This window comes from Altererythrobacter sp. Z27 (assembly GCF_052683155.1).
Window position 1 is genome coordinate 1009355 of the sequence record NZ_JBQYMC010000001.1, and the last position, 55514, is coordinate 1064868.

A 55514-nucleotide genomic window follows, 5' to 3' on the forward strand; every position below is an offset into this window, starting at 1 on the left:
CTTGATCAGCCCGTCGCCCTGGCACTTCTCGCACCGCCCGCCCTTGACGTTGAAGCTGAAGCGGCCCGGCTTGTAGCCGCGCGCCTGCGCCTCGGGCAGGCCGGCGAACCAGTCACGGATCTGGGTGAAGGCGCCGGTGTAGGTCGCGGGGTTGGAGCGCGGGGTGCGGCCGATCGGCGACTGGTCGATCTCGATCACCTTATCGCAATATTCGAGCCCGGTGATCTTGTCGTGCGCGCCCGCGATCACCCGTGCGCCGTTGAGCGCGCGGGCCGCGCCGGCGTGGAGCGTGTCGATGGTGAACGAGCTCTTGCCGCTGCCGCTGACGCCGGTGATGCAGGTGAAGGTGCCGAGCGGGATGCTGGCGGTGACCTGCTTGAGGTTGTTGGCGCGCGCGCCGTGGACGGTGATGTGCTGGCCGTTGCCCTTGCGGCGGGTGGTTGGCACGTCGATCCGGCGGCGGCCGGTCAGGTAATCAGCGGTGAGCGAGCCCTTGGCCCGCTCGATATCGGCAAGCTTGCCCTGCGCCACCACTTCGCCGCCGTGGACGCCCGCGCCGGGGCCAAGGTCTACAATATGGTCGGCGGCGCGGATCGCGTCTTCATCGTGTTCGACCACGATCACCGTATTGCCAAGGTCGCGCAGGCGCTTGAGCGTTTCGAGCAGCCGGTCGTTGTCGCGCTGGTGCAGGCCGATGCTGGGCTCGTCGAGCACGTAGAGCACGCCCGAGAGGCCGCTGCCGATCTGGCTGGCGAGGCGGATGCGCTGGCTCTCGCCGCCGGAGAGGGTGCCGCTGGTACGGTCAAGGTTGAGGTAGTCCAGCCCGACATTGTCGAGGAAGCCCAGCCGCTCGTTGATCTCTTTCAGGATGGCGCGGGCGATCTGCTGCTGCGTGTCGTTGAGCTTGGCCTCGAGCGCGAGGAACCACGCCTTCGCGTCGGCCACGCTCATCCTGACCGGAGTGGCGATGTCGGTTCCTGCAACCTTCACCGACAGCGCCTTCTCGTTGAGACGCTTGCCGCCGCAAGTCTCGCATGGCTGCGCCGTCTGGTACTTGCTCAGCTCCTCGCGCATCCACGCGCTCTCGGTCTGCAGCATGCGGCGGTTGAGGTTGCCGATCACGCCCTCGAACGGTTTGCGCACGGTGTATTCCTTGCGCCCGTCCTTGAAGGTGAGCTCGACCGGCATGCCGCCCGTGCCGTGGAGGATGATCATCCGCTGATCGGGCTCAAGCTCGTTCCACGGCGTGGTGAGGTCGAACTCGTAGGCCTTGGCGAGGCTCGCCAGCACCTGCATGTAATAGGGCGACGGCGGGTTGGACTTGGCCCAGGGCACCACCGCGCCCTGCTTCAGGCTGAGCGCTTCGTTCGGCACGACCAGCTGCGGATCGAACAGCAGCTTCTCGCCGATCCCGTCGCAAGTGGCGCAGGCGCCCTGCGGCGCGTTGAAGGAGAACAGCCGCGGCTCGATCTCTTCGATGGTGAAGCCACTGACCGGGCAGGCGAACTTCTCGCTGAACACGATGCGGTTGGCGGGGATGCCCGCGCCCTTCATCGCGCCGCCCGCTTCGCCCTCGCCCTCGCGGCCCGGCACCACGGCGTCCGCCAGATCGACATAGGCCAGCCCTTCGGCAAGCTTGAGCGCGGTCTCGAAAGAGTCGGCGAGGCGCGTCTCCAGCCCCTCCTTCACCGCGACGCGATCGACCACCACTTCGATGTCATGCTTGTACTTCTTGTCGAGCGCGGGCGCTTCCTCGATCGCATACATTTCGCCATCGATCCGCACGCGGGTGAAGCCCGCCTTCTGCCACTCGGCCAGCTCCTTGCGGTATTCGCCCTTGCGCCCGCGCACCACCGGGGCAAGCAGGTAGAGCCGCGTGCCTTCGGGCAGCGCCATCACCCGGTCGACCATCTGGCTGACGGTCTGCGCGCTGATCGGCTCACCCGTGGCGGGCGAATAAGGAATGCCCACCCGCGCCCACAGCAGGCGCATATAGTCGTAAATTTCGGTAACGGTCGCGACGGTCGAGCGCGGATTGCGGCTGGTGGTCTTCTGCTCGATCGAGATCGCGGGGGAAAGCCCGTCGATATGCTCGACATCGGGCTTCTGCATCATCTCGAGGAACTGGCGAGCATAGGCGCTCAGCGATTCCACATAGCGCCGCTGCCCCTCGGCATAGATCGTGTCGAAAGCAAGCGAAGACTTGCCCGAACCCGACAGGCCGGTGATCACGATCAGCGCATCGCGCGGCAGATCGATGTCGATCCCCTTGAGGTTGTGTTCGCGCGCGCCGCGGACAGAAATCTTGGTGAGGGCCATGAAGGGCGTGTTCCGCAAATGTTCCGATTAGTCAAGTGAGGAGCGCGCAAGGCCCACAGCGATATAGGGAGATGTGGGAACAAACGCACGGGATGCAATCCGTTTTCGTGCCTGGAACTATCGTCGGCTTGCCGATCCAGACACGCACCATGGGACTCAAGTGCACTTTACTTTTTCTACCGCTGCGCCCGAATAACGCCGGGCTACAGGAAATCTGAAGGCCAATCGCGATCCGCAAATCGCTAGCAAGGCCTCCTCTTTGCAAGTCGATCCCTCCCGCCCTTCGGGTCGCACCTGGGCCCATGGGCGAATATTGCAAAGAAGGGCCGGGCACGAAATTCTCCACATGCCCGGCCCAATTTTCTTGGAGCTCGGATCAGGATAGCAATTCATACACTTTGCTTCAGGTGTGCCCTGCCACTAACGCTTGTTCGCCTTCCAGGCCGATCCAGCGCATCGAAACGCCCCAGCCTGCGCGGATATTGGCCGGAGACAATGCTTCGGGAGGCGGGCCATCGGCCACCAACCTCCCTTCGCGCAGCACGATAACGCGGTCGGCATGGTTCATTGCGGTGGCAAGATCATGCACGACCAGCGCCACCCCTGCCCCGCCCCGCGCGGCATGCCCAAGGTGGCGCAAGAGAGCCTGCTGGTGCGCGAGGTCGAGCGCGGCGAAGGGCTCGTCGGCGAGGATCCAGCGCGGCTCCCCCGCCAGCACCCGCGCCAGCAAGGCCCGCACCTTCTCGCCGCCCGACAATTGCGAGACGGGGCGATGGCGCAGCCCCTCTAGATCGAGCGCGGCGATAGCGCTTTCGACCGCCTGCTCCCCGCGATCCCGATGCGGCATCCGCCCCAACCGCACGAGGTTCTCTACCGCGACGTCCCATGCCACTTCGGCCTCTTGCGGAAGGTATCCGATGCGTTGCGCACGGACGCGCGGATGCATCGTGCCCAGCGGCTCGCTGTCCAGCGTGACCGCCCCGACAGAAGGTTCAAGCAGCCCTGCCAGCGCCATCAGCAGGCTGGACTTGCCTGCGCCATTGGGGCCGCAAATCGCCGTGACCTTCCCCGGCCCGATCGCCATGCTCAGCCGGTCGAGCACCTGCACCCGTCCGCGCACCAGCGAAAGCCCTTCGGCGGCAAGCATCACAGCCTCCCCCGGCGCATCCGCACCAGCAGCCAGAGGAAGAACGGCGCGCCGAGCAGGCTAAGCGCGATCCCGAGCCGCAGTTCAGTGACGAGTGGCAGGATGCGGACAAGGCTGTCTGCCGCAAGCACCAGGCAGGCGCCCGCCAGCGCGCTCGGCAGGATCAGGCTCGAAGGCAGCCGGTCGGTCAGCGGGCGGACAAGATGCGGCACGATCAGGCCGACGAAGCCGATGATGCCTGCCACCGCCACGCTTGCACCAACGGTGAGCCCCACTCCGCCCACCAGCAGGCCCAGCAGCCAGCCGGGCCGCACACCGAGCGACCGTGCCGCCGCTTCGCCCAGCGTCAAGGCGTCGAGCGATCGCGCCGCCAGCAGGAGCAGGCCGATCCCTGCCACCACGAGCGGCGCGGCGAGCGCCACGTCGCGCCAGCTGCGATCTGTCAGCGCACCGTTGAGCCACAGCACGATCTCGCTCATGGCGAAGGCATTGGGAGAGAGCGTGATTGCCAGCGCGGTGAGCGCGCCGGCGAGGCTGGCGATCATCAGTCCCGCCAGCGTGAACAGCGCGATCCCGCCGGTGCGCCCGGCAATCGCGGCCAGCATCGCCATGCCAGCCGCCGCGCCCGCCAGCGCCATCAAGGGCAACAGCCACGGGCTTGGACCGAAACCGAACCACAGGCTTGCAACCGCGCCCAATGCCGCCATTGGCGCGATCCCGAACAGTCCTGGATCGGCCAGCGGGTTGCGCAGATAGCCCTGCATCGCAGCGCCAGCCGCCCCCAAACCCGCACCGATCGCCACCGCCAGCAACGCGCGCGGCAGGCGCAGCTCCATCAGGATCAGCGCGGCATTGGGCGTGGAAGCGGGATCGATCCATACGCGCCCCGCCAGCAGCGACAGCGGCAGCAACAGCGCAAGAAGGCCTGCGAAAACGAGCGTGGCCCGGTTCATCATGTGCCTTCCGCCCGAATTTCGCCGAGGCGAGCCATCGCCCGGATGATCGTTGGGCCGCCGCAATAAAGCAATGCAGGGTCAAAGCTTTCGACGCGCGTTGCCTTGAGCCGGGACAAGGCCGGGTGGCGTTGCGCACGCGCATCCCCGGCGACCAGCAACACTTCGGGCGGATCGGCCAGAAGCGCTTCGAGCGAGAGGTAGTCCGCCTGCCCCATTCCCCGCGCTGCGCTCTGGCTGCCGAACCCGGCGCGCCGCATCAATTCGCTCGCCAGCGTCGCCTTGCCCGGGACGATCTGCCCCGGTTGCCACAACACTGCGGAAACCACAGGTGTGCCCGGAGGTGCCGCGCCATCCGCCAACGCGGCTTCGATCCGCCGCGCCAATTCCTCGCCGCGAGCTTGCTGCCCGGCGAGCGCGGCGATCTCGCGCACCTGCGCAATGCTCTCTTCCGGTGTGCCGGCGATGCCGACGTATCGGGTCGGGATGGCCAGATCGGCCAGCGCCTGGCGCGTGGATGGCGCAAGGAAAGTGTCCGCCAGCACAAGGTCGGGATCGAGCGCGAGCACTTCCTCGACCGTGCCGCCGGTGGTCGAGTATTTCTGCGCAACGCTGGCGGGGATCGAACTGCCCGCCGGATCGCGGCTGTAATGCGAGAGGGCTAGGATCTGCCCCGGATCGGCCACTTCGACCAGGATCGCGTCGATGCAGGGGTTGAGGCTGACGATGCTTGGTAGCACACCAGCATCGCGCACACCGCTCTCTTGCGCGCCGGGCATGCAGCCAGCCAGCGCGAAAAGCGCGAGCGTGCAAGCCGCAAGGCGTCTGCCGGTCGTGAAAAATCCAGTGCGCATCGATCCCCTTCGCGCGGCCTGCGATAGAGGCGGCGGAGCGCGGCTGCAAGCTGGCGCTCCTGCTCGGGGGAGCCCGCAAGGCCATGGAAAACGCTCCATTAACCCTGTCGCGGAACCAAGCCTTAGGCCGGGCCGGCTAGAGAGTGCTCAGCCAGACAAATACCCCTCTGAGGTCGCACACATGCAGTTCTCTTCGAACGCCGCGCGTAATTTGCAGCGTGGCCCGCTCGCTCGCCTGATCGTCCCGGACCACCCTGGCGAAGCTGCGAATGACAATGGCGAGGAGCCGGTGAGCGAAGCCATGCTCGAAGCTTCGTTGCGGCATTTCGCCGCGCACGGACTTGGCGCGGCACGCGCAGCGCGCCTGCAGGCCGAGTTTGCCTTCTTTGCCGGTGACCGTACCGCCTATCACTGGTGGCTGGGCATCTGCCGCCTGCTCGACAAGCGCATGGCGATGATCGCAGCGCGCGAATTCGAAGCAAACCCGCCCGGAAAGATCGGCTGAAACCGCTCAGCCAATCTCAGGCGAAAGAGCCAATTATCTCAAGTTTCAGCCAATTCTTGAGAAAACGGCTCGAATCCATCAGGTATAATGGTAAGCGGCACGTTAACCGGAAAGTGACGACTTCATCCTATCACGAAGTTGTGCTGGGACGGATCACCCACGTCGGCGCCCTCAGGGAACGCCTTTCGCTGCTGTCGCGCGAGGACAATTTGTCCGAGCGGGTGCGCCGCATCCTCGTATCCACGCTCTACACTCAGCCTACCAGCCTCGCGATCGGCGCGATCAACGGGATCGCATCGACTGCGATCGCCGCATGGGTCTCGGGCATCGACATCCTCTATACCGGGTGCATCGTGCTGACGGTGATCGCAGTGGCGCGCGTCACCGCGGCGCTGGGGCTTTCGCCCGACGAGAACAGCAACAGCACCAACAAGCTTGAAATCGCCTATGAAGTGGGCGCGTTCAGCTATGCCTTCGTGCTCGGCGCGCTCGCCGGGCTGACGATGGCGCTCAGGGCACCCGCGTCGGTCGAAGTGCTGATGATCGCCAACGCTACCTGCTATGGCGTGGGCATTTGCGCGCGCAACGCCGGGCGACCCACGATTGCGCTGGGCCAATTGGTGCTGGTCTGCCTGCCGATCATGGCCGCCGCGCTCTACGTCGGCACAATCGCATTCGTGGCGCTGTTCGTCACCATGCTGCTGCTGCTTCCCGCGATGTGGTCGATCACGCTCAACGTGTTCAAGGTGCTGCGCGATTCTATCAGCGCGGCCGAAACCAGCGCGCAGCTGGCTGACAAGATGCAGCTGCTGGCACGGACCGACGTGGTGACCGGGCTGGCCAACCGCGCCGGCCTCAATCACGCGATGGTCGAAAGCATGATGTCGCGCACGGATGATGAGCGGATGGCGCTGCTGTGGATCGACCTCGACCGGTTCAAGGAGGTCAATGACCTGCTGGGCCATCCGGTGGGTGACCGGGTGCTGGCGGAAGTGGCCAAAAGGCTGCGCGAGATCGCCCCCGAAGGATCGACCGTTGCGCGCTTCGGCGGCGACGAATTCGTGCTCTACGGCCCGGTCTCGGGCCGCAAGGAGGCCGAGCGCTTGGCCAGCGAAATCCATATCGAGATCATGCGTCCGCTGCGGGTCGACAACCGCGCGCTCGACGTGCGCGCCTCGCTCGGCGTCGCGCTGATGCCCGATGACGCGCAGGACATCGACACGCTGATGCAGCGATCGGACCTCGCGCTTTATCACGCCAAGGTTGCCGGCCGTTCGCAGACCAGCTTCTTCAATCCGTCGATGACGCGCGAGCTTGTGCGCCGCCGCGAGATCGAGGACGAGCTGCGGCTCGCCATCATGCGCGACGAGCTGTCGATCTTCTTCCAGCCGATCGTGGACCTGGCGACGGGCCGTATCCGCACCTTCGAAGCGCTGGTGCGCTGGTTCCACCCGGAAAAGGGCGAGCTGCGCCCCGACGAGTTCATCCCCGTGGCCGAGGAAACCGGCGTGATCGTGACGCTGGGCAACTGGATCACCGCGCAGGCCGCGCGCGCCTGCGCGCAATGGCCCGAGGATGTGAGCGTGGCAGTGAACCTTTCACCGCTGCAGATCCGCGCGCCCGGCGCTGCGCTGGGCATCCTCAACGCCCTGCGCGAAGCAAAGCTCGATCCCCGGCGGCTCGAGCTGGAAGTCACGGAATCGCTGTTCGTCGACGATACCCATGCGACCGCCGCTTTCATCGAAGAGCTGTCTGACCGCGGCGTACGTTTCGCGCTCGACGATTTCGGCACCGGCTATTCCTCGCTGGGCTACATCAACTCCTTCCCCTTCTCGAAGATCAAGGTCGACCGCAGCTTCGTGTCCGGCCCCAACGTCGGCAAGAAGAGCGACGCGATCATCCGCGCCGTGGCCGAAATGGGCACCACGCTGGGGATGGAGATCGTCGCCGAAGGGATCGAGACGATCGAGCAGGTGCGCGCGGTGCGCGAAGCCGGATGTACGCTCGGCCAGGGCTATTACTTCAGCCGCGCCGTGCCGGACTATCTCGCGGCGATGCTGCTGGCGCAGGAACGCGACGACGACCTGCCCAAGGCGCTGATGGCCTGAAGGCCATAGCAAACCCACCAACAAGACTATCTGTCTGATCCCATTCCGCAGCCTGTTCTGTGGAACTGGATTGCTGATTCCAACAGCCCTTATTGCTATTGCGAATTGTTTGCGAAAATTCCCTTGCAAATAGGACATTTCACAGTTGCATTCGCCTGCCGCGAGGCCTAGGCCGCCTGCAAATAGCCAGGCGTACTCCCTCACGGACGCAGGGGAACGCGCCACTTGCGGCCCACACTGTGCCAGCGTCCCGAGTTTGACGAAAGGACCCTTCCCCCAATGGCCCGCAAGAAGATTGCGCTCATCGGCGCCGGCATGATCGGCGGCACGCTTGCCCACCTCGCTGCCAAGCACGAAATGGGCGATATCGTCCTTTACGACATCGCCGAAGGCATGCCGCAGGGCAAGGCGCTGGACATCAGCCAGTGCGGGCCGATCGAAGGCTTCGACGCCAACATCAAGGGCACCAACGACATTGCCGACATCGCCGGGGCAGACGTGATCATCGTCACCGCCGGTATCGCCCGCAAGCCCGGCATGAGCCGCGACGATTTGCTCGGCATCAACCTTGGCGTGATGAAGGCCGTGGGCCAGGGCATCGCCACTCACGCTCCCGATGCTTTCGTGATCTGCATCACCAACCCGCTCGACGCGATGGTCTGGGCGCTGCGCGAATTCAGCGGCCTGCCGCACAACAAGGTGGTGGGCATGGCGGGCGTGCTCGACAGCGCGCGCTTCGCGACCTTCCTCGCGTGGGAATTCGGCGTGAGCGTGAAGGACGTGAACGCTTTCGTGCTCGGCGGCCACGGCGACACCATGGTCCCCGTCACCGCCTACACCACCGTATCGGGCATCCCGGTCGACGATCTCGTCAAGATGGGCCGCTCGACCAAGGAAAAGATCGACGCGATCGTGCAGCGCACCCGCAGCGGCGGCGGCGAGATCGTCGCCCTGCTCAAGACCGGCTCGGCTTATTATGCCCCGGCCACCAGCGCGATCGCCATGGCGGAAGCCTATCTGGGTGACCAGAAGCGCATCCTTCCCTGCGCAGTGCACCTCACCGGCCAGTATGGCGTGGACGACCTCTATGTCGGCGTGCCGGTGGTGATCGGCGCTGGCGGCGCCGAGGAAGTGATCGAAATCGCACTCGAAGGCGAGGCCAAGGCGAACTTCCAGGTCAGCGTCGACGCGGTCAAGGAACTGCTCGAAGCGTGCAAGGGCATTGAGCCGTCGCTGGCTTGATCGTCATTCTATCCAATCTTCTCAGGAGAGACTGAATGTCCATCCTCGTAAACAAGAACACCAAGGTCATCACTCAGGGCATGACCGGCGACACCGGCACCTTCCACACGCAGCAGGCGCTGGCCTATGGCACGCAGATGGTTGCGGGCGTGACCCCCGGCAAGGGCGGCACCGAGCACATCGGCCTGCCGGTCTATGATACGGTGGCCGAAGCCAAGCTCGCCACCGGCGCAACCGCTTCGTGCATCTATGTGCCGCCTCCATTCGCCGCGGATTCGATCCTCGAAGCGATCGACGCCGAAGTCGAACTGATCGTCTGCATCACCGAAGGCATCCCGGTGCTGGACATGGTGCGCGTGAAGCGTGCGCTGTCGGGCTCGAAGTCGCGCCTGATCGGCCCCAACTGCCCCGGCGTGCTGACCCCCGGCGAATGCAAGATCGGCATCATGCCGGGCTCGATCTTCAAGAAGGGCAGCGTCGGCGTCGTTTCGCGTTCGGGCACGCTGACCTATGAAGCCGTACATCAGACGACCATGGTCGGCCTGGGCCAGACCACCGCAGTCGGCATCGGCGGCGACCCGGTCAACGGCACCAACTTCATCGACGTGCTCGACATGTTCCTGAGCGATGACGAGACCAAGTCGATCATCATGATCGGCGAAATCGGCGGCAGCGCCGAGGAAGAAGCCGCCGAATTCATCAAGGAGCAGGCGAAAAAGGGCCGCAAGAAGCCGATGGTCGGCTTCATCGCGGGCCGCACCGCCCCTCCCGGCCGCCGCATGGGCCATGCCGGTGCGATCGTGTCGGGCGGCCAGGGCGGCGCCGAAGACAAGATCGCGGCGATGGAAGCGGCAGGCATCCGTGTCAGCCCCTCCCCCAGCGAGCTCGGCACCACGCTCGACGCGCTGCTGAAGGAACTGGCGTAAACACTTTCTCCTCCCCGGAGGCCTGATATGGGCAACGAACACCACGATTTTCTTCCCGAACTGCCGGGCCAGGACGGCCCGCAGCCCGGCCCCAGCTGGGGCAATCCGCGCTGGCTGGACGCCGTCTCGGATGCGGGCGCGGACCTGACTGCCGCGCTCGACCCCACCCAGCTCAAGGCGGCGGTGAAGGATGCGGCGGCAAAGGCCGGCAAACCTGCCGATCCCAAGGCGATCGAGCAGGCGGCGGCGGATTCGATCCGCGCCATGCTGCTGGTGCGGCTCTATCGTGTGCGCGGGCACATGGCGGCCGATCTCGACCCGCTGGGCCTGCATGCGCACAACATGCCCGAAGACCTCTCGCTCGCATGGCACGGTTTTGCCGGCCAGGAAGACCGCGAAGTCTATGTCGGCGGAGTGTTCGGCTTCGAATGGGTGAAGGTGCGCGACCTATATGACGCGCTGCGCCGTACCTATTGCGGCAAGGTCGGCCTCGAATACATGCATATCGCCGACACCGAAGAGCGGCGCTTCCTGCAGGACAAGTTCGAAAGCCCCGGCGAAACGATCCAGTTCACCGAGGAAGGCAAGCGGGCGATCCTCGCCGCCGTGGTTCGCGGCGAGCAATATGAGGAATTCCTCGGCAAGAAATATGTCGGCACCAAGCGCTTCGGGCTCGACGGTGGCGAATCGATGATCCCCGCGCTTGAAGCGGTGATCAAATATGGCGGCGCCAACGGCGTGCGCGAGATCATCTACGGCATGGCGCACCGCGGGCGCCTCAACGTGCTCGCGAACGTGATGGGCAAGCCTTACAAGGTGATCTTCCACGAATTCTCGGGCGGCAGCGCCAACCCCGACGAAGTCGGCGGCTCGGGCGATGTGAAGTACCACCTCGGCACCAGCACCGATCGCGAGTTCGACGGCATCGAAGTGCACATGTCGCTTGTGCCCAACCCTTCCCACCTCGAAGCGGTGGATCCGGTGGTTCTGGGCAAGGCGCGCGCGCAGCAGGCGATCCGCGACGACCTGAAGCAGCACGAGCAGGTGCTGCCGGTGCTGATCCATGGCGATGCGGCCTTTGCCGGCCAGGGCGTAGTGTGGGAATGCCTCGGCATGTCGGGCGTGCCCGGTTACAACACCGGCGGCTGCCTGCACTTCATCATCAACAACCAGATCGGCTTCACCACCGCGCCCAAATTCTCGCGCGGGTCGCCCTATCCATCCGACGTCGCCAAGGGCGTCCAGGCGCCGATCCTGCACGTCAATGGCGACGATCCGGAAGCGGTGACTTTCGCCTGCAAGCTGGCGATCGACTATCGCCAGACCTTCAAGCGCGACGTCGTGATCGACATGTGGTGCTATCGCCGCTTCGGCCACAATGAAGGCGACGAGCCGAAATTCACGCAGCCGCTGATGTATGACGCGATCCGCCAGCATCCCAAGGTCAGCTCGATCTATGCCGACCGGCTGATCGAGGAAGGCGTGATCGAAAAGGGCTATGCCCCAAAGCTGCGCGAGGAATTCGTCGCGCTGCTCGATGAGGAATTCGAAGCCGCCAAGAGCTATCAGCCCAACCATGCCGACTGGTTCGGCGGGCGCTGGGCGGGCCTAAACAAGCCGGCTGATCCCGAAGGCGCGCGCCGCAATGTCGAGACCGCGATCGAAAAGAAGCTGTTCGACAGCATCGGCCGCACCATCACGACGATCCCCGACGATCTCGAAGCGCACAAGACCTTGCGCCGCGTGATCGATGGCCGCGCCGAAATGTTCAAGGACGGCGAAGGCTTCGACTGGGCCACCGCCGAAGCGCTCGCCTTCGGCAGCCTCGTGACCGAAGGCTTCGGCGTGCGCCTGTCCGGCCAGGATTCGGGCCGCGGCACCTTCAGCCAGCGTCACGCGGTGTGGGTCGACCAGAAGACCGAGGCCAAATACATCCCGCTGTGCCAACTGCCGCATGGCAAGTTCGAAGTCTATGACAGCCCGCTCAGCGAATATGGCGTACTCGGTTTCGAATACGGCTTCGCGATGGCCGATCCCAAGACGCTGGTGCTGTGGGAAGCGCAATTCGGCGACTTCGCCAATGGCGCGCAGATTATGATCGACCAGTTCATCGCCAGCGGCGAAGCCAAATGGCTGCGCGCCAACGGGCTCGTGCTGCTGCTGCCGCATGGATACGAGGGCCAGGGTCCGGAGCACAGCTCTGCCCGGCTCGAGCGTTTCCTGCAGCTGTGTGCGAACGACAATATCCAGGTCTGCAACATCACCACCCCGGCCAATTACTTCCACGTGTTGCGCCGACAGATGCTGCGCCCCTTCCGCAAGCCGCTGGTCATCATGACTCCCAAGAGCCTGCTGCGCCATCCCAAGGCGAAGAGCAGCACCAGCGAGTTCATGGGTGAACAGCACTTCATGCGGATCAAGTCGGACCTCAAGTCGATCGACGACAAGAAGGTCCGCCGCCTGGTGCTGTGCAGCGGCAAGGTCAGCTACGAGCTGATGGAAAAGCGCGACGAGGAGGGCCTCGAAGACGTCTCGATCGTCCGGATCGAGCAGCTCTATCCCTTCCCCGGCGAGCCGCTTGCCGCGCGCCTCAAGCGCATGACCGGCCTCGAAGAGGTGATCTGGTGCCAGGAAGAACCGCGCAACAATGGCGCATGGTTCTTCGTCGAAAGCCAGATCGAGCAGGCGTTGAGCGACGCCGGGCATGACGGTATGCGGCCGCGCTATGCCGGGCGCGATGCCTCGGCTTCGCCGGCCACCGGCCTCGCCAAGCGCCACCAGGAACAGCAGGAAGCCCTTGTGGCTGCCGCGCTGGGGCTGGACGGCAAAGCCAATTCAACCAAATCTTCCAAGAAGAAGGCCTGAGGAAACAAGCACATGGCCACTGAAGTCAAAGTTCCCGTCCTGGGTGAATCGGTCACCGAAGCCACCGTTGGCGAATGGCTCAAGCAGCCCGGCGACGCGGTTGCGGCAGACGAACCGATCGCCAGCCTCGAGACCGACAAGGTCGCAATCGACGTGCCTTCGCCGGTCGCCGGCGTGATGGGTGAGCACAAGGTCGCGGTTGGCGACACGGTCGAAGTCGGCGCAGTCATCGCGCTGATCGAGGCAGGCAGCGGCGCTGCCGCAAAGCCCGCGGCGGCCAAGGAAGCTGCGCCCACCCCCGCCGCAGCGAAGGAAGAAGCCGCCGCGAGCGGCGACACGGTGACGATGTCGCCTGCTGTCCGCCGCGCCGTGCTGGAACACGGTGTCGATCCGACCACGATCAAGGGCACCGGCAAGGACGGGCGCCTGACCAAGGAAGACGTGCTGGCCGCGGCCAAGGCCAAGGAAGCCGCTCCCGCTGCGGCGCAGGCTTCCGCACCCTCGCCCGCTCCGGTCGCTGCTGCTGCAGCTCCGGGTCGCAATACCGAGCGCGTGAAGATGACGCGCATGCGCCAGACCATCGCCAAGCGGCTCAAGGGCGCGCAGGAAAATGCGGCGCTGCTCACCACCTTCAACGATGTCGACATGTCGGCGGTGATCGAAGCGCGCAACAAGTACAAGGACCTGTTCGCCAAGAAGCACGACGTGCGGCTGGGCTTCATGGGCTTCTTCGCCAAGGCGGCCTGCCTCGCGCTGAAGGATGTCCCTTCGGTCAACGCCTATATCGAAGGCGATGAGATCGTCTATCACGACTATGTCGACATTTCGGTCGCGGTTTCCGCCCCGAACGGCCTCGTGGTGCCGGTGGTTCGCGATGCCGACAAGAAGAGCTTCGCCCGGATCGAGAAGGACATCGCTGACTTCGGCCAGCGCGCCAAGGAAGGCACGCTGACCATGGAAGACATGAGCGGCGGCACCTTCACCATCTCGAACGGCGGCGTGTTCGGTTCGCTGATGTCGACCCCGATCATCAACCCGCCGCAGAGCGCGGTGCTGGGCCTCCACCGCATCGATGAACGCCCGGTGGTGGTGAACGGCGAGATCGTGATCCGCCCGATGATGTATATCGCGCTTTCCTATGACCACCGCCTGATCGACGGGCGCGAGGCTGTGACTGCGCTCAAGATCATCAAGGAAGCGATCGAAGACCCGACGCGGATGCTGATCGATTTGTAGAAACCACATTTTCTTCCGTTCGGGCTGAGCCTGTCGAAGCCCTGTCCTTCATCAGGACCGACGGAAAAACGGAAGTACGGCCCTTCGACAGGCTCAGGGCGAACGGAGATTGGAATGGCTGACCATTCATACGACTACGACGTCCTTGTCATCGGTGCCGGCCCCGGCGGCTATGTCGCGGCGATCCGCGCGGCGCAGCTGGGCCTGAAGGTCGCCTGCGCGGAAGGTCGCGCAACTTTGGGCGGAACCTGCCTCAACGTCGGCTGCATCCCCTCCAAGGCGATGCTGCACGGTTCCGAGAAGTATGAGGAGGCTGCGAACGGCACTCTCGCCCGTTACGGCGTGAAGCTGGGCAAGGTTGAACTCGACGTCGGCGCGCTGCTGGCGGACAAGGCCGATGCGGTGAAGGGGCTGACCGGCGGCATCGAGTTCCTGTTCAAGAAGAACAAGGTCGATTGGCTGAAGGGCTATGGCAGCTTCAAGGACGCGCACACTGTCACAGTCGAGGGCAAGGATTACACCGCGAAGGATGTGGTCATTGCCACCGGCTCCTCGGTCACTCCCCTGCCCGGCGTCGAGATCGACAACGACAAGCATATCGTGGTCGACAGCACCGGCGCGCTCGAGCTGCCCAAGGTGCCCAAGAAGATGGTCGTGATCGGCGGCGGCGTGATCGGGCTCGAGCTCGGCAGCGTATGGCGGCGCCTTGGCGCCGAAGTGACCGTGGTCGAATTTCTCGACCAGCTGCTCCCCGGCATGGACATGGATATCCGCAAGGAAGCCGCGAAGATCTTCAAGAAGCAGGGCATGACGCTCAGGCTTTCGACCAAGGTCACCGGCTGCACCGTCAAGGGCAAGAAGGCCACGCTCACGCTCGAACCAGCCGCGGGCGGCGAAAGCGAGACGCTTGAGGCCGACTGCGTGCTCGTTTCGATCGGGCGCCGTCCCAACACCGAAGGGCTCGGCCTCGACAAAATCGGGCTCGAACTCAACCAGCGCGGCCAGATCGAAACCAATCACGATTTCCGCACCAAAGTGGCCGATGAAAATGGGGCTGTGTGGGCGATCGGCGACGTGATCCCCGGCCCGATGCTGGCGCACAAGGCCGAGGATGAAGGCATCGCGGTCGCCGAAAACATCGCCGGCCAGACCGGCATCGTGAACCACGATGTGATCCCCGGCGTTGTCTACACCTGGCCCGAATTTGCAGGCGTGGGCCTGACCGAAGAACAGGCTAAAGAGCGCGGCGCCGTGAAAGTCGGCAAGTTCCCGATGATGGCCAACAGCCGCGCCAAGACCAATCACGAGCCCGAAGGCTTCGTGAAGGTCATCGCCGATGCCGAAACGGATCGCGTGCTGGGCGTGTGGTGCATCGCTTCGGTCGCGGGCACGATGATCGCACAGGCGGCGCAGGCGATGGAATTCGGCGCCACCAGCGAGGATATCGCCTATACCTGCCACGCCCACCCGACGCATTCCGAAGCGATCAAGGAAGCGGCGATGGCAGTGCAAGGGAAGCCGATCCACATCTAGCGAATTCGCGTTTGATTGCGCCCGCTTGGCTGCCTAAGATCGGCAGCCGAGGGGGACTTGCCTTGGCCTATCCGAAACTGACTGACGAACCCGGCGCGATGGCGACCGCCGCCGCAATACGCGCCGGCGAGATGAGCCCGCACGAAGCGGTGGAAGACGCCATCGCCCGGATCGAGCATCTCGACGTGCATGTGAACGCGGTGGTCGTGTGCGATTTCGAGCGCGCGATTGCGACCGCAAAGTCGATGGACAAGCAGAAGCCGGGGGCGGACCAGCCGCTGTTCGGCGTGCCGATGACGATCAAGGAAAGTTTCGACATAGCGGGGCTGCCCACTTGCTGGGGCCACCCGCCGCATCGCGACAATATCGCGCAGCGCGACGCGAAGGTCGTCAGCCGCCTGAAGGCTGCGGGCATCGTCTTCCTCGGCAAGACCAACGTCCCGATCGATTTGGCCGACTGGCAGAGCTTCAACGCGGTCTATGGCCGCACCAACAACCCGCACGACCATGGCCGTTCACCGGGCGGATCGTCCGGCGGTTCGGCAGCTGCCGTTGCCAGCGGCATGGTGCCTTGCGAATATGGCACCGATATCGGCGGATCGGTGCGCGTTCCCGCGCATTTCTGTGGCGTATGGGGCCACAAGACCAGCTGGGGCCTCGTCAGCAAGCACGGCCACGATCACCCGCTGATGGCGGGCAAGGATGCGCATGATGGAGCGCTGTCGATCGCAGGGCCGCTTGCGCGCAATGCCGACGACATCGAAATTCTGCTGCGGCTGACGGCGCAATTCCCGCTGCACGAAAGCAAGAAGCCGCTGAAGGATTGCCGCATCCTGGCGCTGCTCGACCATCCTTCGAGCCCGATCGACAGCAGCGTTCGCGGCCCCACCGAAGCAGCGCTTGCGGCGCTTGAAGCAGCCGGTGTGCGGGTCGAGCATAAGAGCGACCTCGTTCCCGATCTCGCCATGCAGCAGGATGATTACCTACGTATGCTCAACGTCGCGATGGCGCGCGGCATGCCCTCGCCCGATGGCAAGCGCGCCTCGGCGACCGACTGGTTCGACCTGCTCGACAAGCAGGTGCAAAACGAGCTGGCGTGGGAGCAGGTTTTCGAAGCCTATGACTTCGTGCTCGCGCCCCCTGCTCCTGTCCTGGCGGTGCCGCATCGCGACGAGGCGGTGTTCCGGGGAACGCTTTCGATCGACGGACATGACGAACCCGCCGCTGGCGGACTGGCATGGGCCGGACTGGCGACATTCCCCAATCTGCCCTCCACCGTCCTTCCCATCGGCAGCAGCATGGTGGGGGGCAGCGAATTGCCCTGCGGCATGCAGGTGATCGGGCCGCGCTGGCGCGACCTCGATTGCATCGCGGCGGCACGCGGCATCGACGCCATCGTCAACGGCTAGGCTTCAAAGGAAATTCAATGGCGCGCCCACTGCTAATGCAGCGCTTTGCCAAATGGCATATCTGGCTCGGCTGGCTGGTCGGTTTCCCGATCCTGATGTGGATGGTGACCGGCCTGTTCATGGCGGCTCGCCCGATCGAGGAAGTGCGCGGCAATCACTTGGTCCTGGTGCAACCGGCTGAGGCGCTGGTCCTGCCCGGCAGCTCGCTGGCAAGCCCGGAATTCCCGATCCGCGAAATGCGCGCAGTGATGCAGGACGGGCGCGCGATCGCCATCCTCACCGGCATGGACGGCAGCGTTCGCCGGGTCGACATGCTCAGCGGTGGCGCCCTGCCCGCGCTTACCGCCAGCGACGCGCGGCGGATCGTGGCAGAGCGGATTGATGGCGGCGACAAGGTGCTCAGCGTCACGGCGTTCGAAGCATCCCAAGTGCCGTTCGATTTCCGCCGCGAAATGCCGGTGTGGCAGGTAGCGCTTGAGGGCGGCACGCATGTCTATGTCGGCCGCGATACGGGCCAGATCGAAGCGGTGCGCACGCGCTGGTGGCGCGCCTTCGACTTCATGTGGGGCCTCCACATCATGGACCTGCAGACTCGCGAGGACACGAGCCATCCGATCCTGATCCTGTTCGCCATACTGGGCGTGATCGGCGCACTGCTCGGCTGCGTGCTGATGTTCCGGCGGCGCAAGGCGCGCGTAACTGCATGAACGGCGCCGAAGTCCTGACTCCGCTGCTCGACGGGCTCGATATACTCGGCCTGGCCATCTTCGCGCTGACTGGCGCGCTGCTGGCAGCCAAATTGCGCCAGACTTTCGTGACGATGGCCTTCTTCGCGCTGGTGACCGGCGTGGGCGGCGGCACCGTGCGCGACCTGCTGATCGGGGCGCCAGTTTTCTGGATGAGCGACCCGTGGGTGGCGGCGATCTGCCTTGCCACCGCACTGATCGCCTGGTTCACGCCAACTCGTTGGTGGGAAGGCAAACTGCTCGATTATGCCGATGGCGCAGGCCTCACCGCCTACGCCGTGCTCGGCAGCGCCAAGGCGCTGTCATACGGCGTGCCGCCGGTGCCCGCCGCGCTGATGGGCGTAATCACCGGCTGCGTCGGCGGGATCATCCGCGACGTCGTCGCGGGGCGCCCCTCGATCATCATGCGGCCTGAGCTTTACGTGACAGCCGCCGCGGTCTCCGCCGCGCTCACTGCGGGCGGCATGACGCTGGGGATCGCAAACCCGCTGGTATGGGGCGTGGCCTTCCTGTCAGGCTTTGCGGTACGCAGCGCAGCAATCCGCTGGCAGATCGCCCTGCCCAGCTATCACGAATCCGCCGACAGCTGACCGAACGGCTCAGTTGCCGGGTGAATCCGCTATGTCATAGCGGTCATCCGCGCCGTCCTGCAGGTCACCGTCGATCGGCCCGCCCGGATAGGCGGGAAGCTGCTCGGCGCGTTCGCCACTCGCCGGTTGGGCGCCACGATCTACATTGGCCCAGGCAGCGCGATAGCGGTCATCGCTATGCTGGTTGCCCTGTGCGGGCTCCGCAGCGGCGAAGCCGCCACCATAATCGACTGTGTCGATACGCCCGTCCGCGCCAATCTGGCAAGTAAAGCGGTCGCCATTGAAGATCGTGCCGGTCACGCGCCAGCCATCGCCGCTGCGGTCGACGCTATCCACGCTGTCGATCCTCACATCGCGCTCAATCTCGGCGACGCACATGTCGACCGCGCCATCGATGCCGCGCCCGCCGGTAGAGCGGCGGGTGTCGCGCCGATCGCGATAGTCCTGGCGGTCATTGCGATAGTCGCGATAGCGCTCGTCGCGATAGTTGCGGTCGCGCTCCGACTTCGAGGCGGCATTGGCGATCGCCGCAATCCCACCGATGATCAGCACGCCTGCGAGCACATCGCCTGCGTCGATCCGGTCGCGATGGCGCCAATAGCGGTGCCGCTGCGCCTTGAGCGTATCCGCATCGAACACGCCGTGCATGGGAATGGCGGAATTGGCCGAATGCGGGGCGCCCGGCATGTCGGCAGCGGCGGCAGGGGTTGTTGCCATCGAAAGAGCGGCAATCAGGCCGCTCAACGCGGCGAAGCGGTTAATCTGGCCCATCGGGTCCCTCCTGCTATGGCGAGCGTCCACCACCGCTCCGATACTCTTGCTGCAGCTAGGCGGCCCAGGCTTAGCGAAGCCTGAACCGCCCATTGGTGGCTGTGGAGTGCGTTCGATCCTGCTCAGTTGAGCCCGCGGATCCCGCGATAATCGATATCGACCACCCGGCCGCGATTGATCTCGCACTTGAAGCTGCCGCGATGGAAATCGCGACCGCGGTTGTAGCCGCTGCGATCATTGTAGCGGTCATTATAGCCGACGCTGTAGCGGTCGGCTCCGCGCATGCCCCAAGGGCGCTTCCCGTCGACAATCAGTCGGCCAGTGACTTCCCACCCGCGCCGTTCACGGTCGACATCGCGAATCTCGGTCACTTCGGCGAAGCGATAACCCGCGCGGCGCGCATCGCGTTCGACGGCGGTCACACAGCGTTCAACCGCTGCGCGCGAGTTGCCATGGCCATAGCGGTTCTCGCTATAGCGATATCCGTTGTTGTAGCGTTCCTTGCTCGCGGCGCCTGCGATCGCAGCGATGCCGCCGATGATCAGCGCCCCGGCGATCACGTCACCGGCGTCGATCCTGTCGCGGTTGCGGTCGCCGGCATAGGCGGGGGTTGCTCCGGCCAGTGCCATAGCACCCACCGCTGCGGTTGCGATCCCACCCTTCGCAAAGTTCCTGGTCTTGCTCATTTGAGGCTCTCCTCATCTGGGCCGTGGCGGGATTGCCGCGGCTGTGAGGAGAGAGCTAGGCGATTCGCGCTGTTAACTTGCTGAATCGCTGTGACAGCAATTGTTCAGCTAAATCCTATTTTTCCTGAACATCGCTATCCGGCACCTCAAGTCCGGTGAAATGCGCCAGGAAGGCCAGCACGTCCGCACCCTCGGCAATCATCTTGTCGGTCGGCTTGCCTGATCCATGCCCGGCACGCGTTTCCACCCGGATGATACGCGGCTTGTCGCCCAGCTCGGTCGCTTGCAGCGCGGCGGTATATTTAAAGCTGTGCCCGGGCACGACACGGTCATCCGTGTCTGCAGTCGTGACCAGCACCGCCGGATAGTCCACTCCGTCCCGCACGTTGTGATAGGGCGAATAGGCGCGCAACACGCGGAAATCCTCTTCGCGGTTGGGATAGCCATAGTCGTCGACCCAATAGCGCCCGGCGGTGAACCGATCGAACCGCAGCATGTCCATCACGCCCACGGCGGCATGCGCCGCATTGATCAGGTCGGGGCGCTGGTTGGTCACTGCGCCGACCAGCAACCCGCCGTTCGAGCGGCCTTCGATCGCAAGCCCATCCGGCGTGGTGTAACCTTCCGCCTTCAGGAACTCGCCCGCGGCAATGAAATCGTCGAACACGTTCTGCTTGTTCGCCCGGCGCCCGGCATCGTGCCATTCCTTGCCGTATTCGCCGCCGCCGCGGATATTGGCCAGCGCGAACACCCCGCCCGCTTCGAGCCAGGCCATGCGCGTGGCCGAGAAGCCGGGGGTCTGCGAAATGTCGAACCCGCCATAGCCATAGAGCAGCGTGGGTGCCGCCTTCCCGCGCTTCGCCAGTTCTTTGCTGCGCACGATGAAGATCGGGATCTGCGTCCCGTCCTTCGAGGCATAGAAGCGCTGCTCGATAGCATAGCGTTCCGGATCGAAGGTGAGTTCGGGCGTAGCGAAGATGCTGGTCTCGCCGCTTTCCAAATTTAGCCGGTAGATCGAGGCGGGCCGGTTGAAGCTGGTGAAGCTGTAGAAGGTTTCCGGATCGCCGGGCTTTCCGCCAAATCCTCCCGCCGCGCCCAGCCCTGCGAGCGCAATCTGGCCCACCGGCCTGCCTTCGAGGTCATAAAGCGACGCCTGGCTGGCAGCGTCCTTGAGATATTCGACCACCAATCGCTCGCCCACGATCGATGCGCCCGAAATCGGTTCCTCGCGTTCGGGCACGACCAACTGCCAGTCGGCCTGCTTGCTATCGAGGTCGATCGACACGATGCGGTATTTGGGAGCGTCGCTATTGGTGGTGAAATAGAGCTTGCCATCCAATGAGGCGATCAGCCGCCAGCTATGCTCGAAACCTTTCACGAGCGGCAATGCATACCAGCGGTGTTCGCCGTTCCTGGCAAGGTCGATCACATGCACTTCATACCGGTCATCCGTGCCGGTCGAACTGGTGATGACCGCCCAGCGCCCGTCATGCGTGGTGCGCACGGCATGACCGCGCTCGGGGTGGTCCGGGGTCGAGAAGATCAGCCGGTCCTCCGACTGCGAGGTACCGATGCGGTGGTAATAGACGGCCTGGTTGTAATTGAGCGCCTGGAAGTCCTGCCCTTCCTCCGGCTCGGGGAAGCGCGAATAGAGGAAACCCTCGCTGCCGACCCAGGCGATTCCGGTGAATTTGGCCCAGCGGATTTCGTCACCGAGCGGCTGCCCGGTCGCTACGTCGATCACGCGTATGATGCGCCAGTCGGTACCGCCGTCCTGCACGCTATAGGCAAGCAGCGATCCATCGGGCGAAGGTTCCCACCCGGCCAGCGCGGTCGCCCCGTCTGTGGCCCATGCGTTCGGATCGATCAGCAGTCGCCTTTCGCCCTCCAGCCCCTCCTGCACATAGAGTTGCGACTGGTTGAGCAGGCCCGAATTGCGCGTGTAGAAATAGTTCCGGCCCGCCTTCTGCGGAATGCCGAAACGTTCGAAATCGGTCAGTCCCGCGATTTTCGCAGCAAACCAGTCGCGCCCTTCAAGCGAAGCGAGAAATCCGGCGCTCACCGCATTCTGACGCTCCACCCAGTCGGCAACTTCGGAATCGATGCGCACATCGTTTTCCAGCCAGCGATAGGGGTCCGCCACCTGCTCACCGAAGATCTCTTCCACCAGCGGCTCGGCGCGGGTTTCGGGATAGCCAGCCAGCGATTGCGCCTGTGCAGCAAGCGGCGCGGCGAGCAGGCTGGCACTCGCGGCCAGCGTCAACATGCGGATCATCGGGAAATTGTCTCCAACAGGGTCTTGGGCGAGGACACTAGCCTTACGGCATGCTCAATCAAGCGCGGCAAGCACGTCGCGGGTGAAGGACAGGATATCGAAACGGCTGCCGACCGGGTCCTCGCCGCGCCGCACGATCACGATGTTGCGGCTGGGTACGATCACGACGAACTGGCCGCGATTGCCCTGCATGGCGAAAGTATCTGGCGGGATTCCGTCGGTCTTGTTGAACAGCCAGAAGCCCGCGCCATAGCCCAGCGGGCCATCGGGCTGCGGGCCTGAAGGGCTGGAGACATATTGCACCCAGCCTTCGGGAAGCACGCGCTCGCCACTCGGAAGCACGCCGTCGTCCAGATAGAGCTGGCCAAGCCGCGCCAGATCGCGCGCGGTCGACCAGACCTGGCTCGAAAGCAGATAGTTCTTCTGCCAGTCCGTTTCGGGCATCGTATTGGTCATGCCTACCTTGGCGAGGAAATGGCGCACGAACAGGAAGTCCGCGACCGCCGCTTCCTTCATCAACGGCCGGATTGCACGGACCGCCAGCAAAGTGTCGTTATTGGCGTAACGGAACACCGTGCCCGGCGGGTAGAGCGAGGGCCAGCCATACATGTCCTCATCAAGGCTCCGCCCGCCGAAATACAGCCCATCGGTCCTGTTGCCGGGTGTATCCGAATAACGGCCCGATGCCATGCGCAGCAGATGATCGACGGTGATCGTGCGGCGAAGATCGCGCGCAGGCGCCTCCAGAGCCGTGACCGCGGTCGCGTCCTGCCCGCTGAGTAGCGAAGCGTGCCCGACAAGGGTCGCCGCAAGGCTCTTGGCCACCGACCAAGTCCGCTGCGGCGTCGAGGGTCCGAAGCCGCTCTGATAGCTTTCTTGGATCACAACGCCTTCGCGCATGACGAGCATGGCGGTGCTGCGCGTACCATCGCCCCAATGCGTGCCGTTTGCAGGCACGAAACCTGCCAGTCGCTCATCCGGGGAACTGACCACTTCGGGCGCCGCACCAAGGCTGTCCATGTTCGGGTGTTCCCACTCGGCAGGTGGCGCATCGCTGATCGGCCTGAGCGAACAGCCCACAAAGTTGAAGTTGACCGCATAGCGCGGCGGCATGTCCTCGGCCCAATCGACTTCAACCCAGTCGACCAGCCCGCTTTCGCCCCGCACGATGCGATAAGGCAGCTCGCCGACGATCCCATCGAGCGGCACCTGGATTCCCGCCAGCTCCCACTCCATCACGCTTTCGGGTGTCCGCGTCGCACCGTTGCGCTCCGCATTGGCGATCGCGCCGCATAGGAACAGCGCCTTGTATCCAGCGGCGAGCGCGCGGTCGTAGCGCGCGTCGAGTTCGTCCTGCGTGGTCGATTGCGCGACAAGCGGGGCGGAAACGAGCAGCGCCAGCGCTGCGAAAGTGGTTCGAATCATGCGCGCGACACTACGATCGGGCCGGCAAAAGAAAAAGGGCCGGCGGATCGCTCCACCGGCCCTTCGCTGTTTCGTTTCGAACGCGCTTACGCGTCTTCGAATTCTTCTTCGCTCATCACCGGACCCGAGTCCTGGCCCTTGGCGTCGGTGTCGCGCTCGACGAACTCGATCACTGCCATCGGGGCGGCGTCGCTGGCGCGGAAACCGGCCTTGATCACGCGGGTGTAACCACCGTCGCGATCCGAATAACGCTCGGCCAGAACGTCGAACAGCTTCTTGAGCTGGGTTTCGTCACCCAGGCGGCTCATCGCCAGGCGGCGGTTCGAAAGGCCGCCACGCTTCGCCAGCGTAACCAGCTTTTCGACATAGGGCCGCAGTTCCTTGGCCTTGGGAGCCGTGGTGAGGATCTGTTCGTGCTTGATCAGCGCAGCTGCGAGGTTGCGCAGCAGGGCGTGGCGGTGGCCGGTCTTGCGACCGAGCTTACGCTGCTTCATTCCGTGACGCATAATTCATTCCTTCTTTTGCCGACCCCTCCGGGCGGGAATCCGGTTCCCACTTTCCCTGAGGGGATCGGGCGTTCGAAAAGGGGCCGTTTCAGGTACCCCAGTGCTGGCAGCGATTGTCCCGGTTCTGGGGGGCCCGCCGCCGATAGCCCTGACTAGCCCAGCAGCTCCTGTTCGAGCTTCTTGGCCATTTCTTCGATGTTCTCAGGCGGCCATCCGGGGATGTCCATGCCGAGGCGCAGACCCATGCTGGAAAGCACTTCCTTGATCTCGTTGAGCGACTTGCGGCCGAAGTTCGGCGTGCGCAGCATCTCGGCTTCGGTCTTCTGGACCAGGTCGCCGATGTAGATGATGTTGTCGTTCTTGAGGCAGTTGGCCGAACGCACCGAAAGCTCGAGCTCGTCGACCTTCTTGAGGAGGTAACGGTTGAGCTGGTTGGCATCCGATTCCTGCGGCTCTGCGGCCTGGCCGATGAGGCCGGTCGAAGGCTGCGGGATACCGTCTTCGAAGTGCACGAACAGCGTCAGCTGGTCCTGCAGGATGCGCGCGGCATAAGCCACTGCGTCTTCGGGGGTGACGGTGCCATCGGTTTCGACGGTCAGCGAAAGCTTGTCGTAGTCGAGTTCCTGCCCGACACGGGCGTTCTCGACCTTGTAGCTGACCTGGCGCACCGGCGAATAGAGCGAGTCGACCGGGATCAGGCCGATCGGCGCATCAACCGGGCGGTTCGCCACGGCCGGGGCATAGCCCTTGCCGGTGTCGGCGGTGAGTTCCATGTTCAACGTAGCGCCTTCGTCGAGATGGCAGATCACGAGATCCTTGTTCATCACCTCGATATCGCCCGAAACGGCGATGTCGCCGGCCTTGACTTCGCCAGGGCCGGTGGCGGAAAGCTGTAGCCGCTTGGGGCCTTCGCCTTCCATCTTGAGCGCGATCTGCTTCACGTTCAGCACGATGTCGGTCACGTCTTCACGCACGCCGGCAAGCGACGAGAATTCGTGCAGCACGTTCTCGATCTTGATCGAAGTGATGGCAGCGCCCTGCAGCGAGCTCAACAGCACGCGGCGCAGCGCGTTGCCAAGAGTGAGGCCGAAGCCACGCTCGAGCGGTTCGGCGACGAAAGTCGACTTGCGGGTCTTGTCGCCGCTTTCCTTGATCTCGAGAGCGTTGGGCTTCTTCAGTTCCTGCCAGTTCTTCATATTGACGGACATGGATTTCCCCTAGGGTTCAGGTGCGGACAGGACCGGAGCGCTGGTTACGCGTCCGGTCCGTTGGGAGGCGGCGACCGAAACCGGCCGCCGGGCAGGTACGGATCAGACGCGACGGCGCTTGGAAGGCCGCACGCCATTGTGCGGGATCGGCGTCACATCGCGGATCGACGTGATGTTGAAGCCGACCGCAGCGAGACCGCGCAGTGCACTCTCGCGGCCCGAGCCCGGGCCCTTCACTTCGACTTCCAGCGTGCGCACGCCGTGTTCGGCGGCCTTCTTGCCGGCGTCATCCGCGGCAACCTGCGCAGCATAGGGAGTCGACTTGCGGCTGCCCTTGAAGCCCATCATGCCTGCGCTAGACCAGCTGATGGCATTGCCCTGCGCATCGGTGATGGTGATCATGGTGTTGTTGAAGCTGGCGTTGATATGCGCAACGCCGCTGGTGATGTTCTTTTTGTCGCGGCGCCGGATACGGCCTGGTTCGCGTGCCATCGTGTGTGTCCTTTAGCTCGTCAGAAGGAAAAAGCGGTTCGGGAAGACCCGGTCCGACTTACTTCTTCTTGCCCGCTATGGGCTTTGCCTTGCCCTTGCGGGTGCGGGCGTTGGTGTGCGTGCGCTGACCGCGAACGGGCAGACCGGCACGGTGGCGCAGCCCCCGGTAGGAGCGCAGGTCCATCAGCCGCTTGATGTTCATCGCGGTCTGGCGACGCAGGTCGCCTTCCACGGTGAATTCGGCGTCGATCGCTTCGCGGATGCGCAGCACTTCCTCATCGCTGAGGTCCTGCACGCGGCGGGTGTGATCGATGCCAAGCTTGTCGGCGATCTGGACGGCCGTGGTACGGCCGATACCGTGAATATAGGTGAGCGCGATGATAACGCGCTTGTTGGTGGGGATATTGACCCCGGCAATACGAGCCACTTACTTCTCCATGCTCCACAGGGTCCCGCCGAAAACCGGCCTTCCCCTATCTCAACGCGATCCTTCGCCATGCCCGAAACCGCCAAGCAGGTGCTCAAACGGCAAAAGGCCCGGTTGGCGCGCATCGGGCTGCCGCCTGCCGGACTGTTTTCGAACATGTCGAATGTGGGCGCGCTTAATGCGATTCTCTCGCGGCGTCAACCGCCAAGCGCACGCGACACGTCACGCAGCCCGATATGGGCCGCGATCGTCGAATTGCAAGGCTACACCAACTCAACCGCCCGGTCAAAACAAGCCATGTGGATTGGGTCGCCGTGCGGTCACTTATCCTTGTCCGCCATCGCGTCGATCGCTTCTTCGAGGCTCTGTTCGCGCGGCACGGCAGCCTGTCCATCCGCTTCAGCTTCCGGCTCGGGCTCGGGCGCAGGTTCGGCCTTGGGCTCATCGATCCGTCCAAGCAATTGGGCGAGACCATTGAGTTGCTGGCTCATCACGCCGTCGACAGCCGGAGCGATCACTTCCACCGGATAGCGCATGAAGCCGCCGACTGCATATTCCCACACGATCCGCGTACCCTTCTCGGTTTCGCTCATGGTGATGGTGAGCACCCCGTTCGCCGGTTCGCTTTGCAGTGGTCCCAGCCCGCCGCGCATGCGCAAGGCGTGTTCGGGGTAGGCCTGGATCACCCGCATGTGTTCGGCACTGCCTTCCAGCGTGATGCGGCTGGCATCCGGATCTTCGGGGATGCGTTCGCAGAAACAGCCACCGGCTTTGGGTGTCAGCGTCATGTTCGCCGCGTCGCCCGACCAAGTATGGCCCGAGTTCCACCATTTTGCGGGACTGATCAGCGCCAACCACACTTCCTTGGGCGTCGCATCGACCACCGCCGCATCGCGGGTGACAAAGCCGTCACCACCGCTCTGGACGACTTCGGCCTGCGCTGGCAGCGCCATGGCGAGCATTGGCGCGCAGAGCGCTGCCGCAAGCTGGTTTCTCATGCTGGTAAACCCTCCCTTTGCCGCATGGTCTAGGCGAGACGCGGCCAAGGGAAAAGGGCCAAGCGGATCAGCCGAGGATCGCGTCGATCGCGGCGGCCACTTCGTCAATGCTGGCCATGCCATCGACGCGGCGGACGATGCCGCGCGATTCATATCCGGGCAGGATCGGCGCAGTCTTGGCGCGATATTCCTGCATCCGCGTGCGGACGGTTTCTTCATTGTCGTCAGGACGCCGCTTGAACTCGGTGCTGCCGCATGCGTCGCACACGCCCGGCGTCGCAGGCGGATTGGCCGTATCGTGATAGAGAGCACCGCAATTGCCGCATGAAAAGCGCCCGGTGATCCGTTCGACCAGGGCGTCTTCGTCAACCCCGAGTTCGATCACATAGTCGAGCGAGCGGCCGTGCTTGGCGAGCAACGCGTCGAGCATCTGCGCCTGCACTTCAGTGCGCGGGTAACCGTCAAAGATCGCGCCAGTGGCAGGGTCCATCGCAGCCAGCTCGGCATCGATCAGTTCCGAGACGATCTCGTCCGAAACGAGTTCGCCGCGGTCCATCACTGCCTTGGCCTTGATGCCCACCGGGGTCTGCGCCTTCACCGCCGCGCGCAGCATGTCGCCGGTCGAAAGCTGGCGCATGCCGTATTGTTCGACGAGTCGGGCACTCTGCGTGCCCTTGCCCGCTCCGGGAGGCCCGAGAAGAATGATGTTCATGTGACTACTCAACCCCCCGAAGTGCCGGATTGGCTTAGCGCATGTGGCCTTTCAGCCCCAAGGATGCGTCAACGCATCCGCCCTTTCAACTTGGCCTTCTTGATAAGGTCACCATACTGGTGTGCCAACAGGTGCGACTGGATCTGCGTGATCGTATCCACCGTCACATTGACCACGATCAGCAGGCTGGTGCCGCCAAGGAACAGCGGGATGCCAGTCTGTGCGATCATGTATTCCGGAATGACGCAAACCAGCGTGAGGTAGATCGCGCCGACCACGGTAATGCGCGTCAGCACATAGTCGAGATAGTCGGCAGTGCGCTTGCCCGGGCGGATGCCGGGGATGAAGCCGCCATTCTTCTTCAGATTATCTGCCGTCTCCTCAGGATTGAAGACCACGGCGGTATAGAAGAACGCGAAGAACATGATGCCCATGGCATAGAGCGCCATGTAGATCGGCTGGCCGTGCTGCAGATACTGGTTGAGCGACTGGATCACGCTGCCCGCACCGCTCGACGGATCGATCGAATTGCCGGCGAATTGCGAAATCGTGAGCGGCAGAAGCAGCAGCGAACTGGCGAAGATCGGCGGGATCACGCCTGCGGTGTTGAGCTTGAGCGGCAGGTGCGAACTGTCCGCCTGCATCATGCCGCGCTGCGTTGCACGCTTGGGATACTGGATCAGCAGACGGCGCTGGGCGCGCTCCATGAAGCTGATGAACAGGATCAACACGACCACCATCAGAATGAAGCCGACGATGATGCCCGCGCCGATCGAACCGGTGCGGCCGCCTTCGAAAAGGTTCGAGATAAAGGTCGGGAACTGCGCGACGATGCCGGCCATGATGATCAGCGACACGCCATTGCCGATGCCGCGGCTGGTGATCTGTTCGCCCAGCCACAGCAGGAACATGGTACCGCCAACAAGGCTGATTACAGCACCCACGCGGAACGTGTAGCCGGGATTGACCACCGCCTGCAGGCCGGCAGCATTGGCGAAGCTTTCAAGCCCCGCGGCAAGGAACCAACCCTGAATCGCGCAAAGGAATACTGCGCCATAGCGGGTATACTGGTTGAGCTTCTGGCGACCGGTGGTGCCTTCCTTCTTCAACGCCGCAAGCGTCGGGTGCAGCGCCGCAGCCATCTGCACCACGATCGAGGCGGTGATGTATGGCATCACGCCGAGCGCGATCAGGCTCATGCGCTCAAGGCTGCCCCCGGTGAACATGTTGAACATGTCGAGGATGCCACCCTGCGTTTGCTCGGCCAGAGCGCGCAGCGCCAGCGGGTTGATACCCGGAAGCGGCACGAAGCTGAGAAAACGGAAGACGACGAGCGCACCGATCGTGAACCAGATGCGCTGGCGCAGTTCGGTGGCCTTGGAGAAGTTCGCGAGGTTGAGATTGCTCGCAATGCTGTCGGCGCGTGATGCCATGGGAACGAATGAATCCTAGCTTGTCGCCGGTCCCTCCCGGCTGTCGGAAGGACACATAGGAAGCGAAGGGCCCGATGTCGAACCCCCGCTTCCCGATTTCGTCGATTACTTGGCCTTGGCAGCCTTGTTGGCCTCGCGGCGCGCGGCCTTCTTCTCATGCTCGGGCTGGGCCGGAGCCATAACTTCGACCGAACCGCCAGCCTTTTCGACCGCGGCGATCGCGCCCTTGGTGGCGCCGGTCACGACGAACTTCACCTTTGCGGTGATTTCGCCCTTGCCCAGCAGGCGGACGCCGTCCTTGCCGCCGCGCACCAGGCCGGCTGCACGCAGGGTCGCTTCGTCGAGATCCTTCTTCGCGTCGAGCTTCTTGGCGTCGATGAACTTCTGGATCATGCCCACGTTCACTTCGGCATAGTCCTTGCCGAAAGGATTGTTGAAGCCGCGCTTCGGCAGGCGCATGTGGAGCGGCATCTGGCCGCCTTCGAAGCCCTTGATGGCAACGCCCGAACGGCTCTTCTGGCCCTTCTGGCCGCGGCCACCAGTCTTGCCCTTGCCCGAGCCGATACCACGGCCCACGCGGATGCGGCCCTTGCGGGCGCCGGCATTGTCGCGGATGTCGTTGAGTTTCATGATGTATGCACTCGCTTTCGCTTTGTTTCGCGCTGGAAAAAGTGAGCCCCGCCGAAGCGGGGGTCACGGATATTAGTCGATCACTGCCACAAGATGCGGGATCTTGGCGATTGCGCCGCGCACCTCGGGGGTGTCCTGGCGTTCGACGATCTTGTGCATCTTGTTGAGGCCCAGGCCGATCAGGATCTGGCGCTGGGATTCAGGACGGCGAATCGGCGAACCGATCTGCTTGATCTTGATGGTTTTCTTGTCAGCCATCTAGCTTACTCCACGATAGCAGCGGCTGCAGCTTCAGCTTCAGCTTCGCTGGCGCCACCGCGGCCGAGCAGGTCGGCGATCTTCTTGCCACGACGCTGGGCAACCGACTTCGGCGAAGTCTGGTTCTGCAGCGCGTCGAAAGTGGCGCGGATCATGTTGTAGGGGTTCGACGTACCGACCGACTTGGTCACAACGTCGGCCACGCCCAGGCTTTCGAACACGGCACGCATCGGGCCGCCGGCGATAATGCCGGTACCTGCAGGTGCGGTGCGGACGGTCACCTTGCCGGCACCGAAACGGCCATTGCCGTCATGATGCAGCGTGCGGCCTTCCTTGAGCGGAACGCGGATCATCTTCTTGCGAGCAGCAGCGGTCGCCTTCGAGATGGCTTCCGGCACTTCGCGCGCCTTGCCATGGCCGAAGCCGACGCGTCCCGAGCCGTCGCCCACAACAACCAGAGCTGCGAAGCCGAAGCGCTTGCCGCCCTTCACCGTCTTCGAGACGCGGTTGATGTGCACCAGCTTTTCGATGATGCCGTCATCTTCCTCTTCGCGGCGCGGGCGACGCTCTTCGCGTCCACGGCCACGACCACGACCGCCTTCGCGGCCACCACGGCCACGTCCGCGGCCCTCATGCTGTTCGCCTTCGGCGTCCACGGCTTCTTCAACCGCCGGAGCAGCTTCCTGAGCCGGAGCTTCGGTCGCTTCAACCGCAACGGTCGCTTCGACCTGGGTTTCTTCGTTTTTGGTTTCGTCAGCCATCATCAGAACTCCAGCCCGCCTTCGCGGGCGGCATCGGCCAGCGCCTTGACGCGGCCGTGGAACAGGAGGCCGCCGCGGTCGAACACGACGGTGGTCACGCCGGCCTTCTTGGCCGCCGCGGCGATATCCTTGCCCACCTGGGCAGCGGCATCGACATTGGCGCCCGAAGCCTTGCCACCGAGAGTGGAAGCTGCAGCCAGCGTGCGGCCGTCGGCATCGTCGATGATCTGCGCATAGATGTGCTTGCCGGTGCGGTGCACCGACAGGCGCGGGCGACCGCCGGCATTGCTCTTGAGAGCGGTGCGCACGCGGCGGCGACGACGTTCAAAGAGAGAAAGCTTTGCCATCTTACTTCTTCTTCCCTTCCTTGCGGAAGACATACTCGCCGCGGTACTTGATGCCCTTGCCCTTATACGGCTCGGGCTTGCGCCAGCGGCGGACTTCGGCGGCAAACTGGCCAACGGCCTGCTTGTCGATCCCCGAGATTTCGACCGTGGTCTGGTCCGGGGTCTTCACTTCGAGGCCTTCCGGCACGTCGAGATCGACATCGTGGCTGTAGCCAAGCTGCAGCCTCAGCTTCTTGCCCTGGGCGTTGGCGCGATAGCCCACACCCGTGATCTCGAGCACCTTGGTGAAACCTTCGGTGACGCCTTCGACCAGGTTCGATACCAGCGTGCGCTGCATGCCCCAGAAAGAGCGCGCGGCCTTGGTGTCGTTGGCCGGCTTGACCTGGATTTCCTCACCGTCGATCTTGTAATCGATCAGGTCGGAAAGGCCCATCGAAAGGGTGCCCTTGGGGCCCTTCACGGTCATCGTACCGTTGTCGATATTGGCGGTGACCCCGCTGGGGATCGCCACCGGCTTTTTGCCAATGCGGCTCATCAGAACACCTCCGCCAGCACTTCGCCGCCGACGTTCTCGGCGCGAGCTTCGGCATCCGAAAGCACGCCCTTGGGGGTCGAGACGATGGTGATGCCAAGGCCGTTGCGGACAGTCGGGAGCTCCTTGCTGCCCGAGTAGATCCGGCGGCCCGGCTTGGAGACGCGAGCGACATGCTTGATCGCAGGTTCGCCCTCGAAATACTTCAGTTCGATCCGCAGCGCCTTGTGCTTGCCGGTGCTGTCTTCGCTGTAGCCACGGATGTAGCCTTCGCGCTGGAGCACTTCGAGCACGTTCGCACGCAGCTTGGAAGCCGGCGAAAGGACGCTGTCCTTCTTCGCCTGCTGGCCGTTGCGGATACGGGTGAGCATATCACCCAGGGGATCGGTCATAGCCATCTGTCAGATCCTCACCAGCTCGACTTGGTCACGCCCGGGATCATGCCCTTGTTGGCAAGATCGCGGAGTTCGATGCGGCAAAGCCCGAACTTGCGGTAATAGCCGCGCGGGCGGCCGGTGGTGTTGCAGCGGTTGCGCACCCGGGTCGGGTTCGCATTACGCGGGATTTCCGCCATCTTCAGGCGCGCGATCAGACGTTCGCCCTCATCGAGCGACTCGTTGTCCGCAATCGCCTTCAGCTTGGCGTATTGGTTTGCGTACTTCTTGACGAGCTTCTTACGACGCTCGTTCTTGTTGATGGAACTCAGTTTCGCCATGGACTTAAGCTCTCCTGGTCAGCGGCTCACGCCGCTTCCTTTTCTTCGGTCTGTTCGACCGGGAACGGGAAACCGAACAGCTTCAGCAGTTCGCGCGCTTCCTCGTCGGTCTTTGCGGTAGTGGTGACGATGATATCCATGCCACGCACCTTTTCGATCTTGTCGTAGCTGATCTCGGGGAACACGATCTGTTCCTTGAGACCCATCGCATAGTTGCCACGGCCGTCGAACGACTTGGGGTTGAGCCCACGGAAGTCGCGGATACGCGGCATTGCTATGGTCACGAGGCGGTCGAGGAATTCGTACATACGGTCGCGGCGCATGGTAACCTTGCACCCGATCGGCATGCCTTCACGCAGCTTGAACTGCGCAATCGACTTCTTCGCCTTGGTGATGACCGGCTTCTGGCCGGCAATCAGCGCCATTTCCTCGGCAGCGGTCTGGACCTTCTTCTTGTCCTGGCTCGCTTCGCCCACACCCATGTTGAGCGTGATCTTTTCGAGCTTCGGAACTTCAAGGCGGTTCTTGTAACCGAACTTCTCGGTCATCGCCTTGACGATCTGGTCTTCGTACTTCTGCTTCAGGCGGGGGGTATAATCAGCCATCGATGGTCTCCCCACTCTTCACGGCAACGCGCACCTTCTTGCCGCCCTTTTCTTCGAAACGGACGCGAGTGGCCTTGCCAGTCTTCGGATCGGCCACCGCGACTTTCGAGATATGCATCGGAGCCTCACGGCGTTCGATGCCACCCTGCGGGTTGGCCTGGTTCGGCTTACGGTGACGGGTGGCGACGTTCACGCCTTCCACAACGACCTTGCCTTCCTTCGGCATGACCTGGGCGACCGTGCCGGTCTTGCCCTTGTCCTTGCCCGAAAGGACGACGACGTTGTCACCCTTCTTGATCTTAGCGGCGGCCATCACAGCACCTCCGGAGCGAGCGAAATGATCTTCATGAAGCCGCGGCCGCGCAGTTCGCGCACCACCGGGCCGAAGATACGGGTTCCGATCGGCTCTTCGTTCTTGTTGACGAGCACGGCCGCGTTGCTGTCGAAGCGGATCACGCTGCCATCGGGACGACGGACGTCCTTCTTGGTGCGCACGATCACGGCGCGGTGAACGTCACCCTTCTTCACGCGGGCGCGCGGCTGGGCTTCCTTCACGGAAACCACGATCACGTCGCCGACGGACGCGGTACGACGCTTCGAGCCGCCCAGTACCTTGATGCACTGGACGCGCTTGGCGCCGCTGTTGTCCGCGACGTCGAGATTGGATTGCATCTGGATCATTGATCCGTTTCCTTCTCACTGGCTTGCCGGAACAAGTCCGGCAGTTCCCTACGTCTAACTCAGTTGCTCGCGGCTGCGACGTCGAGGTCGGCTTCCACCGCCTGCACGCCACCTGCCTGTACCCGGTCCTTCACGGCCCAGGTCTTGGTCTTCGAGATCGGCCTGGTTTCCTCGATGCGGACCACATCGCCAATCTTGTATTCATTCGCTTCGTCGTGAGCGTGATACTTCTTCGAACGACGGATGATCTTCCCGTAGAGCGGGTGCTTCACCTTGCGTTCGACCAGCACGGTCACGGTCTTGTCGGTCTTGTCGGAGGTGACGGTCCCGATCAGGATACGCTTCGGCATCGTTTAACTCCTCAAGCCTTGGCAGCGGCGGTTGCCGCACGCTCGTTCTGCAGCGTCTTGATCTTGGCGATCGAACGACGCACTTGCTTCACGCGTGCCGGCGCTTCGAGCTGGTTGGTCGCAGCCTGGAACCGAAGGTTGAACTGCTCGCGCTTGAGCTCGACGAGCTCCGAGGCCAGCTGGTCATCGGTCTTGGTGCGCAGATCTTCGATCTTGCTCATCATTCGCCTCCCAGGTGCGAGGTGTCGCCCAGGCGGGCTACGACCTTGGTCTTGATCGGCAGCTTCATGGCTGCACGTTCGAAGGCTTCAGCGGCCAGCGGGCCGGCAACGCCGTCGAGTTCGAACAGGATGCGGCCCGGCTTCACGCGAGCTGCCCAGTATTCGATCGAACCCTTGCCCTTACCCTGACGGACTTCGGCAGGCTTCTTCGACACCGGAACGTCGGGGAACACGCGGATCCACAGGCGCCCCTGGCGCTTGATGTGGCGGGTGATCGCACGACGCGCAGCTTCGATCTGGCGCGCGGTAATACGCTCGGGTTCGAGCGCCTTCAGGCCGTAGGAGCCGAAGTTCAAGGTGGTGCCGCCCTTGGCGTCGCCCTTGATCTTGCCCTTGAAGGCCTTGCGGAACTTGGTTTTCTTCGGTTGCAGCATGGTTCTTTCCTAATCCTGCAATCAGCGAGCCGGGCGCACGCCGGAAGTCTGCGCTTCCATCATGAGGCGGTCCTGCGCGGTCGGATCGTGAGCGAGGATCTCGCCCTTGAAGATCCACACCTTGATGCCGATGATGCCGTATGCGGTGAGCGCTTCGGCTTCGGCATAGTCCACGTTCGCACGCAGCGTGTGCAGCGGAACGCGACCTTCGCGGTACCATTCGACGCGTGCAATTTCCGCACCGCCAAGACGGCCGCCGCAGGTGATCTTGATGCCTTCAGCGCCCAGACGGAGCGCCGACTGCACCGCGCGCTTCATCGCACGACGGAATGCAACGCGGCGGATCAGCTGATCGGCAATGCCCTGGGCGACGAGCTTGGCGTCGATTTCCGGCTTGCGGATTTCAACGATGTTCAGCTTCACTTCGCTGTCGGTCATGCTGGCCAGCTTCGAGCGCAGCTTTTCGATGTCAGCGCCCTTCTTGCCGATGATGACGCCGGGACGCGCAGCATAGATCGACACGCGGCACAGCTTGGCCGGGCGTTCGATCACTACCTTCGAGATCGCTGCCTGCGGCAGGTTCTCGACGATGTACTTGCGGATCGCGATGTCTTCCTTGAGCAACTTGGCATAGTCACGCCCTTCGGCGTACCAGCGGCTGTCCCAGGTACGGTTGATCTGCAGGCGCAGACCGATCGGATTGCTCTTCTGGCCCATCTTACGCCTCTTCCTGCTCGCGCACCACGATCCGCAGCCGGCTGAACGGCTTGAGGATCCGGGTCGACTTGCCGCGACCGCGGGTGTGGAACCGCTTCATGGTGACCGACTTGCCGACCGAGGCTTCCGCCACGACGAGCGAGTCGACGTCCAAATTGTGGTTGTTCTCCGCATTGGCGATCGCCGAAGCGAGCACCTTGCTGGCGTCCTTCGCCATCGCCTTCTTCGAGAAAGCGAGGATGTTCATGGCCTCTTCGGCCTTCTTGCCGCGGATCAGCTCGGCAACGAGGTTCAGCTTCTGCGCCGAACCACGGATCGTGGTGCCGACGGCCAGCGCCTCGTTATCGCCGACGCGGCGGGGTGCCTTTGCCTTGCCCATTAGCGCTTGCCCTTCTTGTCGGCGGCGTGGCCCGGGAAGCTGCGCGTGGGCGCGAACTCGCCAAGCTTGTGGCCGACCATCTCTTCCGAAACGGAGACGGGGATGAACTTCTGCCCGTTGTAGACGTTGAACGTCAGGCCAACGAACTGCGGGAGAATGGTCGAACGGCGCGACCAGGTCTTGATCGGCTTGTTGTTGTTCGTTTCCTGCGCGTCCTCCGCCTTCTTCAGAAGGCTGAGTTCGACAAACGGACCTTTCCAGACGGAACGTGCCATTAGTCCTTACCTCTTCTTCTTGGCGTGGCGCGAACGGATGATCATCTTGTCCGTCTGCTTGTTGTGGCGGGTGCGGGCGCCCTTGGTCGGCTTGCCCCACGGGGTCACCGGATGGCGGCCACCGCTGGTGCGGCCTTCACCACCACCGTGCGGGTGGTCGACCGGGTTCTTGGCGACACCGCGAGTAAGCGGCTTTACGCCCATCCAGCGCTTGCGGCCGGCCTTGGCGAAGTTCTGGTTCTGGTTGTCGGGGTTCGAAACCGCACCAACCGTACCCATGCAATCGGCCCGCAGGTAGCGCTGCTCGCCCGAGTTCAGGCGTGCGATCACCATGCCGCGGTCACGACCGACGATCTGCACATAGGTGCCTGCGCTGCGAGCGATCTGACCGCCCTTGCCCGGCTTCATCTCCACATTGTGGCAGATGGTGCCGACCGGCATCTGGCCCAGCAGCATCGCGTTGCCCGGCTTGGTGTCGGTCTTTTCACCGGCCACAACCTGGTCGCCGACAGCAAGGCGCTGCGGAGCGATAATATAGGCCTGCTCACCGTCTTCATACTTGATGAGCGCGATGAAAGCCGTGCGGTTGGGATCGTATTCCAGGCGCTCGACCGTCGCAGGCATATCCCACTTGCGGCGCTTGAAATCGATGAAGCGGTACTTCTGCTTGTGACCGCCCGCCATGCCGCGCGAAGTGACATGACCCTTGTTGTTGCGTCCACCGGTCTTGCGCTTGCCTTCCGTGAGCGACTTGACCGGCTTGCCCTTCCAGAGCTGGGTCTTGTCGACGAGGATGAGGCCGCGGCGTGCGGGGCTCGTCGGATTGTAGTTCTTGAGTGCCATCGTTCCTGCCCTCAGATCCCGCTAGTGATGTCGATCATTTCGCCCTCAGCGAGGGTGACGATCGCTTTCTTCACGTCGGTGCGCTTGTAGGCCTTGCCCTTCCAGCGCTTGGTCTTGCCCTTCACGACGATCGTGTTCACAGCCACGACCTTCTTGTCGTAGATCGCTTCCACCGCTTCCTTGATCTGCGGCTTCGTCGCGTCGCCAGCCACCTTGAACACAACAGCGTTCTGTTCCGAAGCCATGGTCGACTTCTCGGTGATGTGCGGGGCGATGATCACGTCGTAGTGACGCGCGTCGATTTCCTGCTTCTTAGCCATTGAAGCGCGCCTCCAGCTTGGCGACCGCGTCCTTGGTCAGGACCAGCGTGTCGTGGTTGAGGATGTCGTAGACATTGGCGCCGATGGCGGGGAGCACGTTCACGCCCGGCAGGTTGCCGGCGGCCTTCTTGAAGCCTTCGTTCACGCTTTCGCCATCGATTACCAGGACCTTGCCGGTCAGACCGGCCTTGTCGAGGTGACCCTTGAGTGCCTTGGTCTTGGCGTCCTTGAGCTCGAGGCTGTCGACAACCACGAGGCCGTCCTTCGCCTTGCTCGAAAGCGCCATCTTCAGGCCGAGCGCACGCAGCTTCCTGTTCAGCGACTGCTGGAAGTCACGCTTGCGCGCACCGTGAGCCTTGCCGCCGCCGATGAAGATCGGGGCTGCGCGGTCACCGTGACGGGCGGTACCACCACCCTTTTGGCGGCCGAACTTCTTGCCGGTACGGGCAACGTCCGAACGTTCACGGGTCGGACGGGCAGTGCCACGGCGGTTTTCAAGCTGCCAGGTGACAATGCGGTGCAGGATGTCGGCGCGCGGCTCAACTCCGAACACGGCATCGTTGAGCTCGATATCGCCCGACGCCTTGCCGTCGATTTTCTGGACCTTCACCTTCACGGATCAGCCCTCCTTGTTTTCGTCGCTGGCCGGAGCGTCGGCTGCGGGAGCTTCTGCTTCGGGAGCGGGAGTTTCGGCTGCGGCTTCCACTGCGGTTTCTTCAACCGGAGATTCAACCACGGTCTCTTCGACCAGCGGAGCGGCGTTGAGATCGATCACTGCGCCGGGGAACGGCAGTTCTTCCGAAAGCGGCAGTTTCACCGCGTCGCGGACGAGCAGCCAGCCGTTCTTCGAGCCAGGGACCGAGCCCTTGACGAAGATCAGGCCGCGCTCTGCGTCGGTGCGAACGACTTCCAGGTTCTGCTGGGTGCGCTGACGGTCACCCATGTGGCCGGCCATCTTCTTGCCCTTGAACACGCGGCCCGGATCCTGGCGGTTACCGGTCGAACCATGTGCGCGGTGCGAGATCGAGACACCGTGCGTTGCACGCATGCCTCCGAAGCCCCAACGCTTCATCGCGCCGGCAAAGCCCTTACCCTGGGTGTGACCGGTGATGTCGACCTTCTGGCCAGCGACGAAGTGATCGGCGCTGATGGTCGAACCAACCGGCACGAGGGCATCTTCGCTCTCGACGCGGAATTCAGCCACACGCTTCTTCAGCCCGACCTGGGCCTTGGCGAAGTGCTCGCGCTGCGGCTTGTTGACATTCTTCTGCTTGGCTTCGCCCGCACCCAGCTGGACCGCGAAGTAACCATCGCGATCGGCAGTCCGGTGCAAGACGACCTGGCAGTCCTCCAGCGAGAGAACGGTCACGGGAACGTGACGTCCATCCTCCTGGAACAGGCGGGTCATCCCGACTTTCTTTGCGATAACGCCAGTGCGCATCGTCTAACTCCTAAACAGAGGCACACGAGGCCCATCCCCGCGTGCTTGCCAGCCCGAATTTTGATGCATCGCCCCGTCTGGGCTGAGTGCTAGCCATGCCCGAAGGCCTGGAGAGCGAGACGGGGGACGCAGCCCGGATGAACTCCGGCGGTATCCCAATGTCTTGCCGATCCCGAGAGATCGACGGGGCCGTTGGAGCCCCTGAAAGTCTCGGCCTGTTTAAGGTCTGACCGGGAGACCTGAGAAAAAGCGGCTTAGGCCAGCTTGATCTCGACGTTCACGCCCGCAGCGAGGTCGAGCTTCATCAGCGCGTCGACGGTCTGGGCATTGGGCTGCACGATGTCGAGCAGCCGCTTGTAGGTGCGCACCTCGAACTGCTCGCGCGACTTCTTGTCGATGTGCGGGCCGCGGTTCACGGTGAACTTCTCGATACGCGTCGGCAGAGGAATGGGGCCACGAATAAGAGCACCCGTGCGACGCGCGGTGTCTGCAATCTCACCAGTAGCCTGGTCGAGAACACGATGGTCGAACGCCTTCAGGCGAATGCGGATATTCTGAGCTTCCATTACCTACACCAATGCGAAAGAGCCGAAGGAGCCTTTCGACCCCTCAAAAAAACAAAGGCCCGCCCTGCTTGCGCCCGGTCTCCCGGAAAGGGCGGCCCTCCAAAATTCGTTCTGCGAGGACGAATCCCCGCGTTCGGGCGCGCCTATACGGTGGTAGCGGGATTCTGGCAACCCCGTTTCCATCGAAAATCGGCCCAAAAACTGGACACGCGCCGTATGATTGCCCTGCCACTGAAAATCAGGACCAAGCTTTCATAAAAAGGGGCCCGGCACCCTATCGGGAACCGGGCCTCCTCTTGTCGCAGCAGGCCGTGGCCTGCGCGCGATCACTTGGTGATCTTCGAGACCACGCCCGAGCCGACGGTGCGGCCGCCTTCGCGGATTGCGAAGCGCAGGCCTTCGTCCATGGCGATCGGAGCAATCAGCTTGACGCTGATGGTCACGTTGTCGCCCGGCATGACCATTTCAGTGCCCTCGGGGAGGATCACTTCACCGGTCACGTCGGTGGTGCGGAAGTAGAACTGCGGGCGGTAGTTGGCGAAGAACGGCGTGTGACGGCCACCTTCGTCCTTCGACAGCACGTAAACTTCGGCGCTGAACTCGGTGTGCGGGCTGACCGAACCGGGCTTGCAGAGGACCTGGCCGCGCTCAACCGCTTCACGAGCGACGCCGCGGATCAGGGCGCCGATGTTGTCGCCGGCTTCACCGCGATCGAGCAGCTTGCGGAACATTTCCACGCCGGTGACGGTGGTCTTCTGGGTGTCCTTGATGCCGACGATTTCGACTTCGTCGCCAACGTTGACAACACCGGTTTCGACGCGGCCGGTAACCACAGTGCCGCGACCCGAGATCGAGAACACGTCTTCGATCGGCATCAGGAAGGGCTTGTCGACCGGACGGTCGGGCTGCGGAATGAATTCGTCCACGGCCTTCATCAGTTCGAGGATCGAGTTTTCGCCGATTTCCGGATCACGGCCTTCGAGAGCGGCCAGAGCCGAACCCTTGACGATCGGAATATCGTCGCCCGGGAAGTCGTAGCTCGAAAGCAGTTCACGAACTTCGAGTTCGACGAGCTCGAGGATTTCCTCGTCGTCGACCTGATCGACCTTGTTCATGTACACGACCAGAGCCGGCACGCCGACCTGGCGAGCAAGCAGGATGTGTTCGCGGGTCTGCGGCATCGGGCCGTCAGCAGCGTTCACAACCAGGATCGCGCCGTCCATCTGCGCCGCGCCGGTGATCATGTTCTTCACATAGTCGGCGTGGCCGGGGCAGTCGACGTGAGCGTAGTGACGCGCGTCGGTTTCATATTCGACGTGTGCGGTCGAAATGGTGATGCCGCGCTCGCGCTCTTCCGGAGCCTTGTCGATGTTCGCGAAATCAACCGGGGCGCCGAGCACCTTGGTGATCGCTGCGGTCAGCGTGGTCTTGCCGTGGTCGACGTGACCGATGGTGCCGATGTTGCAGTGCGGCTTGTTCCGCTGGAATTTTTCCTTAGCCATTTCTCAAATAACCTCTGGTTTGAATTGAATCGTTGCGGGAGAAAAGGCGGCACCCGCTGAATCAGGCGCCGCCCCTAGACCGTGTCGCTCGCTTAAGCAAGCTTCTCCTTGACTTCCTGCGCGACATTCGCCGGCACTTCGTCATAGTGGCTGAACTGCATCGTGTACTGGGCGCGGCCCTGAGTGAACGAACGCAGCTCGTTGACGTATCCGAACATGTTGGCCAGCGGCACATTGGCCTCGACCACCTGTGCGTTGCCGCGAGTGTCGGTGCCCTGGATTTGGCCACGGCGGCTGTTGAGGTCGCCGATGACGTCGCCCATGAAATCTTCGGGGGTGACGACTTCGACCTTCATGATCGGCTCAAGCAGCTTGATGCCGGCCTTGCTGGCCACTTCGCGCATCGCGCCGCGACCGGCAATTTCGAAGGCGATCGCCGACGAGTCGACATCGTGGTAGGCGCCATCATACAGCTCGACGCTGAAGTCGATAATCGGGAAGCCGACAAGATAGCCGCTTTCGGCCTGCTCGCGGAAACCCTTTTCGATCGCGGGGATATATTCCTTCGGGATATTACCGCCCTTGATATTATCTTCGAAGATAACGCCCTGGCCGCGTTCACCAGGGGTGACCTTGACCTTCACGCGACCGAACTGGCCCGAGCCGCCCGACTGCTTCTTGTGGGTGTAGTCGACCTCGACTTCACGAGCGAGCGACTCGCGGTATGCCACCTGCGGCGCACCGACGTTCGCTTCGACCTTGAACTCGCGCTTCATGCGATCGACGAGGATGTCGAGGTGAAGCTCGCCCATGCCCTTGATGATCGTCTGGCCCGATTCGTGATCGGTCGACACGCGGAACGAGGGATCTTCGGCAGCCAGGCGGTTGAGCGCAACGCCCATCTTTTCCTGGTCGGCCTTGGTCTTGGGTTCCACCGACAGTTCGATCACCGGCTCAGGGAATTCCATACGCTCGAGGATGATCGGCTTGGCCGGATCGCACAGCGTATCGCCCGTGGTGGTGTCCTTCATGCCCGCCAGCGCAACGATGTCGCCCGCGAATGCTTCTTCGATGTCCTCTCGGTTGTTCGAGTGCATCAGCAGCATGCGGCCGATCTTTTCCTTCTTGTCCTTCACCGAGTTCAGGACCTGGCCCTTCGTCAGCTTGCCCGAATAGATGCGGGTAAAGGTGAGCGAGCCCACGAAGGGGTCGTTCATGATCTTGAACGCCAGCGCGCTGAACGGCGCATCGTCGCTCGAAGGACGCTCGGCTTCCTCGTCGCTGTCAGGCAGGACGCCCTTGATCGCGGGAACGTCGAGCGGCGAAGGCATGTAGTCGACCACTGCGTCGAGCAGCGGCTGCACGCCCTTGTTCTTGAAGGCCGAACCGCAGGTTACGGGGACGAAGGCGCGTGCCATGGTGCCCTTGCGGATCAGCTTCTTGATGGTCGCGACGTCGGGCTCGTTGCCTTCGAGATAGGCTTCCATGACATCGTCGTCTTGCTCGACGACAGTCTCGATCAGCCTTTCGCGATATTCGGCAGCCTTGTCCGCCAGTTCTGCCGGAATGTCGACGAACTCGTACTTCGCGCCGAGGTCTTCGGCCTGCCACACGATGCCGCGGTTATTGACGAGGTCGACAACACCCTTGAGGTTCGATTCCGCACCAATCGGGAGATACAGCACCAGCGGCACCGCGCCGAGACGGTCGATGATCGACTGCACGCAGTAGTAGAAGTCTGCACCGGTACGGTCGAGCTTGTTGATGAAGCACATCCGCGGAACACCGTATTTGTCGGCTTGGCGCCACACGGTTTCCGACTGCGGCTCAACGCCCGCAACGCCGTCAAACACCGCAACCGCGCCGTCGAGCACGCGCAGCGAACGTTCGACTTCGATGGTGAAGTCGACGTGCCCGGGGGTGTCGATGATGTTGATGCGATACTTGGGCTGGTTCGCGCGCAGGTCCTCAGGGTTCGAGCGCGGATCCATCGTCGCGTCTTCGGGCGTCCAGAAAGTGGTAGTCGCAGCCGAGGTGATGGTGATCCCGCGCTCCTGCTCCTGCTCCATCCAGTCCATCGTCGCGGCACCATCGTGCACTTCGCCGATCTTGTAGGACTTGCCGGTGTAGTAGAGGATACGCTCGGTAGTCGTGGTCTTGCCGGCATCGATGTGAGCCATGATGCCGATATTGCGGTACCGCTCCAGCGGATATTCGCGTGCCATGTTGAGTCTCCGTGAGGGGGTTTGCCCCCTAGATAGGTTTTACCAGCGCCAAAATTACCAGCGATAGTGCGAGAACGCGCGGTTGGCGTCAGCCATGCGGTGCGTGTCTTCGCGCTTCTTGACGGCATTGCCACGGTTGTTCGCCGCATCGAGCAGTTCGCCCGAGAGGCGCGCAGCCATGGTGGTTTCGGGGCGACCGCGAGCCGCAGTGATCAGCCAGCGGATGGCGAGCGCCTGGGCACGCTCGGGGCGAACCTCGACCGGCACCTGGTAGGTCGCACCACCGACGCGGCGGCTGCGCACTTCCACCTGCGGCTTCACATTGTTGAGCGCATCGTGGAACATCTGGATCGGATCGGCCTTGGCCTTCGCTTCGACCGTTTCGAGCGCGCCATAGACGATGCGCTCGGCAACGGACTTCTTACCGTCCAGCATGAGGTTGTTCATGAACTTCGACAGAACCTGATCCCCGAACTTCGGGTCAGGCAGGATTTCCCGCTTCTCGGGACGACGACGACGTGACATCGGATTTTCTCCTGTAGGCCCTTCCTTCACCGTCACCCTGAACTTGTTTCAGGGTCCATTTTTCGGCTTGGGGCGAACCTTTCAAATAACTTGCGAACTCGGCACCAAGGGGAACCATGGATCCTGAAACACGGTCGCTTGTGGCGACCTGTTCAGGATGACCCATCCCCCGGATGGATCACTTCGGCCGCTTGGCGCCGTACTTCGAACGGCTCTGCTTGCGGTCCTTCACACCCTGCGTGTCGAGCACGCCGCGAAGCACGTGATAGCGCACGCCCGGAAGGTCGCGCACACGGCCGCCGCGGATCAGCACGACGCTGTGTTCCTGCAGGTTGTGGCCTTCGCCGGGGATGTAGGAGATGACTTCGCGCTGGTTGGTCAGGCGCACCTTGGCAACCTTGCGCAGAGCGGAGTTCGGCTTCTTCGGCGTCGTGGTATAGACGCGCGTGCAGACGCCGCGCTTCTGCGGGTTCTGCTCCATCGCAGGGACCTTGCTCTTGGCCTTCTGCGGGGTGCGGCCCTTGCGGACCAGCTGGTTGATCGTCGGCATAAGTACTCTTCACCGTGTTTATGGCGGCGACTTGATGCGATCGGGATGGAGGTTGCTCGTTCACCCGGCCCGTTCGTGCTGAGCCTGTCGAAGCATGACGGGCTGCGCACACGGCGGCATGAACAAGCTGAAACGCTCCACCCAAAAGCCACTGGCCACCGGGTTACTTTGACGGCTGCCCCCTCTCCCCGCTCATCCGTCATCCTGAACCTGGTTCAGGAGAACAAACCACTGGGAGCCAATAGAAAAGAGCCACGCCGCAACAGCGACTGGCCCCCGGGACATGACCGGCAATGTTCAGCTCTATTGACCTTGCGAGGCCAAAGGCCCCGTTCGGTTGGCGCGCCCTTATGTTGGATTCGCCCAAAGGTCAAGGATCGCGTGGCCCGGCCGCGCGATCCCCTGCCCCTCAATCGCGCCGGTCGCGCCGGTTGGGAAAATTGGGCATCCTCGTGCCGCGCGGCGGCGGCTGGAGGTTGCGCTCGAACCTCTTGTAATGCGGCTGGCCCGTCACTTCGCGGCTGCGGAAGTGCCGTTCGCGGTCGACGCGATAGCGGTTTTCATGCGGCGCCAGCCGGAACCAGAAGAAGCCGTCTGTGCCCCAATACCCGTCGTAGAAGTCGCCGTAATAGCCGTCATACCAGCCGTAATAGGGGTGGCTGCTCCAGGTCAGCGAGCCGCGGCCATAGATGTCGTCGGCGCAGCCTGCGGGCAGCGTCAGCGCCAGCGCCAGCGCGGCGGCGGCAAGGATTTTTCGCATGGGTCCGGTCCTTGTGTAGCGAGGAGAGGACGCCAGCATCGCCGCGAACCGGGCCGCGCTGTATCAGGAAAGGTCCTTAGGGGGGGCACTTGTTTGGGGATCACGGGCATCGGTTGGATGCGGCTCTCATTGTGGGAGAGGGGGGAAGGTCAAGGGTTAGAGCGACGTCGCATACTCTTGCTTCAGTCAAAGATTTGGCGACTCGATACGTCGGGGTAGCGGCAGAACTACGAAGCGTGGAATAGCTAATTGCCATCAGCTTGCCTCTTTCAAGATATCAATCAAATCAAGAAGCGGACCGAGTATTCTGTCCAGTTCATCCACTGGCTCCTGAAGTTGGTCCAAAATCTCGAGCCCCTTTTCTCCAACATCAACCGGCTGTGGGATCGAACGAACATCTCGACCTAAGTCCCTCGATATTGAACCGGTCGCCCCGACTGGAATAACAAATAACCCGAGCTCTTTTGCGATTTCGAACTCGTTCTGCATACCGGTTGCAGGGACAACGGCATTTCCAGCTTGTTTGTTACCAAACAAGAAAATAGCGATCCCAGCTCGCGCAATCATATCCCTTCGATAGGTGTCCCATAAGGCCTCTCTTTTGCCCGGGTCATTGGGAAATTGTGGGAAAGGCCTAACAACCAAATTGTCATCAAACCTCTTCTCCGGATGTCGGCTTAGTGACAGGATTGAGCCACCTAGGAGAGCATTTCCGACACCAACCCCAACACCTGAGACAACCTTCAAGTTCCTCTCGATTAAGAGTCCTCCAAGCTTCTCCATGAAAGAGTGGACATCCTGCTCTCCCCATGGGGAGTAGTCATGTGCGCTCGTTGAAACGAAGATCGAATTTTGCACGAAACGGCGATAAATTTCGGTCAACACTCGTGGAATTTCATCGTAGGAGTCGACCAGAACGCTTTCGATGTTAAATCGTTTTAGATCCTCCAAAACAATTGCCTGCCGATTCTTGGTATACTCAAACTCTTCAACATCCTCGCAGTCATGCTCAGAAACTGACTTGAATAATGCGTAATGCGGGCGTTGATTTTCAGCGAACCGATATCTTATTTGGGCAAGGACTCTCTCTAGATTCGGATCGGTAAAGCTGAAACCGATGAAAAGAAAAGTCTTGGACGTAAGATCACCTGTAAGCGCATTCAAAAAAGCTCCCCTTTTGAATGCATACTTTTCATAGTCATCTCTGGTAAGAACCGCATCCCCAGGATGCTCCACATCTCCATGCATTTTGAACACTGTGACATTTCGATTGGGTTTCGTATAGGCAAGCTGATTGACCTGATATTTGATGTCGGCGACCTTACCTTCATCGGTCAAAGCGGTCTCAATCAGTCTGTCGTAGTTGGTGGTCCACCATGTTGAAATCGGTAGTCGTGCAAGTATGCGATGGCATTCAGTAGGATTTTTATCTGCCGGGAATTCCTCGAGCAGCACTTTGTTTAATTGTCCTCTATTTTGCCCCTTCGAATTGACATAATACTGAGCAATAGCAACGAAATCTGACTCGCGATCTACATTCAGATTCAACTCAGCCGCTATTTCTCTTAGTAACTCCTTCCAGTTCACAAATCCCGCGGACGCAGACAATCCTGCACCAGCAAAGATGGCTGCATTCCCCTCTTCTAGGTCCTTCAGATACAGTTCGATGAAGCGGGATCTTTCCATCTCTATTTTCAGCCTGTTGGCGAATTCGCCTTTCGCATCGGTCGAGAAAAGTCGTATTCATTTCCTAGTCGGTCTTGGTGCGCAGCTTCAATCAATGCGGCAAGGCTCTCCAAATCGTTTTCAATTCGCGCCCAATTTGTAACCGAAATCGTGGCGTTGGGTGCCATCAGATTGTCGATAATTCGATCCGGCAGATACGGATGTCTGCGCTGGTACTCGTCCCAACTATCTAGCGAAATCCAATTGTCGCAATCAGGATAAATCCTTGATTTCTCCCATGCGTGAGCAGCGTGCCAAGATGTAGGACTCGTTGAAGGAAGCTGAATCACTAAGATGCCGGATTTCTTGTTGATCGGGCCATCCCTCATGCTGCTATAAATTTCCCAATCAACATGTTTACGTCCCCTAGTTTCAGTTCCAACCAAAACAATGGTGACCGTAGAGTCCCTTAGGTATTCATCGCGAATGATGCATCGAATGGTCTCGGTAGGAAGATCACCCTCGATATCTCGCGTATTGACTGAAACATCCTCAAACAGCTCGTACTGGCTCGCCCATTGCTGCAACTGATCCTTCGCCCATTGGTCATTGGCGTGATGGTAGCTTATGAATACTTTGCGCATGCCCTAATATTGTTGAATGAAACAAAATTCCCAAGTGGGAATTGGAGCAATCCACAAATAATTTTCCTACTCCGCCTTTTTCTGATTTAGCCCCTCAGACGCCGGGCGCAGCGCCTCCGCGCTGCTTGGCTCCCGCGCCATAAGGCGCGACGGCCGGTCGGCCTTGCGGCTCGCTGGTCGCTCGCCGTTTTCGTGCCGGATAGAGAGGTGGTTTGTGGCTAGAAACAAACGTCGCACTCCCCGCCAGGCCACAAGCGCCGTCGCGTTCGAGCATGCCCCGCCCCCGCCCGGCGATCCGCTGCTCGCCTTCCAGCCTTTCATCCACGCACAGCCGCGCCGCAATTCGATCACGCCCGATCTCCAGCGCCAGTTCATCGCCCATCTCGCCGCCACCGGCATCGTCAGCTCCGCCGCGCGGCGCATCGGGCGCAGCATGGAGGCGCTCTACAAGCTGCGCCACAGGCCCGGGGCCGAGGGCTTTGCGGCCGCCTGGGACCGGGCGGTCGATCGCGGGGTGCAGCGGCTCGAGGATACCGCGCTCGCCCGCGCGATCGAGGGGGAAGAGCGCGCCATCGTCCGCAATGGCGAGATCGTGGGGCTCCAGCGCCATCACAACGAAGCGCTCACCATGTTCTTCCTGCGCCACCGCCTGCCCGCGCGGTACGGCCCGCAGCAGGAAAAACCATCCGAAGCGCTCTATGCCGAGCTGGAGGCACGCGCGCTAGGCGTGGCGCGCGAGCTGGTGCAGCGCGAACGCGACCAGCAGGTGGCGGATTTGCTCCCGCTGCTCGACCACATGGTGAAGAACCGGGTGGAAGGCCGCGCCTATATCACCGGGGTGGATGTGACCAAGACCATCGCCGAAAATGCGAAGATGATGAGAAACAACCTTCCTAAAACCACGCCCTGACGCCGAGGAGGAACTTCCAGCCGGTCGGGTCTTCGCCCGCGGCGCGCGTGATATCCGCCGTCTCTCCCAGCTTCGCTTCATATTCCACGCCGACATAGGGCGCGAATTCGCGCACGATCTCATACCGCAGGCGCAGGCCGGGCTCGATCTTGGTCAGCCCCGCGCCGATCCCGCGTTCGGGGATGTCCTGGGCTGAGGCTTCCAGCTCGACCCGCGGCTGCAGGATCAGGCTTTGCGTGATCTTCTGGTCGTATTCGCCCTTGAACCGCGCGGTAAGGTCGCCCCGGTCGCTCAGGAAAGCCGCGGCGTCGACGTGGAACATGTAGGGCGCGAGCCCCTGTATGCCGAGCGCGAGGTGGCTGCGCGTTTCGGGCTCGATATCCAGCCGCGCGCCCGCCTGCAGGTCGAAGAAGGGGCCGATCGCATGGCTCCACAGCGCCTGCACTTCGGCATCCTCGACGCTGCCGCCGATTTCGCCCTCCCCTTCGGTCTTGAGCACGAATTTGTCGATGTCGCCGCCGTACCAGGCCTGCGCGTCCCACAGCCAGCCGTCCTCGCCGCCCTCTGCCGGGATGCGCGCCTCCAGCCGTTCGACCAACACCATGCCGGTGGTCATTTCGCCGTGCATGCGGCGGTTTTCCTCGCGGCTGGGCGCCATCGCGTCGGCGCCCCAGATGGCGTCGGCAGCGTGGAGCGGACCCTCGAGCGCACGCGCGGGCACTGCGCTTTCGGGCGCGGCGCCGGGCGCGGACTTGTCGACCATGGGCATAGTGTGCTGCGTGTGGTCCATAGGTGTTGGCGCGGGTGCAGGCTGGTGCGCCGAGTGATCATGTGCCGAATGGTCCTGCGCCATGGCGGGGGTCGCTAGCATTGCAGCGCCTGCAAGAAGGAGCGCGCGCATCAGTGGTGCCCCCCGTGCGGGAAGGGCCGCACCGTCACCACCTGCATCATCCCGGCGTGCATGTGGTAGAGCAAGTGGCAGTGGAACGCCCAGTCGCCCGGCTCATTAGCGGTGAGGTCGAAAGTCGCGGTTCCGCCCGGCTGCACCACCACCGTGTGCTTCAATGGCTGGTGCATATGGTCTGCGCCGTTGACCAGTTCGAAGAAATGGCCGTGCAGATGGATCGGATGCGCCATCATCGTGTCGTTCACCAGCTTCACCCGCACCCGCTCGTCATATCCGAAGCGGATCGGATTGTCGGTGACGGCAGAAAAGGCCTTGCCGTCGAACGACCACATGTAGCGTTCCATATTGCCGGTGAGGTGGATCTCCATCTCGCGCTCGACCATGCGGTGCGGGTTCATCCGCTTCGCCTTGAGATCGGTGTAGCGCAGAACGCGATGCTTCACCTTGTCGAGCCCGAGGCCGGGGAAATCCATCCGGTCCATCGGCATGGGCGCGACCATGTCGAGCCCGGGCCCCACCTCCACATCGTCGGGAAGCTTCGAGGTGTCGCGCATCGAGTGGTCCATGCCCCCCATGTCGCCCATGCCGCCATGCCCCATAGCGGAATGGTCCATCATCCCCATGTCGGCCATGGTCAGCGTCGGCACTTCGCGCAGCGGCGGCGGAGTGGCGATATGGCCCGGGTGCGAGGTCAGGCTGGCGACGCCCATTCCGCTGCGGTCCATCGCTTCGGCCACCAGTGCGTGGCTGCCGTCGGGCGGAGTCACGATCACATCATAGGTTTCGGCCACGCCGATCTGGAATTCATCGACGACAACATCGGCCACATCGATCCCGTCGGCCGCGATCACCGTCATCGGCACGCCGGGAATGCGCAGGTTGAAGAAGGTCATCGCGCTGCCATTGATCACGCGCAGCCGCACGCGCTCGCCGGGCTTGAACGCCAGCTGGAGGTTGTCCGCCGGGCCGTGGCCGTTGATCAGGAACGTATAGGTCATGCCGGTCACGTCGGAGATGTCGCGCGGGTTCATCCGCATCTTGCCCCACATGCGGCGATCCGCCCCGCTCATCCCGCCATCGCTGGCGGTCTGCATCTGGCGGTTGAAGTAATGCTCGCCGACCTTGAGCTTGCGCATGATCTCATGCGGATGCATCGGCGTGAATTCGCTCAGCAGCACCACATAGTCGCGGTCGTAACGCGGATCGGGCTCAGCGCTTTCGATCACGATTGGCCCGTATAACCCGGCCTGCTCCTGCAAGCCCGAGTGGCTGTGCCACCAATAGGTGCCGCTCTGGCGGATCGGGAATTCGTAAGTGAAGGTTTCGCCCGGCTTGATCCCGGGGAAGCTGACGCCCGGAACCCCGTCGAACTGGAACGGCAGCAGCAGCCCGTGCCAGTGGATCGAGGAATCCTCTGCAAGGTTGTTGGTCACATGCAGGCGGACGTTCTGCCCTTCCTTAAGGCGGATCAGCGGCCCCGGCACCGTGCCGTTTACGGCATGGGCATGGCCCGAGCGAGCGCCGGTCATGAAGTGATGGTCGCCGATCGCAAGGTGGATATCCTCGCCCGACAATTCGCCGAATCCGCGCTGCGCATGCGGCAGCGATGCGCCCTTGGCCCAGGCGGGCACGGGAAGCGAGGCAGCGGCAGCGAGGCCGACAGTGCTGGTGATCAGGCGACGGCGTGAAACGGCAATGGACATACAGGGATGCGCAACTTGTGGACTTGGGGATCGGTTCCCACTATATACCCCCCTAGGGTATTTGAAAAGGGAATATTTCGATGTCGACTCAAGCCAGCGCGAAGATCAACCGGCTCAACCGCATCGCAGGGCAAGTGCGCGGCGTGGCGAAGATGGTCGAGGAAGACCGCTATTGCATCGACATCTTGCACCAAATCCAGGCGATCCGGTCCGCCCTCGCCAAGGTCGAAAGCCAGATCCTGAAGGATCATGCCGCCTGCTGCGTGGCCGAGGCGATCGCTTCGGGCGACGCGCAGGAACAGCGCGCCAAGTTCGAGGAGTTGGTCGATTTGATGGAACGCGCGCGGGGCTGATCGGCAACCGAACGGCTCTGGTCGCAAATATTCACCTTGGTGCGACGGGAGACGGGCCACGGGATTAACCCTCGCCCGCCGCGTGGCGCGCCCTTTCCGGCAGCCCGGCGATAACTTCCCGTCAATCAATCCTAGTGCTTTGGTAACCTTGTCTTCAAACCGCGTGGTCACTCCTGTTGCCGCAAACAGGAGCCATGTTCAGGAAGTCCCTCCTTGCTGCTGGTGCCGCAACCGTGCTCGCCGCCGCGCCGCTTTCGGCCGCTGCGCCGCTTTCGGTCACCGTGCCCAGCGCCATGCCGCTGGCCGCGGTCGGGATTTCCGAAGTGGCCTGCCAGCCGCAGCCCGCTGCTTTCGTCACTCAGCTTGCAACCCCAGCAATTCCGACCGGCCATCCGCTCGCAGCGCCCGCATCGGCCCGCATGGCCAAGAGCGCGGCGATCCTGGGCGGCCAGATGAGTGCGCTGGAAAAGATGCGCCTTTCGCAGGCAGGCATCGAAATGCCCGCTCCGGCTCCGCAGCCGCAAGCGCTCACCCTTGCCAACGCCACCGCTTGCGCCACGATCGGCGCGCGCGTCGCCAGCGCGATCGCTCCGGTCGCAACCGGGCGCTTCCTCGGCACCGAGCGTGTGCGCATCGGGCGCACCCGCTTCGACAATGACTGGAAGCGCGTGTCGGGCAAGGGACTGTCACGGCGCGACCTTACCCGCAGCTTGGGCGCAGTGCCGCAGGACCGCGAGGAACTGCTCGGCACGGTCAATCGCTGGGTCAACCGCACGATCCGATATCGAGACGACCGCGTGCAGCACGGCACCGCCGATTACTGGGCCGACGCGCGCACAACGCTGCGCAGCGGCACCGGCGATTGCGAGGATTACGCGATCCTCAAGATGCAGATGCTGGCCGCAGCGGGCGTTTCGCGCGAGGACATGATGCTCACGCTGGCGCGCGACACCGTCCAGCGTGCGGATCACGCAGTGCTGCTGGTGCGGCAGGGCGACGATTGGGTAATGCTCGACATGGCGAGCGACCGGATCGCACCCGCCGCCGCCGATTACGGATATCGCCCGGTGATGAGCTTTGCCGGTGCCGAACGCTACATCCACGGCACCGCCGTCGGCACACCGCAGGCGCAGCGCCCGGTGCGCGTCGCGCTGAGCCGCTGACGCACCGCCCCGGCTCGCCGCGAGCCGGACCTGCTACTTTGCCCTGACGCTACCCTTGCCGTTGAGCAGCGCGTTCTGTTCGCGCAGCAGCGTCACAATTTCCTCGTTCTGCGATTCGATCTTGGGAAGGACATCCCTTACCAGCCGGGGCGGAGAATCTTCGGGCATGCTGTCGAGCACGTCCTCCATCCGCTCCGAAACCTGGTGCCGAATGGCCGAGGAAATCCGTTCCCGCTGCTTTTCGGGAAGGAATTGATAGGCGATCGCCCCTCCTACAGTGGCGATGCCAATGGCTGTAGACGTTCTCATGATAATCTCCTGGCCGATGCCGGGCCTTGCTGTCGACGCGCGGGATTGCGCGCGTGGGGCAAGCATGGGCCCGACTCGGGCAGCGGATCGATAGGGTAACCTACCTAGCGCGGGCGATTGGCGGGCGAGGCTTCGCAGCGCGAAGGCTCAGCGTTCGGTCATCGCTTCGCTGAGGCCGCGCGTGATCGGCTTCATCAGATAGCTCAGCACGCTTTTCTTGCCGGTGATGATCTCGACGTCGCAGATCATGCCCGGCACAATCGGCAAGCGCTGCCCGCCACGAGTGAGGTAGGAACGGCTGGTTTCGACCAGCACGGTGTAATAGGTTTCGCGCTCGACTTCGTCATAGACGCTGTCGGCGCTCACCTGCAGCACGTGGCCGCTCAGCCCGCCATAGGTCGAAAAGTCATAGGCGGTGACCTTCACATTGGCCGGGTCGCCCACCTTGATGAAGGCGATGTCCTTTGGCGCGACGCGCGCTTCGACCAGCAGCTTGTCGCCTACCGGCACGATCTGCATGATCTTCTCGCCCGCGCCCACGAAGCCGCCCACCGTAGTGACCTGCACATCATTGACGATGCCGTCGGCGGGTGAACGCAGCTCGTTGCGATCGCGCCGCGCCGCAGCGCCGCGAATGGTCTGTTCGTTCACCGCGATGCGCGTGGCCAGTTCGGAACGCTCGTTGAGCGCCTGCTGGCGGAATTCGCCGCGCGCCGCCGCAAGGTCGGCCTGCGCCTGGTTGATCGCCGCCTGCGCGCGCGCCACGCCCTGCCGCGCCGCAGTGAGCCGCCCGCGCGTGTCCACAAGGTCGCGCTGCGCGCTGATCAGTTCGGTGCGCGGGACGATGCCCTTGGCCGCGAGCGGTTCGAGCATGTTGACCTGGTCCTGCGCCAGCCTTGTGCTGTTTTCCAGTGCCGCCACGGTCGCCTGCGCTTCGCCGAGGTCGCGGCGGCGCTGCTCGACGGCAGCCGAAAGCCCCTGCTCGCGGCTGCGCGCGGTCGCCAGCCGTACTTCCTGCAGGCGCCGTTCGTCGGCGCATTCCTCGCCTTCGCCGCAGCCCAGCGCGGTGCCGGTCGCTTCGCCTTCGAGCCGCGCGGCGCGCGCGCTCAGCCGTTCGTTCTCGGTTTCGAGGCGGCTCAGCTCGGAATCGGCAATGTCGTCATCAAGCTTGACCAGCAACTGGCCCTTCTTGACGCTCTGGCCAGAGCGGACGAGGATTTCCTCGATCACCGAAGGCTCCGCCGGCTGCACCAGCTGCGCCTTGGACGAAGGGATCACCTTGCCCATGCCTCGCGTCACCTCTTCGGTCTGCGCCAGGCTGGCCCACAGCAGCAGGCTGAAGAAGGTTGCCGCGCAAGCCGCGATGAGCTTCCGATTGGGATCCCAATCGGAAACGATTTCGAACCACTTTTTCACTGTATCCGCTGTACTCACTGTGCGGCCTCGCCTGCCTCCGTAACCGCATGGGCCGGAGCGTTTTCACCCTGGTTCGACCGCGCCGCCGAATAGGCGCCCGAAGCGGCAACCGGATCGGGGATCGACAGGCGCCAGCTCTTGGTCGTGTCGATCCGCCCGCCCACATCGCTCGGCGCGTGGCGGTCGGTCACAAGCGGGGTTACGGTGAGCCCCGGCGTCAATTCGGGCTCGATCGGCGCGAGATCGGCCTCGAGCATGCCGCGCAGCCGATCGAAATCGATCGAAGGCACGGCTTCGTAACCGTTCCAGCGGCCGCTGAAGGCGCCTACCCCGCCCGGTCGTCCCGGGAACCGATAGAAGATATGCGTGCCGATCTGTTCGATCTTGGCGAGCGTGAAGGCCCAGCGCGGCACCACGTAATCGGCGTGGTAATGCGTCGCGGTGCCGACCGAAGGCTCGACCGCGCCCGCCAGCATGGCTTCCGCCACCGCTTTCGATTCGCCCCACTGGCGCGCCATCGGCTTGCGCAGCAGCGCCCCGTCGCAAGTGAAGCTGAATTGGCAAACGGGCCGGTAAACACCTTCGTATACCACGCCGCATACCGAGTTGGGATAGGCCGGATGGCGCATCCGGTTGAGCACCACTTGCGCCACGGCGCGCTTGCCCTGCACCGGCTCGTTCGCGGCTTCGTAATAGATCGCCTGCGTCAGGCAGGTGAGCGCGCTGCGATATTGCTGGCTGCTCCTGGGGATTGCGCTGAAGCCCGAAACCCGGCCCAGCGGCAAATCGGCCGTGGGGATCAGCGCATTGCGTTCCTGCGCGCTGCTGCCTTCGATCAGCAATTCGGCCTGCGCGCCCTGGTCGAGGTTCTTGAGCCGCGCCACTTCGCTCGAACGCATCGAAATGCCGCTTTCGGCGCGCGAAGGATCGGGGCTGCCGATCACGAAGGCCAACGCCACGATGAACACCGTCAGCAGGCCGCCCCCCAGCGCCATCCGGCCGGGCGTCGCCCCGCCGCTGTCGCGCCAGGCTTTCGCCATCGAGGCGACCTGCCCGGTCACTTAGAGCCTTCCCCCTGCCCCATGCCGCCCTGTGCGCTGGCGCGGGCGAGGATCTCGTCCTTGCTGCCGTCAGCCACGACGCGGCCCTTGTCGAGCACGATGATACGGTCGCACAGCTCGAACAGCGCCGGGCGGTGGGTGGAAATCAGCAAGGTCTGGTCGGGCGAAAGCGACTGCTTGACGCGTTCGACGAACTGCCGCTCGGTCTGCGAGTCCATCGCGCCGGTCGGTTCGTCGAGGAACAGCAGCTCGCACGGCGTCACGAATGCGCGCGCCAGTGCCAGGAAGCTGCGTTGCCCGCCCGAAAGGCGGCGGCCCTGCTCGCCCACGGCGCGGTCATAGCCGCTGTCATCGCGGGCCAGGAATTCGTCCGCGCCGCT

The 55514-nt window shown here is 63.1% G+C and carries 62 protein-coding genes (2 of these 62 running past the window's edge); 13 read left to right on the forward strand and 49 right to left on the reverse strand.

The genetic code is table 11. The features are described 5' to 3' along the window. From uvrA to ACUJ47_RS04980, 4 genes are all read right to left on the reverse strand, one after another. Positions 1–2319, reverse strand: partial view of an excinuclease ABC subunit UvrA gene (uvrA, locus tag ACUJ47_RS04965; RefSeq protein WP_445537329.1) — the 5' portion only. It extends 597 nt beyond the left edge of the window; only the first 2319 of its 2916 coding nucleotides appear in the window; its start codon is at positions 2317–2319; its stop codon lies beyond the left edge, outside the window. A 403-nt stretch (positions 2320–2722) separates the two neighbouring features. After that, entirely contained in the window at positions 2723–3466 is a 744-nt protein-coding gene (locus tag ACUJ47_RS04970; RefSeq protein WP_445537330.1) for an ABC transporter ATP-binding protein, read from the reverse strand. Next, positions 3466–4419, reverse strand: a complete 954-nt coding sequence (locus tag ACUJ47_RS04975; RefSeq protein ID WP_445538863.1) for a FecCD family ABC transporter permease — start codon at positions 4417–4419, stop codon at positions 3466–3468. Before ACUJ47_RS04975 ends, ACUJ47_RS04970 begins: the two co-directional genes overlap by 1 nt. Continuing rightward, entirely contained in the window at positions 4419–5273 is an 855-nt protein-coding gene (locus ACUJ47_RS04980; RefSeq protein ID WP_445537331.1) for an ABC transporter substrate-binding protein, read from the reverse strand. Before ACUJ47_RS04980 ends, ACUJ47_RS04975 begins: the two co-directional genes overlap by 1 nt. A 181-nt stretch (positions 5274–5454) precedes the next feature. On the opposite strand from ACUJ47_RS04980, the gene ACUJ47_RS04985 reads away from it, so the two are divergent. The 10 genes from ACUJ47_RS04985 (at position 5455) to ACUJ47_RS05030 (ending at position 18433) form a co-directional block, all read left to right on the forward strand. Continuing rightward, positions 5455–5778 carry a hypothetical protein gene (locus tag ACUJ47_RS04985; RefSeq protein WP_445537332.1) on the forward strand — a complete coding sequence of 108 codons (324 nt, stop codon included), beginning with the start codon at positions 5455–5457 and terminating at the stop codon, positions 5776–5778. A gap of 113 nt (positions 5779–5891) precedes the next feature. After that, positions 5892–7886, forward strand: a complete 1995-nt coding sequence (locus ACUJ47_RS04990) for a putative bifunctional diguanylate cyclase/phosphodiesterase (protein ID WP_445537333.1) — start codon at positions 5892–5894, stop codon at positions 7884–7886. Positions 7887–8165: 279 nt separating this feature from the next. Beyond that, positions 8166–9128, forward strand: a complete 963-nt coding sequence (gene mdh / locus ACUJ47_RS04995; protein WP_445537334.1) for a malate dehydrogenase — start codon at positions 8166–8168, stop codon at positions 9126–9128. A gap of 35 nt (positions 9129–9163) precedes the next feature. After that, positions 9164–10054 (forward strand): succinate--CoA ligase subunit alpha, encoded by an 891-nt coding sequence (gene sucD / locus ACUJ47_RS05000; protein ID WP_445537335.1) that lies wholly within the window; start codon positions 9164–9166, stop codon positions 10052–10054. Positions 10055–10081: 27 nt separating this feature from the next. Continuing rightward, on the forward strand, positions 10082–12919 hold the full coding sequence (locus ACUJ47_RS05005) for a 2-oxoglutarate dehydrogenase E1 component (protein WP_445537336.1): 2838 nt from the start codon (positions 10082–10084) through the stop codon (positions 12917–12919). A gap of 12 nt (positions 12920–12931) precedes the next feature. Further along, positions 12932–14155, forward strand: a complete 1224-nt coding sequence (gene odhB / locus ACUJ47_RS05010) for a 2-oxoglutarate dehydrogenase complex dihydrolipoyllysine-residue succinyltransferase (protein ID WP_445537337.1) — start codon at positions 12932–12934, stop codon at positions 14153–14155. A 114-nt stretch (positions 14156–14269) separates the two neighbouring features. Beyond that, positions 14270–15688: a dihydrolipoyl dehydrogenase gene (lpdA, locus tag ACUJ47_RS05015; protein ID WP_445537338.1), complete on the forward strand. Its 1419-nt coding sequence runs from the start codon at positions 14270–14272 to the stop codon at positions 15686–15688. A 62-nt stretch (positions 15689–15750) separates the two neighbouring features. Beyond that, positions 15751–17097, forward strand: a complete 1347-nt coding sequence (locus ACUJ47_RS05020; protein WP_445537339.1) for an amidase family protein — start codon at positions 15751–15753, stop codon at positions 17095–17097. Between the two features lie 17 nt (positions 17098–17114). After that, positions 17115–17804 (forward strand): PepSY domain-containing protein, encoded by a 690-nt coding sequence (locus ACUJ47_RS05025; RefSeq protein ID WP_445537340.1) that lies wholly within the window; start codon positions 17115–17117, stop codon positions 17802–17804. Further along, on the forward strand, positions 17801–18433 hold the full coding sequence (locus tag ACUJ47_RS05030; protein WP_445537341.1) for a trimeric intracellular cation channel family protein: 633 nt from the start codon (positions 17801–17803) through the stop codon (positions 18431–18433). Before ACUJ47_RS05025 ends, ACUJ47_RS05030 begins: the two co-directional genes overlap by 4 nt. Before the next feature lie 9 nt (positions 18434–18442). On the opposite strand, the gene ACUJ47_RS05035 is transcribed toward ACUJ47_RS05030, so the two are convergent. From ACUJ47_RS05035 to ACUJ47_RS05225, 39 genes are all read right to left on the reverse strand, one after another. Then, positions 18443–19204, reverse strand: a complete 762-nt coding sequence (locus ACUJ47_RS05035; RefSeq protein WP_445537342.1) for a hypothetical protein — start codon at positions 19202–19204, stop codon at positions 18443–18445. A 122-nt stretch (positions 19205–19326) separates the two neighbouring features. Beyond that, the gene (locus tag ACUJ47_RS05040; RefSeq protein WP_445537343.1) at positions 19327–19890 is read right to left on the reverse strand and encodes a hypothetical protein; all 564 of its coding nucleotides are present in this window, start codon (positions 19888–19890) and stop codon (positions 19327–19329) included. 115 nt (positions 19891–20005) lie between these two features. Then, positions 20006–22165, reverse strand: a complete 2160-nt coding sequence (locus tag ACUJ47_RS05045) for a prolyl oligopeptidase family serine peptidase (protein ID WP_445537344.1) — start codon at positions 22163–22165, stop codon at positions 20006–20008. A gap of 54 nt (positions 22166–22219) precedes the next feature. Next, entirely contained in the window at positions 22220–23590 is a 1371-nt protein-coding gene (locus tag ACUJ47_RS05050) for a serine hydrolase (protein WP_445537345.1), read from the reverse strand. An 86-nt stretch (positions 23591–23676) separates the two neighbouring features. Next, positions 23677–24096 carry a 50S ribosomal protein L17 gene (gene rplQ / locus ACUJ47_RS05055; RefSeq protein ID WP_354143221.1) on the reverse strand — a complete coding sequence of 140 codons (420 nt, stop codon included), beginning with the start codon at positions 24094–24096 and terminating at the stop codon, positions 23677–23679. A 152-nt stretch (positions 24097–24248) separates the two neighbouring features. Then, positions 24249–25304, reverse strand: coding sequence for a DNA-directed RNA polymerase subunit alpha (locus ACUJ47_RS05060; protein ID WP_445537346.1), 1056 nt, complete (start codon positions 25302–25304; stop codon positions 24249–24251). A gap of 102 nt (positions 25305–25406) precedes the next feature. Beyond that, positions 25407–25796 (reverse strand): 30S ribosomal protein S11, encoded by a 390-nt coding sequence (gene rpsK / locus ACUJ47_RS05065; protein ID WP_017666383.1) that lies wholly within the window; start codon positions 25794–25796, stop codon positions 25407–25409. 58 nt (positions 25797–25854) lie between these two features. Beyond that, positions 25855–26223 carry a 30S ribosomal protein S13 gene (gene rpsM, locus ACUJ47_RS05070; RefSeq protein ID WP_354143219.1) on the reverse strand — a complete coding sequence of 123 codons (369 nt, stop codon included), beginning with the start codon at positions 26221–26223 and terminating at the stop codon, positions 25855–25857. Positions 26224–26543: 320 nt separating this feature from the next. Continuing rightward, entirely contained in the window at positions 26544–27221 is a 678-nt protein-coding gene (locus ACUJ47_RS05075) for an SRPBCC family protein (protein ID WP_445537347.1), read from the reverse strand. Positions 27222–27288: 67 nt separating this feature from the next. Next, the gene (locus tag ACUJ47_RS05080) at positions 27289–27933 is read right to left on the reverse strand and encodes an adenylate kinase (protein ID WP_445537348.1); all 645 of its coding nucleotides are present in this window, start codon (positions 27931–27933) and stop codon (positions 27289–27291) included. Between the two features lie 68 nt (positions 27934–28001). After that, positions 28002–29366: a preprotein translocase subunit SecY gene (gene secY, locus ACUJ47_RS05085; protein ID WP_445537349.1), complete on the reverse strand. Its 1365-nt coding sequence runs from the start codon at positions 29364–29366 to the stop codon at positions 28002–28004. Between the two features lie 105 nt (positions 29367–29471). Further along, positions 29472–29996 carry a 50S ribosomal protein L15 gene (gene rplO, locus ACUJ47_RS05090; protein WP_445537350.1) on the reverse strand — a complete coding sequence of 175 codons (525 nt, stop codon included), beginning with the start codon at positions 29994–29996 and terminating at the stop codon, positions 29472–29474. Positions 29997–30068: 72 nt separating this feature from the next. Next, positions 30069–30254: a 50S ribosomal protein L30 gene (gene rpmD / locus ACUJ47_RS05095; RefSeq protein ID WP_445537351.1), complete on the reverse strand. Its 186-nt coding sequence runs from the start codon at positions 30252–30254 to the stop codon at positions 30069–30071. A 5-nt stretch (positions 30255–30259) separates the two neighbouring features. Beyond that, complete coding sequence (gene rpsE / locus ACUJ47_RS05100; protein ID WP_445537352.1) at positions 30260–31018, reverse strand: 30S ribosomal protein S5; 759 nt, start codon at positions 31016–31018, stop codon at positions 30260–30262. Next, complete coding sequence (gene rplR, locus ACUJ47_RS05105; RefSeq protein ID WP_445537353.1) at positions 31018–31362, reverse strand: 50S ribosomal protein L18; 345 nt, start codon at positions 31360–31362, stop codon at positions 31018–31020. Before rplR ends, rpsE begins: the two co-directional genes overlap by 1 nt. A 1-nt stretch (position 31363) precedes the next feature. Beyond that, entirely contained in the window at positions 31364–31897 is a 534-nt protein-coding gene (gene rplF / locus ACUJ47_RS05110; RefSeq protein ID WP_445537354.1) for a 50S ribosomal protein L6, read from the reverse strand. Continuing rightward, positions 31897–32292 (reverse strand): 30S ribosomal protein S8, encoded by a 396-nt coding sequence (gene rpsH, locus ACUJ47_RS05115; RefSeq protein ID WP_354143210.1) that lies wholly within the window; start codon positions 32290–32292, stop codon positions 31897–31899. Before rpsH ends, rplF begins: the two co-directional genes overlap by 1 nt. Positions 32293–32303: 11 nt before the next feature. Then, positions 32304–32609 (reverse strand): 30S ribosomal protein S14, encoded by a 306-nt coding sequence (rpsN, locus tag ACUJ47_RS05120; protein ID WP_354143209.1) that lies wholly within the window; start codon positions 32607–32609, stop codon positions 32304–32306. Positions 32610–32635: 26 nt separating this feature from the next. Next, entirely contained in the window at positions 32636–33214 is a 579-nt protein-coding gene (gene rplE / locus ACUJ47_RS05125) for a 50S ribosomal protein L5 (RefSeq protein ID WP_354143208.1), read from the reverse strand. Next, a complete protein-coding gene (gene rplX, locus ACUJ47_RS05130; protein ID WP_445537355.1) occupies positions 33207–33527 on the reverse strand; it encodes a 50S ribosomal protein L24 in 321 nt (106 codons plus the stop codon). The genes rplE and rplX overlap by 8 nt, the downstream gene beginning before the upstream one ends. Then, a complete protein-coding gene (gene rplN, locus ACUJ47_RS05135) occupies positions 33527–33895 on the reverse strand; it encodes a 50S ribosomal protein L14 (RefSeq protein ID WP_061924894.1) in 369 nt (122 codons plus the stop codon). The genes rplX and rplN overlap by 1 nt, the downstream gene beginning before the upstream one ends. Positions 33896–33954: 59 nt before the next feature. Further along, entirely contained in the window at positions 33955–34245 is a 291-nt protein-coding gene (gene rpsQ / locus ACUJ47_RS05140) for a 30S ribosomal protein S17 (RefSeq protein ID WP_445537356.1), read from the reverse strand. A gap of 11 nt (positions 34246–34256) precedes the next feature. Further along, entirely contained in the window at positions 34257–34466 is a 210-nt protein-coding gene (gene rpmC / locus ACUJ47_RS05145) for a 50S ribosomal protein L29 (protein WP_354143205.1), read from the reverse strand. After that, positions 34466–34900, reverse strand: coding sequence for a 50S ribosomal protein L16 (gene rplP / locus ACUJ47_RS05150; protein ID WP_354143204.1), 435 nt, complete (start codon positions 34898–34900; stop codon positions 34466–34468). The genes rpmC and rplP overlap by 1 nt, the downstream gene beginning before the upstream one ends. A 21-nt stretch (positions 34901–34921) precedes the next feature. Next, complete coding sequence (rpsC, locus tag ACUJ47_RS05155; RefSeq protein WP_445537357.1) at positions 34922–35617, reverse strand: 30S ribosomal protein S3; 696 nt, start codon at positions 35615–35617, stop codon at positions 34922–34924. A gap of 1 nt (position 35618) precedes the next feature. Continuing rightward, on the reverse strand, positions 35619–35996 hold the full coding sequence (rplV, locus tag ACUJ47_RS05160; protein WP_354143202.1) for a 50S ribosomal protein L22: 378 nt from the start codon (positions 35994–35996) through the stop codon (positions 35619–35621). After that, on the reverse strand, positions 35996–36271 hold the full coding sequence (gene rpsS / locus ACUJ47_RS05165; RefSeq protein WP_445537358.1) for a 30S ribosomal protein S19: 276 nt from the start codon (positions 36269–36271) through the stop codon (positions 35996–35998). Before rpsS ends, rplV begins: the two co-directional genes overlap by 1 nt. 6 nt (positions 36272–36277) lie before the next feature. Further along, positions 36278–37114, reverse strand: a complete 837-nt coding sequence (gene rplB, locus ACUJ47_RS05170) for a 50S ribosomal protein L2 (RefSeq protein ID WP_445537359.1) — start codon at positions 37112–37114, stop codon at positions 36278–36280. 11 nt (positions 37115–37125) lie between these two features. After that, complete coding sequence (locus ACUJ47_RS05175) at positions 37126–37434, reverse strand: 50S ribosomal protein L23 (RefSeq protein ID WP_354143199.1); 309 nt, start codon at positions 37432–37434, stop codon at positions 37126–37128. Continuing rightward, positions 37427–38050, reverse strand: coding sequence for a 50S ribosomal protein L4 (gene rplD / locus ACUJ47_RS05180; protein ID WP_445537360.1), 624 nt, complete (start codon positions 38048–38050; stop codon positions 37427–37429). The genes ACUJ47_RS05175 and rplD overlap by 8 nt, the downstream gene beginning before the upstream one ends. A 3-nt stretch (positions 38051–38053) precedes the next feature. After that, positions 38054–38875: a 50S ribosomal protein L3 gene (gene rplC / locus ACUJ47_RS05185; RefSeq protein ID WP_445537361.1), complete on the reverse strand. Its 822-nt coding sequence runs from the start codon at positions 38873–38875 to the stop codon at positions 38054–38056. Between the two features lie 254 nt (positions 38876–39129). After that, complete coding sequence (gene rpsJ, locus ACUJ47_RS05190; RefSeq protein WP_034905023.1) at positions 39130–39441, reverse strand: 30S ribosomal protein S10; 312 nt, start codon at positions 39439–39441, stop codon at positions 39130–39132. Positions 39442–39767: 326 nt separating this feature from the next. Next, on the reverse strand, positions 39768–40943 hold the full coding sequence (gene tuf / locus ACUJ47_RS05195; RefSeq protein ID WP_445537362.1) for an elongation factor Tu: 1176 nt from the start codon (positions 40941–40943) through the stop codon (positions 39768–39770). Between the two features lie 92 nt (positions 40944–41035). Further along, on the reverse strand, positions 41036–43168 hold the full coding sequence (gene fusA / locus ACUJ47_RS05200; protein WP_445537363.1) for an elongation factor G: 2133 nt from the start codon (positions 43166–43168) through the stop codon (positions 41036–41038). A gap of 54 nt (positions 43169–43222) precedes the next feature. Next, positions 43223–43693: a 30S ribosomal protein S7 gene (rpsG, locus tag ACUJ47_RS05205; protein ID WP_445537364.1), complete on the reverse strand. Its 471-nt coding sequence runs from the start codon at positions 43691–43693 to the stop codon at positions 43223–43225. Between the two features lie 178 nt (positions 43694–43871). Next, entirely contained in the window at positions 43872–44243 is a 372-nt protein-coding gene (rpsL, locus tag ACUJ47_RS05210; RefSeq protein ID WP_007164630.1) for a 30S ribosomal protein S12, read from the reverse strand. 409 nt (positions 44244–44652) lie between these two features. Further along, positions 44653–45003 (reverse strand): hypothetical protein, encoded by a 351-nt coding sequence (locus ACUJ47_RS05215; RefSeq protein WP_445537365.1) that lies wholly within the window; start codon positions 45001–45003, stop codon positions 44653–44655. A 255-nt stretch (positions 45004–45258) separates the two neighbouring features. Next, the gene (locus ACUJ47_RS05220) at positions 45259–46689 is read right to left on the reverse strand and encodes an SIR2 family protein (protein ID WP_445537366.1); all 1431 of its coding nucleotides are present in this window, start codon (positions 46687–46689) and stop codon (positions 45259–45261) included. Between the two features lie 8 nt (positions 46690–46697). Next, entirely contained in the window at positions 46698–47312 is a 615-nt protein-coding gene (locus ACUJ47_RS05225) for a TIR domain-containing protein (protein WP_445537367.1), read from the reverse strand. 214 nt (positions 47313–47526) lie between these two features. Between ACUJ47_RS05225 and ACUJ47_RS05230 the strand changes: the two genes are divergently transcribed. Then, positions 47527–48222, forward strand: a complete 696-nt coding sequence (locus ACUJ47_RS05230) for a hypothetical protein (RefSeq protein WP_445537368.1) — start codon at positions 47527–47529, stop codon at positions 48220–48222. Here the strand turns inward: ACUJ47_RS05230 and ACUJ47_RS05235 are convergent. Both ACUJ47_RS05235 and ACUJ47_RS05240 read right to left on the reverse strand, forming a co-directional pair. Beyond that, positions 48206–49093, reverse strand: coding sequence for a copper resistance protein B (locus tag ACUJ47_RS05235; RefSeq protein ID WP_445537369.1), 888 nt, complete (start codon positions 49091–49093; stop codon positions 48206–48208). The genes ACUJ47_RS05230 and ACUJ47_RS05235 overlap by 17 nt on opposite strands. A 29-nt stretch (positions 49094–49122) precedes the next feature. Then, the gene (locus ACUJ47_RS05240; protein WP_445537370.1) at positions 49123–50832 is read right to left on the reverse strand and encodes a copper resistance system multicopper oxidase; all 1710 of its coding nucleotides are present in this window, start codon (positions 50830–50832) and stop codon (positions 49123–49125) included. An 80-nt stretch (positions 50833–50912) separates the two neighbouring features. On the opposite strand from ACUJ47_RS05240, the gene ACUJ47_RS05245 reads away from it, so the two are divergent. Beyond that, complete coding sequence (locus ACUJ47_RS05245) at positions 50913–51185, forward strand: metal-sensitive transcriptional regulator (protein ID WP_445537371.1); 273 nt, start codon at positions 50913–50915, stop codon at positions 51183–51185. Between the two features lie 194 nt (positions 51186–51379). Continuing rightward, on the forward strand, positions 51380–52348 hold the full coding sequence (locus ACUJ47_RS05250; RefSeq protein WP_445537372.1) for a transglutaminase-like cysteine peptidase: 969 nt from the start codon (positions 51380–51382) through the stop codon (positions 52346–52348). A gap of 33 nt (positions 52349–52381) precedes the next feature. Here ACUJ47_RS05250 and ACUJ47_RS05255 read toward each other — a convergent pair whose 3' ends face one another. The 4 genes from ACUJ47_RS05255 to ACUJ47_RS05270 all read right to left on the reverse strand — a co-directional run. Beyond that, positions 52382–52657: a hypothetical protein gene (locus ACUJ47_RS05255; protein WP_445537373.1), complete on the reverse strand. Its 276-nt coding sequence runs from the start codon at positions 52655–52657 to the stop codon at positions 52382–52384. Positions 52658–52804: 147 nt separating this feature from the next. Next, positions 52805–54091 (reverse strand): HlyD family type I secretion periplasmic adaptor subunit, encoded by a 1287-nt coding sequence (locus ACUJ47_RS05260; RefSeq protein WP_445537374.1) that lies wholly within the window; start codon positions 54089–54091, stop codon positions 52805–52807. Beyond that, positions 54088–55134 (reverse strand): cell wall hydrolase, encoded by a 1047-nt coding sequence (locus ACUJ47_RS05265; protein ID WP_445537375.1) that lies wholly within the window; start codon positions 55132–55134, stop codon positions 54088–54090. Before ACUJ47_RS05265 ends, ACUJ47_RS05260 begins: the two co-directional genes overlap by 4 nt. Beyond that, positions 55131–55514 carry the end of a type I secretion system permease/ATPase gene (locus ACUJ47_RS05270; protein WP_445537376.1) on the reverse strand. Its footprint extends 1773 nt past the window's final position, so only the last 384 of its 2157 coding nucleotides appear in the window; its start codon lies off the right edge, out of view; its stop codon occupies positions 55131–55133. Before ACUJ47_RS05270 ends, ACUJ47_RS05265 begins: the two co-directional genes overlap by 4 nt.

Bases quoted from the DNA above. Each gene is read 5' to 3' on its own strand.
- ACUJ47_RS05025 (WP_445537340.1), top strand. From the start codon at position 17,115: ATGGCGCGCCCACTGCTAATGCAGCGCTTTGCCAAATGGCATATCTGG.
- ACUJ47_RS04970 (WP_445537330.1), bottom strand. From the start codon at position 3,466: ATGCTTGCCGCCGAAGGGCTTTCGCTGGTGCGCGGACGGGTGCAGGTG.
- rplB (WP_445537359.1), bottom strand. From the start codon at position 37,114: ATGGCACTCAAGAACTACAATCCGACGAGCCCCGCACGCCGCGGCCTC.
- rpmD (WP_445537351.1), bottom strand. From the start codon at position 30,254: ATGGCTGACAAGAAAACCATCAAGATCAAGCAGATCGGTTCGCCGATT.
- rplO (WP_445537350.1), bottom strand. From the start codon at position 29,996: ATGAAACTCAACGACATCCGCGACAATGCCGGCGCCCGCAAGGGCCGC.
- rpsK (WP_017666383.1), bottom strand. From the start codon at position 25,796: ATGGCACGCGAACCAGGCCGTATCCGGCGCCGCGACAAAAAGAACATC.
- rplP (WP_354143204.1), bottom strand. From the start codon at position 34,900: ATGCTGCAACCGAAGAAAACCAAGTTCCGCAAGGCCTTCAAGGGCAAG.
- ACUJ47_RS05060 (WP_445537346.1), bottom strand. From the start codon at position 25,304: ATGTCCGTCAATATGAAGAACTGGCAGGAACTGAAGAAGCCCAACGCT.
- sucD (WP_445537335.1), top strand. From the start codon at position 9,164: ATGTCCATCCTCGTAAACAAGAACACCAAGGTCATCACTCAGGGCATG.
- ACUJ47_RS04985 (WP_445537332.1), top strand. From the start codon at position 5,455: ATGCAGTTCTCTTCGAACGCCGCGCGTAATTTGCAGCGTGGCCCGCTC.
- rpsH (WP_354143210.1), bottom strand. From the start codon at position 32,292: ATGGCTATGACCGATCCCCTGGGTGATATGCTCACCCGTATCCGCAAC.
- ACUJ47_RS05005 (WP_445537336.1), top strand. From the start codon at position 10,082: ATGGGCAACGAACACCACGATTTTCTTCCCGAACTGCCGGGCCAGGAC.
- tuf (WP_445537362.1), bottom strand. From the start codon at position 40,943: ATGGCTAAGGAAAAATTCCAGCGGAACAAGCCGCACTGCAACATCGGC.
- ACUJ47_RS05245 (WP_445537371.1), top strand. From the start codon at position 50,913: ATGTCGACTCAAGCCAGCGCGAAGATCAACCGGCTCAACCGCATCGCA.
- rpsL (WP_007164630.1), bottom strand. From the start codon at position 44,243: ATGCCGACGATCAACCAGCTGGTCCGCAAGGGCCGCACCCCGCAGAAG.
- ACUJ47_RS05215 (WP_445537365.1), bottom strand. From the start codon at position 45,003: ATGCGAAAAATCCTTGCCGCCGCCGCGCTGGCGCTGGCGCTGACGCTG.
- ACUJ47_RS05035 (WP_445537342.1), bottom strand. From the start codon at position 19,204: ATGGGCCAGATTAACCGCTTCGCCGCGTTGAGCGGCCTGATTGCCGCT.
- rplX (WP_445537355.1), bottom strand. From the start codon at position 33,527: ATGGCCGCCGCTAAGATCAAGAAGGGTGACAACGTCGTCGTCCTTTCG.
- secY (WP_445537349.1), bottom strand. From the start codon at position 29,366: ATGGCATCACGCGCCGACAGCATTGCGAGCAATCTCAACCTCGCGAAC.
- ACUJ47_RS05030 (WP_445537341.1), top strand. From the start codon at position 17,801: ATGAACGGCGCCGAAGTCCTGACTCCGCTGCTCGACGGGCTCGATATA.
- rpsJ (WP_034905023.1), bottom strand. From the start codon at position 39,441: ATGGAAGCTCAGAATATCCGCATTCGCCTGAAGGCGTTCGACCATCGT.
- ACUJ47_RS05080 (WP_445537348.1), bottom strand. From the start codon at position 27,933: ATGAACATCATTCTTCTCGGGCCTCCCGGAGCGGGCAAGGGCACGCAG.
- rpsG (WP_445537364.1), bottom strand. From the start codon at position 43,693: ATGTCACGTCGTCGTCGTCCCGAGAAGCGGGAAATCCTGCCTGACCCG.
- rpsC (WP_445537357.1), bottom strand. From the start codon at position 35,617: ATGGGCCAGAAGAGCAATCCGATCGGTCTGCGCCTGCAGATCAACCGT.
- odhB (WP_445537337.1), top strand. From the start codon at position 12,932: ATGGCCACTGAAGTCAAAGTTCCCGTCCTGGGTGAATCGGTCACCGAA.
- ACUJ47_RS05220 (WP_445537366.1), bottom strand. From the start codon at position 46,689: ATGGAAAGATCCCGCTTCATCGAACTGTATCTGAAGGACCTAGAAGAG.
- ACUJ47_RS04975 (WP_445538863.1), bottom strand. From the start codon at position 4,419: ATGAACCGGGCCACGCTCGTTTTCGCAGGCCTTCTTGCGCTGTTGCTG.
- lpdA (WP_445537338.1), top strand. From the start codon at position 14,270: ATGGCTGACCATTCATACGACTACGACGTCCTTGTCATCGGTGCCGGC.
- rplR (WP_445537353.1), bottom strand. From the start codon at position 31,362: ATGGCAAAGCTTTCTCTCTTTGAACGTCGTCGCCGCCGCGTGCGCACC.
- rplC (WP_445537361.1), bottom strand. From the start codon at position 38,875: ATGCGCACTGGCGTTATCGCAAAGAAAGTCGGGATGACCCGCCTGTTC.
- rpmC (WP_354143205.1), bottom strand. From the start codon at position 34,466: ATGAGCAAGATCGAAGATCTGCGCACCAAGACCGATGACCAGCTGGCC.
- rplV (WP_354143202.1), bottom strand. From the start codon at position 35,996: ATGGGCAAGGCAAAGGCACCCCGCCGCGTCGGCGATAACGAGGCGCTG.
- ACUJ47_RS05040 (WP_445537343.1), bottom strand. From the start codon at position 19,890: ATGAGCAAGACCAGGAACTTTGCGAAGGGTGGGATCGCAACCGCAGCG.
- ACUJ47_RS04980 (WP_445537331.1), bottom strand. From the start codon at position 5,273: ATGCGCACTGGATTTTTCACGACCGGCAGACGCCTTGCGGCTTGCACG.
- rplE (WP_354143208.1), bottom strand. From the start codon at position 33,214: ATGGCTGATTATACCCCCCGCCTGAAGCAGAAGTACGAAGACCAGATC.
- mdh (WP_445537334.1), top strand. From the start codon at position 8,166: ATGGCCCGCAAGAAGATTGCGCTCATCGGCGCCGGCATGATCGGCGGC.
- ACUJ47_RS05250 (WP_445537372.1), top strand. From the start codon at position 51,380: ATGTTCAGGAAGTCCCTCCTTGCTGCTGGTGCCGCAACCGTGCTCGCC.
- ACUJ47_RS05235 (WP_445537369.1), bottom strand. From the start codon at position 49,093: ATGCTAGCGACCCCCGCCATGGCGCAGGACCATTCGGCACATGATCAC.
- ACUJ47_RS05255 (WP_445537373.1), bottom strand. From the start codon at position 52,657: ATGAGAACGTCTACAGCCATTGGCATCGCCACTGTAGGAGGGGCGATC.
- ACUJ47_RS05075 (WP_445537347.1), bottom strand. From the start codon at position 27,221: ATGAGAAACCAGCTTGCGGCAGCGCTCTGCGCGCCAATGCTCGCCATG.
- rplN (WP_061924894.1), bottom strand. From the start codon at position 33,895: ATGATCCAGATGCAATCCAATCTCGACGTCGCGGACAACAGCGGCGCC.
- rplQ (WP_354143221.1), bottom strand. From the start codon at position 24,096: ATGCGTCACGGAATGAAGCAGCGTAAGCTCGGTCGCAAGACCGGCCAC.
- ACUJ47_RS05045 (WP_445537344.1), bottom strand. From the start codon at position 22,165: ATGATCCGCATGTTGACGCTGGCCGCGAGTGCCAGCCTGCTCGCCGCG.
- rpsS (WP_445537358.1), bottom strand. From the start codon at position 36,271: ATGGCACGTTCCGTCTGGAAAGGTCCGTTTGTCGAACTCAGCCTTCTG.
- fusA (WP_445537363.1), bottom strand. From the start codon at position 43,168: ATGGCACGCGAATATCCGCTGGAGCGGTACCGCAATATCGGCATCATG.
- ACUJ47_RS05240 (WP_445537370.1), bottom strand. From the start codon at position 50,832: ATGTCCATTGCCGTTTCACGCCGTCGCCTGATCACCAGCACTGTCGGC.
- rpsN (WP_354143209.1), bottom strand. From the start codon at position 32,609: ATGGCGAAACTGAGTTCCATCAACAAGAACGAGCGTCGTAAGAAGCTC.
- ACUJ47_RS05050 (WP_445537345.1), bottom strand. From the start codon at position 23,590: ATGATTCGAACCACTTTCGCAGCGCTGGCGCTGCTCGTTTCCGCCCCG.
- rpsQ (WP_445537356.1), bottom strand. From the start codon at position 34,245: ATGCCGAAGCGTATCCTGATCGGGACCGTCACCTCCGACAAGACCGAC.
- ACUJ47_RS05225 (WP_445537367.1), bottom strand. From the start codon at position 47,312: ATGCGCAAAGTATTCATAAGCTACCATCACGCCAATGACCAATGGGCG.
- rpsE (WP_445537352.1), bottom strand. From the start codon at position 31,018: ATGATGGCTGACGAAACCAAAAACGAAGAAACCCAGGTCGAAGCGACC.
- rplF (WP_445537354.1), bottom strand. From the start codon at position 31,897: ATGAGCCGCATTGGCAAAAAGCCGGTGGCGATCCCCAGCGGGGTCACC.
- ACUJ47_RS05175 (WP_354143199.1), bottom strand. From the start codon at position 37,434: ATGGCTAAGAAGCAGGAAATCGACGCGCGTCACTACGACGTGATCATC.